This is a genomic window from Kineosporia babensis (genome assembly GCF_021129305.1).
Lineage (GTDB): Bacteria > Actinomycetota > Actinomycetes > Actinomycetales > Kineosporiaceae > Kineosporia > Kineosporia babensis.
This window is the reverse complement of sequence record NZ_JAJOMB010000003.1, coordinates 509,682-563,658: the sequence shown is the minus strand read 5'-3', so window position 1 is coordinate 563,658 and position 53,977 is coordinate 509,682. Positions and strand designations below refer to the sequence as shown.

The 53,977-nt window shown below is 68.3% G+C and carries 65 protein-coding genes and 1 riboswitch (2 of these 66 only partly in view); of the genes, 49 read left to right on the top strand and 16 right to left on the bottom strand.

Translation table 11 applies throughout. The features are described from left to right. From LR394_RS08725 to LR394_RS08715, 3 genes are all read right to left on the bottom strand, one after another. Nucleotides 1-1,966, bottom strand: partial view of an immune inhibitor A domain-containing protein gene (locus LR394_RS08725; protein ID WP_231440154.1) — the 5' portion only. The gene continues 230 nt to the left of window position 1, outside the view; 1,966 of the gene's 2,196 nt are visible here — the first part of the coding sequence; it begins with the start codon at nt 1,964-1,966; its stop codon lies beyond the left edge, outside the window. Nucleotides 1,967-2,161: 195 nt separating this feature from the next. Then, nucleotides 2,162-3,190, bottom strand: coding sequence for an adenosine deaminase (locus tag LR394_RS08720; protein WP_231440153.1), 1,029 nt, complete (start codon nt 3,188-3,190; stop codon nt 2,162-2,164). A gap of 4 nt (nt 3,191-3,194) precedes the next feature. Next, nucleotides 3,195-4,043, bottom strand: coding sequence for a helix-turn-helix transcriptional regulator (locus tag LR394_RS08715; protein WP_231440152.1), 849 nt, complete (start codon nt 4,041-4,043; stop codon nt 3,195-3,197). 101 nt (nt 4,044-4,144) lie between these two features. On the opposite strand from LR394_RS08715, the gene LR394_RS08710 reads away from it, so the two are divergent. Then, the gene (locus LR394_RS08710) at nt 4,145-4,888 is read left to right on the top strand and encodes an SDR family oxidoreductase (protein WP_231440151.1); all 744 of its coding nucleotides are present in this window, start codon (nt 4,145-4,147) and stop codon (nt 4,886-4,888) included. 42 nt (nt 4,889-4,930) lie between these two features. Here the strand turns inward: LR394_RS08710 and LR394_RS08705 are convergent, their stop codons facing one another. From LR394_RS08705 to LR394_RS08695, 3 genes are all read right to left on the bottom strand, one after another. Beyond that, complete coding sequence (locus LR394_RS08705) at nt 4,931-6,064, bottom strand: acyl-CoA dehydrogenase family protein (RefSeq protein ID WP_231440150.1); 1,134 nt, start codon at nt 6,062-6,064, stop codon at nt 4,931-4,933. 38 nt (nt 6,065-6,102) lie between these two features. Further along, entirely contained in the window at nt 6,103-7,320 is a 1,218-nt protein-coding gene (locus tag LR394_RS08700) for a GNAT family N-acetyltransferase (RefSeq protein ID WP_231440149.1), read from the bottom strand. Nucleotides 7,321-7,404: 84 nt separating this feature from the next. After that, a complete protein-coding gene (locus LR394_RS08695; protein WP_231440148.1) occupies nt 7,405-8,466 on the bottom strand; it encodes a DUF3616 domain-containing protein in 1,062 nt (353 codons plus the stop codon). Nucleotides 8,467-8,542: 76 nt separating this feature from the next. Between LR394_RS08695 and LR394_RS08690 the strand changes: the two genes are divergently transcribed. The 6 genes from LR394_RS08690 (at nt 8,543) to LR394_RS08665 (ending at nt 13,653) form a co-directional block, all read left to right on the top strand. Next, nucleotides 8,543-9,316: an SDR family oxidoreductase gene (locus LR394_RS08690; protein ID WP_231440147.1), complete on the top strand. Its 774-nt coding sequence runs from the start codon at nt 8,543-8,545 to the stop codon at nt 9,314-9,316. A gap of 24 nt (nt 9,317-9,340) precedes the next feature. Next, nucleotides 9,341-9,522, top strand: a riboswitch (cobalamin riboswitch). Between the two features lie 91 nt (nt 9,523-9,613). Beyond that, a complete protein-coding gene (locus LR394_RS08685) occupies nt 9,614-10,648 on the top strand; it encodes a FecCD family ABC transporter permease (protein WP_407937007.1) in 1,035 nt (344 codons plus the stop codon). Next, a complete protein-coding gene (locus tag LR394_RS08680; protein WP_231440145.1) occupies nt 10,645-11,472 on the top strand; it encodes an ABC transporter ATP-binding protein in 828 nt (275 codons plus the stop codon). Before LR394_RS08685 ends, LR394_RS08680 begins: the two co-directional genes overlap by 4 nt. After that, the gene (locus LR394_RS08675; protein WP_231440144.1) at nt 11,469-12,545 is read left to right on the top strand and encodes an ABC transporter substrate-binding protein; all 1,077 of its coding nucleotides are present in this window, start codon (nt 11,469-11,471) and stop codon (nt 12,543-12,545) included. Before LR394_RS08680 ends, LR394_RS08675 begins: the two co-directional genes overlap by 4 nt. A gap of 123 nt (nt 12,546-12,668) precedes the next feature. Next, nucleotides 12,669-13,163 (top strand): hypothetical protein, encoded by a 495-nt coding sequence (locus LR394_RS08670; RefSeq protein WP_231440143.1) that lies wholly within the window; start codon nt 12,669-12,671, stop codon nt 13,161-13,163. 88 nt (nt 13,164-13,251) lie between these two features. Then, on the top strand, nt 13,252-13,653 hold the full coding sequence (locus LR394_RS08665) for a beta-sandwich lipoprotein (protein WP_231440142.1): 402 nt from the start codon (nt 13,252-13,254) through the stop codon (nt 13,651-13,653). A 361-nt stretch (nt 13,654-14,014) separates the two neighbouring features. Here the strand turns inward: LR394_RS08665 and LR394_RS08660 are convergent, their stop codons facing one another. The 3 genes from LR394_RS08660 to pnuC all read right to left on the bottom strand — a co-directional run bounded on the left by LR394_RS08660 (nt 14,015) and on the right by pnuC (nt 17,929). Then, the gene (locus tag LR394_RS08660) at nt 14,015-14,416 is read right to left on the bottom strand and encodes a hypothetical protein (protein ID WP_231440141.1); all 402 of its coding nucleotides are present in this window, start codon (nt 14,414-14,416) and stop codon (nt 14,015-14,017) included. Beyond that, entirely contained in the window at nt 14,413-17,169 is a 2,757-nt protein-coding gene (locus LR394_RS08655) for a hypothetical protein (RefSeq protein ID WP_231440140.1), read from the bottom strand. The genes LR394_RS08660 and LR394_RS08655 overlap by 4 nt, the downstream gene beginning before the upstream one ends. A 91-nt stretch (nt 17,170-17,260) precedes the next feature. Next, nucleotides 17,261-17,929, bottom strand: a complete 669-nt coding sequence (gene pnuC, locus LR394_RS08650; RefSeq protein WP_231440139.1) for a nicotinamide riboside transporter PnuC — start codon at nt 17,927-17,929, stop codon at nt 17,261-17,263. A 197-nt stretch (nt 17,930-18,126) separates the two neighbouring features. Between pnuC and LR394_RS08645 the strand changes: the two genes are divergently transcribed. From LR394_RS08645 to LR394_RS08630, 4 genes are all read left to right on the top strand, one after another. Further along, nucleotides 18,127-18,846, top strand: coding sequence for a DUF4184 family protein (locus LR394_RS08645; RefSeq protein WP_231440138.1), 720 nt, complete (start codon nt 18,127-18,129; stop codon nt 18,844-18,846). Between the two features lie 133 nt (nt 18,847-18,979). Beyond that, a complete protein-coding gene (locus LR394_RS08640; protein ID WP_231440137.1) occupies nt 18,980-19,990 on the top strand; it encodes an ABC transporter substrate-binding protein in 1,011 nt (336 codons plus the stop codon). Then, entirely contained in the window at nt 19,987-20,748 is a 762-nt protein-coding gene (locus LR394_RS08635) for an ABC transporter ATP-binding protein (RefSeq protein ID WP_231440136.1), read from the top strand. Before LR394_RS08640 ends, LR394_RS08635 begins: the two co-directional genes overlap by 4 nt. Then, the gene (locus tag LR394_RS08630; protein WP_231440135.1) at nt 20,745-21,488 is read left to right on the top strand and encodes an ABC transporter permease; all 744 of its coding nucleotides are present in this window, start codon (nt 20,745-20,747) and stop codon (nt 21,486-21,488) included. Before LR394_RS08635 ends, LR394_RS08630 begins: the two co-directional genes overlap by 4 nt. Here LR394_RS08630 and LR394_RS08625 read toward each other — a convergent pair. Beyond that, the gene (locus tag LR394_RS08625; protein WP_231440134.1) at nt 21,477-22,325 is read right to left on the bottom strand and encodes an effector-associated domain 2-containing protein; all 849 of its coding nucleotides are present in this window, start codon (nt 22,323-22,325) and stop codon (nt 21,477-21,479) included. The two genes, LR394_RS08630 and LR394_RS08625, sit on opposite strands and share 12 nt — an antisense overlap. 183 nt (nt 22,326-22,508) lie before the next feature. Here LR394_RS08625 and LR394_RS08620 point away from each other — a divergent pair, with 183 nt between their 5' ends. From LR394_RS08620 to fxsT, 4 genes are all read left to right on the top strand, one after another. Continuing rightward, nucleotides 22,509-22,652: a hypothetical protein gene (locus LR394_RS08620; RefSeq protein ID WP_231440133.1), complete on the top strand. Its 144-nt coding sequence runs from the start codon at nt 22,509-22,511 to the stop codon at nt 22,650-22,652. Continuing rightward, nucleotides 22,645-23,880, top strand: a complete 1,236-nt coding sequence (locus tag LR394_RS08615; protein ID WP_231440132.1) for a helix-turn-helix domain-containing protein — start codon at nt 22,645-22,647, stop codon at nt 23,878-23,880. The genes LR394_RS08620 and LR394_RS08615 overlap by 8 nt, the downstream gene beginning before the upstream one ends. 434 nt (nt 23,881-24,314) lie before the next feature. Then, the gene (locus LR394_RS08610) at nt 24,315-25,943 is read left to right on the top strand and encodes a VMAP-C domain-containing protein (RefSeq protein WP_231440131.1); all 1,629 of its coding nucleotides are present in this window, start codon (nt 24,315-24,317) and stop codon (nt 25,941-25,943) included. A 3-nt stretch (nt 25,944-25,946) separates the two neighbouring features. Then, nucleotides 25,947-29,645, top strand: a complete 3,699-nt coding sequence (fxsT, locus tag LR394_RS08605) for an FxSxx-COOH system tetratricopeptide repeat protein (RefSeq protein ID WP_231440130.1) — start codon at nt 25,947-25,949, stop codon at nt 29,643-29,645. 6 nt (nt 29,646-29,651) lie between these two features. On the opposite strand, the gene LR394_RS08600 is transcribed toward fxsT, so the two are convergent. Genes LR394_RS08600 through LR394_RS08590 form a run of 3 tightly spaced genes read right to left on the bottom strand, consistent with a single transcriptional unit; the run spans nt 29,652 to nt 32,920 of the window. After that, nucleotides 29,652-31,451: an HEXXH motif domain-containing protein gene (locus LR394_RS08600; protein WP_231440129.1), complete on the bottom strand. Its 1,800-nt coding sequence runs from the start codon at nt 31,449-31,451 to the stop codon at nt 29,652-29,654. Nucleotides 31,452-31,498: 47 nt separating this feature from the next. Then, nucleotides 31,499-31,669: a hypothetical protein gene (locus LR394_RS08595; protein WP_231440128.1), complete on the bottom strand. Its 171-nt coding sequence runs from the start codon at nt 31,667-31,669 to the stop codon at nt 31,499-31,501. A 15-nt stretch (nt 31,670-31,684) separates the two neighbouring features. Then, entirely contained in the window at nt 31,685-32,920 is a 1,236-nt protein-coding gene (locus LR394_RS08590) for an effector-associated domain 2-containing protein (protein WP_231440127.1), read from the bottom strand. Between the two features lie 36 nt (nt 32,921-32,956). On the opposite strand from LR394_RS08590, the gene LR394_RS08585 reads away from it, so the two are divergent. After that, nucleotides 32,957-33,835: a glycoside hydrolase family 26 protein gene (locus tag LR394_RS08585; protein ID WP_231440126.1), complete on the top strand. Its 879-nt coding sequence runs from the start codon at nt 32,957-32,959 to the stop codon at nt 33,833-33,835. On the opposite strand, the gene LR394_RS08580 is transcribed toward LR394_RS08585, so the two are convergent. The 3 genes from LR394_RS08580 to LR394_RS08570 form a co-directional block, all read right to left on the bottom strand. Further along, nucleotides 33,832-35,088 carry an ammonium transporter gene (locus LR394_RS08580; RefSeq protein ID WP_231440125.1) on the bottom strand — a complete coding sequence of 419 codons (1,257 nt, stop codon included), beginning with the start codon at nt 35,086-35,088 and terminating at the stop codon, nt 33,832-33,834. The genes LR394_RS08585 and LR394_RS08580 overlap by 4 nt on opposite strands. 164 nt (nt 35,089-35,252) lie before the next feature. Then, entirely contained in the window at nt 35,253-36,665 is a 1,413-nt protein-coding gene (locus tag LR394_RS08575) for a tyrosine-type recombinase/integrase (RefSeq protein ID WP_231440124.1), read from the bottom strand. After that, nucleotides 36,665-37,120: a hypothetical protein gene (locus LR394_RS08570; protein WP_231440123.1), complete on the bottom strand. Its 456-nt coding sequence runs from the start codon at nt 37,118-37,120 to the stop codon at nt 36,665-36,667. The genes LR394_RS08575 and LR394_RS08570 overlap by 1 nt, the downstream gene beginning before the upstream one ends. Before the next feature lie 230 nt (nt 37,121-37,350). Here LR394_RS08570 and LR394_RS08565 point away from each other — a divergent pair, with 230 nt between their 5' ends. The 33 genes from LR394_RS08565 to LR394_RS08405 all read left to right on the top strand — a co-directional run. Continuing rightward, nucleotides 37,351-37,701: a hypothetical protein gene (locus tag LR394_RS08565; RefSeq protein WP_231440122.1), complete on the top strand. Its 351-nt coding sequence runs from the start codon at nt 37,351-37,353 to the stop codon at nt 37,699-37,701. After that, entirely contained in the window at nt 37,698-37,982 is a 285-nt protein-coding gene (locus tag LR394_RS08560; protein ID WP_231440121.1) for a hypothetical protein, read from the top strand. The genes LR394_RS08565 and LR394_RS08560 overlap by 4 nt, the downstream gene beginning before the upstream one ends. Before the next feature lie 100 nt (nt 37,983-38,082). Then, a complete protein-coding gene (locus LR394_RS08555) occupies nt 38,083-38,283 on the top strand; it encodes a hypothetical protein (protein WP_231440120.1) in 201 nt (66 codons plus the stop codon). Next, nucleotides 38,280-38,519, top strand: a complete 240-nt coding sequence (locus tag LR394_RS08550) for a hypothetical protein (protein WP_231440119.1) — start codon at nt 38,280-38,282, stop codon at nt 38,517-38,519. The genes LR394_RS08555 and LR394_RS08550 overlap by 4 nt, the downstream gene beginning before the upstream one ends. Next, nucleotides 38,516-39,565 (top strand): hypothetical protein, encoded by a 1,050-nt coding sequence (locus tag LR394_RS08545; protein ID WP_231440118.1) that lies wholly within the window; start codon nt 38,516-38,518, stop codon nt 39,563-39,565. The genes LR394_RS08550 and LR394_RS08545 overlap by 4 nt, the downstream gene beginning before the upstream one ends. Next, on the top strand, nt 39,565-39,723 hold the full coding sequence (locus LR394_RS08540; RefSeq protein WP_231440117.1) for a hypothetical protein: 159 nt from the start codon (nt 39,565-39,567) through the stop codon (nt 39,721-39,723). The genes LR394_RS08545 and LR394_RS08540 overlap by 1 nt, the downstream gene beginning before the upstream one ends. Next, nucleotides 39,720-39,905 carry a hypothetical protein gene (locus tag LR394_RS08535; protein WP_231440116.1) on the top strand — a complete coding sequence of 62 codons (186 nt, stop codon included), beginning with the start codon at nt 39,720-39,722 and terminating at the stop codon, nt 39,903-39,905. Before LR394_RS08540 ends, LR394_RS08535 begins: the two co-directional genes overlap by 4 nt. Beyond that, nucleotides 39,902-40,150 carry a hypothetical protein gene (locus tag LR394_RS08530; protein ID WP_231440115.1) on the top strand — a complete coding sequence of 83 codons (249 nt, stop codon included), beginning with the start codon at nt 39,902-39,904 and terminating at the stop codon, nt 40,148-40,150. The genes LR394_RS08535 and LR394_RS08530 overlap by 4 nt, the downstream gene beginning before the upstream one ends. Next, nucleotides 40,147-41,034 (top strand): PD-(D/E)XK nuclease-like domain-containing protein, encoded by an 888-nt coding sequence (locus LR394_RS08525; RefSeq protein WP_231440114.1) that lies wholly within the window; start codon nt 40,147-40,149, stop codon nt 41,032-41,034. The genes LR394_RS08530 and LR394_RS08525 overlap by 4 nt, the downstream gene beginning before the upstream one ends. Further along, a complete protein-coding gene (locus LR394_RS42795; protein WP_231440113.1) occupies nt 41,031-41,981 on the top strand; it encodes a hypothetical protein in 951 nt (316 codons plus the stop codon). Before LR394_RS08525 ends, LR394_RS42795 begins: the two co-directional genes overlap by 4 nt. After that, entirely contained in the window at nt 41,978-42,232 is a 255-nt protein-coding gene (locus LR394_RS42790; protein ID WP_331283051.1) for a WhiB family transcriptional regulator, read from the top strand. Before LR394_RS42795 ends, LR394_RS42790 begins: the two co-directional genes overlap by 4 nt. A gap of 80 nt (nt 42,233-42,312) precedes the next feature. Further along, complete coding sequence (locus tag LR394_RS08510; protein WP_231440111.1) at nt 42,313-42,747, top strand: hypothetical protein; 435 nt, start codon at nt 42,313-42,315, stop codon at nt 42,745-42,747. A 307-nt stretch (nt 42,748-43,054) separates the two neighbouring features. Beyond that, nucleotides 43,055-43,435 (top strand): DUF7736 domain-containing protein, encoded by a 381-nt coding sequence (locus LR394_RS08505; RefSeq protein WP_231440110.1) that lies wholly within the window; start codon nt 43,055-43,057, stop codon nt 43,433-43,435. Nucleotides 43,436-43,610: 175 nt separating this feature from the next. Continuing rightward, nucleotides 43,611-43,892, top strand: coding sequence for a hypothetical protein (locus tag LR394_RS08500; protein ID WP_231440109.1), 282 nt, complete (start codon nt 43,611-43,613; stop codon nt 43,890-43,892). Beyond that, complete coding sequence (locus LR394_RS42785; protein ID WP_231440108.1) at nt 43,889-45,208, top strand: DNA translocase FtsK; 1,320 nt, start codon at nt 43,889-43,891, stop codon at nt 45,206-45,208. Before LR394_RS08500 ends, LR394_RS42785 begins: the two co-directional genes overlap by 4 nt. A 164-nt stretch (nt 45,209-45,372) precedes the next feature. Then, nucleotides 45,373-45,636: a helix-turn-helix domain-containing protein gene (locus tag LR394_RS08490; protein WP_231440107.1), complete on the top strand. Its 264-nt coding sequence runs from the start codon at nt 45,373-45,375 to the stop codon at nt 45,634-45,636. Beyond that, the gene (locus LR394_RS08485) at nt 45,636-46,454 is read left to right on the top strand and encodes a phage antirepressor KilAC domain-containing protein (RefSeq protein ID WP_231440106.1); all 819 of its coding nucleotides are present in this window, start codon (nt 45,636-45,638) and stop codon (nt 46,452-46,454) included. Before LR394_RS08490 ends, LR394_RS08485 begins: the two co-directional genes overlap by 1 nt. Next, nucleotides 46,454-46,915 (top strand): hypothetical protein, encoded by a 462-nt coding sequence (locus tag LR394_RS08480; protein ID WP_231440105.1) that lies wholly within the window; start codon nt 46,454-46,456, stop codon nt 46,913-46,915. Before LR394_RS08485 ends, LR394_RS08480 begins: the two co-directional genes overlap by 1 nt. Further along, nucleotides 46,912-47,271: a hypothetical protein gene (locus LR394_RS08475; protein WP_231440104.1), complete on the top strand. Its 360-nt coding sequence runs from the start codon at nt 46,912-46,914 to the stop codon at nt 47,269-47,271. Before LR394_RS08480 ends, LR394_RS08475 begins: the two co-directional genes overlap by 4 nt. Further along, entirely contained in the window at nt 47,268-47,786 is a 519-nt protein-coding gene (locus LR394_RS08470; RefSeq protein WP_231440103.1) for a hypothetical protein, read from the top strand. Before LR394_RS08475 ends, LR394_RS08470 begins: the two co-directional genes overlap by 4 nt. Then, nucleotides 47,779-48,183: a hypothetical protein gene (locus LR394_RS08465; protein WP_231440102.1), complete on the top strand. Its 405-nt coding sequence runs from the start codon at nt 47,779-47,781 to the stop codon at nt 48,181-48,183. Before LR394_RS08470 ends, LR394_RS08465 begins: the two co-directional genes overlap by 8 nt. Beyond that, nucleotides 48,180-48,404, top strand: coding sequence for a hypothetical protein (locus LR394_RS08460; protein ID WP_231440101.1), 225 nt, complete (start codon nt 48,180-48,182; stop codon nt 48,402-48,404). Before LR394_RS08465 ends, LR394_RS08460 begins: the two co-directional genes overlap by 4 nt. Nucleotides 48,405-48,702: 298 nt before the next feature. Continuing rightward, nucleotides 48,703-48,990 carry a hypothetical protein gene (locus tag LR394_RS08455; protein ID WP_231440100.1) on the top strand — a complete coding sequence of 96 codons (288 nt, stop codon included), beginning with the start codon at nt 48,703-48,705 and terminating at the stop codon, nt 48,988-48,990. Then, on the top strand, nt 48,987-49,196 hold the full coding sequence (locus LR394_RS08450; protein ID WP_231440099.1) for a hypothetical protein: 210 nt from the start codon (nt 48,987-48,989) through the stop codon (nt 49,194-49,196). Before LR394_RS08455 ends, LR394_RS08450 begins: the two co-directional genes overlap by 4 nt. After that, nucleotides 49,189-49,518, top strand: coding sequence for a DUF4326 domain-containing protein (locus LR394_RS08445; RefSeq protein WP_231440098.1), 330 nt, complete (start codon nt 49,189-49,191; stop codon nt 49,516-49,518). Before LR394_RS08450 ends, LR394_RS08445 begins: the two co-directional genes overlap by 8 nt. Next, nucleotides 49,515-50,459: a deazapurine DNA modification protein DpdA family protein gene (locus LR394_RS08440; protein ID WP_231440097.1), complete on the top strand. Its 945-nt coding sequence runs from the start codon at nt 49,515-49,517 to the stop codon at nt 50,457-50,459. The genes LR394_RS08445 and LR394_RS08440 overlap by 4 nt, the downstream gene beginning before the upstream one ends. Next, complete coding sequence (locus LR394_RS08435) at nt 50,456-50,680, top strand: hypothetical protein (RefSeq protein ID WP_231440096.1); 225 nt, start codon at nt 50,456-50,458, stop codon at nt 50,678-50,680. Before LR394_RS08440 ends, LR394_RS08435 begins: the two co-directional genes overlap by 4 nt. Beyond that, complete coding sequence (locus LR394_RS08430) at nt 50,680-52,290, top strand: DNA cytosine methyltransferase (protein ID WP_231440095.1); 1,611 nt, start codon at nt 50,680-50,682, stop codon at nt 52,288-52,290. The genes LR394_RS08435 and LR394_RS08430 overlap by 1 nt, the downstream gene beginning before the upstream one ends. Then, entirely contained in the window at nt 52,287-52,466 is a 180-nt protein-coding gene (locus tag LR394_RS08425) for a hypothetical protein (protein ID WP_231440094.1), read from the top strand. The genes LR394_RS08430 and LR394_RS08425 overlap by 4 nt, the downstream gene beginning before the upstream one ends. Before the next feature lie 241 nt (nt 52,467-52,707). Next, nucleotides 52,708-52,935 carry a nucleoside/nucleotide kinase family protein gene (locus tag LR394_RS08420; RefSeq protein ID WP_231440093.1) on the top strand — a complete coding sequence of 76 codons (228 nt, stop codon included), beginning with the start codon at nt 52,708-52,710 and terminating at the stop codon, nt 52,933-52,935. Beyond that, nucleotides 52,932-53,429: a hypothetical protein gene (locus LR394_RS08415; RefSeq protein WP_231440092.1), complete on the top strand. Its 498-nt coding sequence runs from the start codon at nt 52,932-52,934 to the stop codon at nt 53,427-53,429. The genes LR394_RS08420 and LR394_RS08415 overlap by 4 nt, the downstream gene beginning before the upstream one ends. Continuing rightward, on the top strand, nt 53,426-53,668 hold the full coding sequence (locus LR394_RS08410) for an FDXHR family putative zinc-binding protein (RefSeq protein ID WP_231440091.1): 243 nt from the start codon (nt 53,426-53,428) through the stop codon (nt 53,666-53,668). The genes LR394_RS08415 and LR394_RS08410 overlap by 4 nt, the downstream gene beginning before the upstream one ends. Next, nucleotides 53,668-53,977, top strand: partial view of a GIY-YIG nuclease family protein gene (locus LR394_RS08405; protein ID WP_231440090.1) — the 5' portion only. Its footprint extends 287 nt past the window's final position; the window shows 310 of its 597 coding nt (coding positions 1-310); its start codon is at nt 53,668-53,670; the stop codon falls past the right edge of the window. The genes LR394_RS08410 and LR394_RS08405 overlap by 1 nt, the downstream gene beginning before the upstream one ends.

Genomic DNA, 53,977 nt, shown 5'->3' with positions numbered 1-53,977 from the left:
CGTTCCAGTTGTGCACCGTGATCGGGACGATCTCGGTCGGGGAGTCGAACGGCTCGAGGCTGGAGCCGTCGCTGATCGCCGTGCCGCCGACGGTGATGTCGTCGACCAGCAGCCCACCCTCGTTGACGCCGCCGTCGCTGACGTAGCGGATGCTGATCAGCACCTCCTGACCGGCGTAGGCCGACAGGTCGAACTCGTGGGCCACGAAGCCCTCGGTGGTGCCGTTCAGGCCCTGCCCGAGCGGGCCGGCCACGGTCTTGTCGCCGGCGATCGGCGCGCTGTACGTCTTGCCGCCGTCGGTGGAGACGCTGACGTAGCCGTAGTCGTACGTGGCCTCGGCCCCGTACTTGGCCAGGAACTTCAGCGTCGGGTCGGCCGTCGGCACCGCGGCCTCGGTGACCAGCGCGGCGTCGGTGTTGTTCCCGTTGCCGGAGAACAGCACCGGGTTGCCGGCCCGGTCCGGGTCGTCGTCCACGACCGTCCAGGCCAGCGGCAGGGCGGGCAGGGTCTTGGCGCCGGTGAACTTCAGCGACTTGAGGTTCTTGCCCTTGACCTTCAGCGGCACGTAGTCCGCGCCGTTGGGGGAGACCCCCGGGGTGATGTACGACTGCGGGTTCTCCAGGTTGACCGAGGAGTTCAGGCTCTTGCTGGTCACCTTCTTCTTGGCCACGCCCTTGATCGTGGACTTCTTGGAGGTGTCCAGGAAGGCGTCGAGCAGGGTGGAGGACTGGAAGTCGTGCAGGATGCCGTAGACGTCCTTCGCCCCGGCGGCCTTCACCCCGTTCAGGCCCTGGTTCTGGCCGTCGTTGTGCAGTTCGGTGATGAAGTCCAGGCCGTAACGGTCGTACAGGAACAGGACGAACGAGTAGGCGTGGCCGTAGTCGGCCAGCACCGCGTTCGGGTTGGCGGTGTCCTCACCCCAGAGGTTGAGCGAGTTCTGGGCGCCACCGCTGTCGCGCGGGTTCTGGTTGTAGGGCGTCTGGACGGTGCTGTAGCCCTGGTAGGAGATCAGGTGGTTGTCGAAGCCGGGCTGCTTCACCGTGGCCTTGGTGTCGGAGTAGCCGGTGAGGAAGATGGCGAAGTCCGACAGGCCCTCGTTGAGCCAGGTGCTCTCGTTCGGGTCGGTGTAGTACTGCAGCAGGTGCTGCCACTCGTGGCCGAAAACACCCTCGTACAACCAGGGACGGGCGGGTCGGCTGGTGCACAGGTCGTCGGTTGCGGCGTCCGGTGGGTTGGCGGTGGTGCGATGCGCCCAGTCGAAGGCGTCGATCGTCATCACGTTCCGGTCGAGGATCTCGTTCAGGTACGAGGAGAAGAAACCGGCGGTGTAGGTGGGCTGAGCCGGGAAGTCGTAGTAGTTGGGGTCCCGGACGTTGTCCACCAGGGTGACGGTCTTCTCGCCGCCGCCGGTGTAGACGCCGCCGTTGCCGTTGGCGTCCGGGCCCAGCAGGGCGTTGGAGCCGTCGCGGTCGGGCGGGGTGCTGAAGGCCGCGGTCTCCTTCGGGTACATGTTGGTGTCGAATTCCTTGACCAGACCGGCCACCTGGGCATCGGTCACGGTGGTGGAACCCTCGACGGCGTTGCGGCAGTCACCCTCGGGGAAGGCGATGTCGTTGGCCACCCACACCTCGATGTGCTCGCCGACGCCCCGCAGCGTGAAGTCCTTGCGGTAGTAGCCCTGGGTGTCGTCCGAGGCGACCCACTGGCGCACCGTCCCGACCTCGGGGGTCGGCGCGGCGGCGGCCTTGGTCCGGGACTGGGCCTGGCCCTTGAAGCTGTCCGGGGCCTTCACCGCCTTGCCGTCGATGAGTTCCGGCGTGCGGGTGCCGGTGGTGATGTCGCTCTGCCCGTCCGGGGCCGGCGCCGGAGCAGCCGGGGCGGCCGGGGCGGCCCAGCCGGGTGTGGCCGGCAGAGCCAGGGCGAAGAGCGAGAGGGCGACGGGTATCGCCAGACGTTTCCGGGCCATGCAGATCTCCTCGAGTGCGATGACGGATCTCGAAGCGCACAGGCGGGGGCGGCTCGTGGCCACCCCCGGGTGTAACCGGGGCCGGACCGACGGTAGCCGAAATGGCAGGAAATGTCAGGAGGTGACGTATTGTGACGATTTTCGGTTCACGGCCGCAGCCGGTTCTCGTGAACCTCAACCACGGCCGGAACCGGCTCAGCCCTGGTTCTGGGCCGCGGTGTAGCTGTCGATCTCGGCCAGCAACTGCTGCTTGCCGGCCTCCGGCAGGAAGGACGCTGACACGGCCGCCTTCGAGAGGCCGGCGACGCCGGCCTGGTCCAGGTCGAGAAGCCGGGCGGCCACCGCGTACTCCTCTTCCAGGGTGGTGCCGAACATCGGCGGGTCGTCGGAGTTGATCGTCACCAGCACCCCGGCCTCCACCAGCTGGGCCAGCGGGTGCTCCTCGATCGTGGGTACCGCGCGGGTGCGCACGTTGGAGGTCGGGCACACCTCCAGGGCGATCCGGTGCTCAGCCAGGTAACTCAGCAGCTCGGGGTCCTGCGCAGCTGCGATCCCGTGCCCGATCCGCTCGGCTCCCAGCTCGCGCAGGGCGTCCCAAATGGTCTGCGGTCCGGTGGTTTCCCCAGCGTGCGGCAGGCTGTGCAGACCGGCGGCGCGGGCCTTGTCGAAATACGGCTTGAACTGCGGCCGCGGTACCCCGATCTCCGGTCCGCCCAGGCCGAAACCGACCAGACCGTCGGGCCGTTCATCCAGGGCGATGCGCAGCGTCTCCTCGGCGGCCGGCAGACCGGACTCACCCGGGATGTCGAAGATCCACTGCAGCTGGATCCCGAAGTCTCGGGCAGCGGCGGCGCGAGCGTCCTCAATTGCCTCGCACACCGCCCCCGCAGGGATACCGCGGATCACATGGCCGTAGGGGGTGACCGTGAGCTCGGCGTAACGCACCTGCTGGCGGGCCAGTTCCCGGGCCACCTCGTAGGTGAGGGTGCGCACGTCCTCCTCGTCGCGGATCAGGTCGACCACGCTGAGGTAGACCTCGATGAAGTGGGCGAAGTCCTTGAAAGCGAAGTAGTCGGCCAGCGCGGCCGGGTCGGCCGGCACCGGCGAGCGGCCCTCGTGGCGGGCGGCCAGCTCGGCCACGATCCGGGGCGATGCCGAACCGACGTGGTGCACGTGCAGTTCGGCCTTCGGCAGCCCGGCGACGAACACGGTCAGGTCGGTCATGCGGTCACTGTAGCGAGGCGCTGAACCGTTGCTGCCCCAGCACCGCGAGCAGCGCCAGTTTCTGGGCCGCCTCGCTGCGTGGGGCCGCGGTGAGGACCAGCAGGGTCTGGCCCTGGTCCTCGGTGAACAGCGCCTGGCAGTCCACCTCGATCTCGCCGACCTCCGGGTGCACCAGCGTCTTGTGGTCGTCGAAGCGCCGGGCCACCTCCTGTCGCTGCCAGATCTCGGCGAACTCGGAACTGGCCTTCAGCAGGGCCCGGACCAGGGCGCCGGCCCGCGAGTGCTCGCCGCCCAGCCCGTAGCTCGCGCGCAGGTGGGCGACCTGGACGCGGCTCTGGTGATCGTGGTCGGCGGGAGGGTAGGCCTCCCGTTCGTGGGGGTCGGTGAACCAGCGGTAGACGCTGCTGCGGGCCGGCCCGGTGAAGCGTGAGTGGTCTCCGTGCAGGGCGAGCGAGAGCTGGTTCTGCGCCAGGGTCTCGCCCAGGCTGGACAGGATCATGGCGGGGGTGTCGGTGAGCTGATCCAGCACTCGCATCAGGGACGGGGCCACATGGGTGTCCATCGGGGTGCGCTCGGGCGCGGTCTGCCCGCACAGCCGGTACAGGTAGTCCCGTTCGTCGTTGTCCAGACGCAGCGCCCGGGCCAGCGCGGCCAGCAGATGCTCGGACGGCTGCCGGCTGCGGCCCTGCTCCAGACGGACGTAGTAGTCGGTGGACATACCCGCCAAAGCCGCCACTTCGTCCCTACGCAGACCAGCGGTCCGGCGCCGCGGGCCCGAGGTGAGCCCGACGTCCTCTGGTTTCAGGCCGTCGCGGCGCGAACGCAAGAAGGTGGCCAGGGCGGGACGATCCATGGCCTCACCTTCTCTCAGGTCCGGATCCGGAACCAGAGACCCGGAGTCCTACGAAGAGGGGTCCTCTCCCGCCCGGGCCCGATCCCGCCCAGATTCGAGCCATGAACATCTCCGGAAACACCATCTTCGTCGCCGGCGGCACCCAGGGCATCGGGCTGGCCCTGGCCCAGCGGTTCCAGGCGGCGGGCAACACCGTCGTGATCGGTGGCCGGCGCCCCGAGGTGCTGGCCGAGCTCAAGGCGCGGCACGGCTTCGGCACCGTCGTGCTGGACACCACCGACCCGGCCTCGGTGCTGCGGGCCCGGGACGAGGTGCTGCAGCAGTACCCCGACCTGGACGTGCTGGTCGCGATGGCCGGGATCATGAAGGTGGAGAACGTCCTGGGCCCGGACTTCCTGGCCGGGGCCGAGAGCATCGTGGCCACCAACGTCAACGGTCCGCTCCGGCTGATCAGCGCCTTCCTCGAGCACCTGCGCAGCCGTCCGCGCGCTGCGGTGCTGACCGTATCCTCCGGCCTGGCTCATCTCCCGCTGGCGGTCACCCCGACCTACAACGCCAGCAAGGCCTTCGTCCACCTGTTCACCGAGTCGATCCGGCTGCAGCTGGCCGGCACGTCGGTCCAGGTGATCGAGCTGGTCCCGCCGGCGGTGCGCACCGAACTGCTGCCCGGCGGCTCGGACGTCGAGCAGTACATGCCGCTGGACGACTTCGCCGACGAGACCATGGCCCTTCTGGAGGCCGAGCCCGAGGCCCACGAGATCCTGGTGAAGACCGTGCACTTCCTGCGTTACGCCGAGGTGGAGGGCCGTTACGACGCCGCGGTGGCCGCGCTCAACTCGCACTGACAGGTCTTGGTGAGAACTGAGGACGAGGTGCGCACCTCGTCCTCAGTTCTCACCTTGACCGGGGTTGAGGACCCAGTTGCCGACCTGGTCGGAGCACACCTCGACCGAGTAGGCCATCAGGGCCCCGGCCTGGGCGTCGCGGAAGTACCGCTGGATCGGCGAAGTGTTCAGATACCCAGACCCGCCACCGGCTTTCAGCCCGAGCGCGGCCATCTCCTTGGCCACCTCGTTGGCGGCCAGCTTGGCCTCGACCCCCACCCTGACCGCCCGCGGGTCACCGGCATCGGCCAGGGCCATCGCCTCGTTCGCGAGCAGGGTGGCGCCACGCAGCCGGACGTAGGCGGCCGCGGTGTCGAACTTCAGCCACTGCATGGTGGACAGCGGTTCGCCGGTGGCCGGCAGAACCCGGCCGCGGGCGTAGTCCGCGAAGGCGTTCAGCGCGCCCTCGGCGATCCCGAGCGAGAGGAACGGCAGACCCACGGCGATCGGATTGATGACGCTGGGGTCGGGCGGGCTGCACCGCCGCCGGGTGGGCAGCAAGGTCCGGTCGAACGAGACCAGCTGACTGCGGGTGCCCCGCATCCCCATCGTGTCCCAGATCGGCACGAACGAGATCGACGCGTCCTTGTCGATCCCGAAGAATCCCGGCACGCCGTCGAGCAGGACGTTGACCAGGAAGTAGTCGGCGATCTCGCAGCCGGAGACGAAACGCTTGGCGCCGCTGAGTTCCCAGCCGCCCTCGACCGGGGTGGCCGGCTGCTGCGGCATCAGGAACAGGTTGCCGCCGGCCGGCTCGGACAGCGCGTTGGCGAACCGCCGGCCCGCCGCCAGTTCGGCCGCGAAGTGCTGGGCCTGCTCGGCGGAGGACATGCTGACCAGGCCATGAGCAGCGCCGATGTGCATCAGCCAGATCGTCGCGGTGGACGGGCAGGCCCGGGCCAGGGTGGTCAGGATCTGGCCCAGGACCTGGAAACTGAGGCCCTGCCCGTACGGGGCCGGCAGCACTGCGGTGTCCAGGCCGCAGGCGTTCAGGGCCTGCAGGTTCTCCAGCGGTAGGGTCGCTTCGGCATCGTGCCGGGCGGCGTCCTTGGCGAAATCCTCGGCCAGGGCCTGGACCTTCGGCAACCATTGCTCTTGCGCCACAACATCTCCCCGCTCGTCGGATGTTGCCAGCATCCTGCCAGGCTGCGGTGGGATCGGTAAGGGGCTGTTGATCAGAACCAGTGCAGGCAGTGCGGCAGCCGGTCGGTACGGAACAAGGCTTCGGCCCGGCCGGCGCCGTCTGCGTTGTGGGTGTGGATGTGGCCGGCCCGGATCAGGGTGGTGGGTGAGGTCCCGCCCAGATACAGCGAGCCCAGATCGCGAATGTCCAGCGAAAGGTCGGGTTCTCGGTCGGTCGGCCGGCACTGGGCCTTGCCGTCCTGCACGCTCAGCAGGTAGCGGTTCTGCTCGTCCAGGAAGGGATCCACCACGTCGAGCACCAGTTCACCGTCCGCAAACCAGCCGCGGGCGGTCAGCGCCCGGGGGACGTCCAGGATGCGCACCCAGAGCCAGTCGGTGTCGTAACCGACCTCCCCGCCCCGGAAGTCCTTCAGCTGCCAGCGCAGCGGACTGCCCGGGGCAACGTGCTCGAGGACCGTCGTCGTGGTCAGATCGTGGTTGCAGGCATACTGCGCCAGAGCAGTGAAAGCGCTGTCGTTCAGGGCGACGATCTCGTCCACGGTCAGGGTCTCGGAACCGTTGGCGTTGTAGCAGGCGTATCCGTCCAGCGCCCCGTCGGCATTGCGGTGCAGGGCGATGTAGCGGGGGTCGGGCGACATCGGGGCCTGCCCGGCGCGCTTCTCCCACCACAGACGCGGGCGTGACAGTGCTCCGGGCTGCTTGCGGCGGTACTGGTCGTAGAGGCCCTCGACCAGGTCGGCGCAGTCGTCCTTGAGCCGTACCTCCAACGAACCGGCTTGCGGGGCAGACGCTCCCGGAGCCCGGCGGCCGGCCAGAGCACTTCGGTGCCGCTGGAGGGTCAGCTTGGTGGTGTAGGTGGCCGGGCCGAAGCCGAAACGCCCGTAGATCGGGGCCTCCGAAGCCAGCAGGACCGCCAGAAACTGGCCCTGGGAACGCAATTGCGCGAACTGGTGCCGGGTCAGCGCGGTGAGCACTCCTTGACGCCGATGCGTCGGCACGACCCCGACCGCGGTCACCCCGGCGGCCGGAACAATGGCTTCACCGGGCAGAGTGAGCTCGAAGGCGTGCGTACCCGAGGTTCCGACCGGGCGTCCGTCCGCGGTGTAGGCGATCAGACTGCGTTCCATCTGAAGGGCCGACCACCAGTACCCGTCGCCGTCCGCCGGGGATTCCGGGTAGCGGCCGAACGCGGCATGGAGTGTGTGGGAGAAGACTTCGCGGTCTTCCTCGGTCGCGGACCGGATGTGCATGTACCCGTGCTCCTAGAAATACGCCTAGCCCCCCGTGCTGGGGACAGTGGATCGTGTTCCCGTACCGGGGTCAAGCGAATTTCGCTACAGCGGGATGACGTCGGCCAGAGTGCCGCCGGGAGTGAGGCGTTCGGGGGCAGGGGAGTCGTAAACCACGAGCAGGTGGTCGTCGTCCAGCAGGGTGATGCCTTCGGCGTGGTCCTGGCCGTTGCCGTGGGGCAGCGACATCACCTGCTCCAGCTCGATGTCGCGCACCACGTCGGGGGCCTCGGCCACGCAGCCGTCACGCCAGCGGAACAGCCGGATCGGGCCGGAGATGCTCATGCTGGGCCCGGCCAGGATCAGCAGGTCGTCGCCGTGCGGGCACAGGTCACGGATGCCCAGCCCGCCCAGGTCCAGGAAGTGCGTCCGGTACTGCTGGTCGTCCTCCAGCGGGTCCAGGACCAGGCGGTGCTCGTCGTCGGGGTCGGTGACCGGCCGGATCTCCAGCAGAGTGGCCCAGCCGCGCAGCACCGGCCCGCGCATGCCCAGGTACAGCCGGTCTGCGTGCGCGGCGACGCCCTCGATGTCGACGCCGTTGTCCTTGCCCGGGATGCTCAGGAACGGGGCCAGGTGCGGGTCCTTCTTGAGCAGGTCGGTCACGGAGTCGCCGCGGCCGCCGAGGACCGCTGATGTGAGACGTCTTTCCGCAGTTTGTGCGGCTCGTACCAGGGTGGGGCCGTCGGTGGGGTCGGTGATCACGGTCAGCCGCGCCAGGATGTACCGGTTCTCCTCCCGCAGGACCCGGGAGAGACGTTTGCGGGCCTTCTCGTCGGAGTGGTGGGACTTGATCCGGCGGCGCTTGAGACTGTGCGAGCCGATCGCCCACAGCCAGTCGCCGCTGCGGGCCAGGCCCTCGATGTCGGCTTCCTCGTTGTCGGCAGCCGGGAGGTCGACCAGGTCCGCGAGGTGGATCGTGCGGTGGTCGTCGTAGCGCTCGGGGCTCGAGCGGGTGAGGCGTTCAAGGGTGGCGGTCTCGTCGCCGGCCACCCAGAGATGGTCACCGTCGGCGCGGATCCCGGACAGGTTGATGTGGGTGCTGGCGGCCTGCGCCTGCGTGTCGAAGACCAGTTCCACCTGCCGATCCGGTAGCTGCCAGGTGTCCATGGCGCACATCGTGCCTGATCACAGCCGCGCTCGGCCGGTTCGCAACGCCGAGGGTTGCGGCGTTTAAGCTGCGGGGATGGATCTGGAACTTGCGCAGAAGGTCGTCCTGGTCACCGGTGGCAGCGACGGCCTGGGTGCCGCGCTGGCCGGACGGCTGCTGGAAGAAGGCGCCCGCGTGGCGATCTGCGGCCGGGATGCCGATCGGCTGGAGTCGACCCGTGCCGCGCTCGCCGAGATCAGCCCCGAGGTGCTCGCGGTGCAGGTCGATGTCACGCAGGCGGCCGACACCGGGGCCTTCGTGGCCGCCGCAGTCGAGCGCTGGGGCCGGATCGACGGCCTGGTGAACAACGCCGGGCAGTCCGCGGGCGGCTCGATCGAGCAGGTCAGCGACGAGAGCTGGCAGGCCGACCTGGACCTGAAGGTGGTCGCGGCCTCACGCCTGATCCGGCTCGCGCTGCCGCACCTGCGGGCTTCGGGAGGCGGCGCGATCGTCAACGTCCTGGCGATCGCGGCCAAGGCGGCCGGCGCCAACTCGATGCCCAGCGCAGCTTCCCGCGCCGCCGGGCTGGCCCTGACCAAGGCGTTGTCCAAGGAACTGGGGCCCGACCGGGTCCGGGTCAACGCGGTGCTGATCGGCCTGGTCGAGAGCGGGCAGTGGCGCCGCAAGGCCGATGACCGCGGGATCCCGGTCGAGGACCTGTACGCGGCCGACTCCAAGGGCATTCCGCTGGGCCGCTTCGGGCGGGGCGAGGAGTTCGGCGACCTGGCCGCCTACCTGCTCTCGCCGCGTTCGTCGTACGTCACCGGCTCGGCGATCAACCTGGACGGCGGGCTCAGCGCGGCGATCTGATCGCCCTTGGGCTTTTTGCCGTGCTAGCCTCCGGCACGAACCGATCGCATCCCGATGGATGCCAGGGAACTCCGGTGCAACTCCGGGACTGGCGCGCAGCGGTAAGGGCGACGGTGGCACGACTCGCCACTGGGGAGCAGTCCCTGGGAAGGCCGTGCCACCGGTTGACCCCGAGTCCGAAGACCTGTCGGTTCACTTGTTCGTCGAAGGGCTCTCGCGACCAGGGTCTGTGACCGAGAGGCCCGTCGTGGACCCGTTCGCCGCTGGTGTTCCAGCCGGGCCGACATGAGCCGGGCGATTCCCGGCCGCCGCCTGCCCTTCTGGCCGCTGACCGCGGTACTGACCCTGGCGTCCGTAGTCAGTGTGGTTCTGTCCTTGGCTTTCGGGTCCGAGCGGATCCCGGTCGGCGAAGTGGTCACTGCCGTGACCGATCGGCTGACCGGCGAAGCGCCCGGAACCTGGGACATCATTGTCTGGGAACTGCGGTTGCCGCGGGCGTTGATGGCGGTGGTGGTGGGAGCCGGTCTGGCCGTGGCCGGCGCCGGAATGCAGACGCTGGTGCGCAACCCCCTGGCCGACCCGTTTCTGCTGGGCATCAGTTCCGGCGCCTCGGTCGGGGCCACTGCCGCGATCACCACCGGTTTTCTGGGTGGTTTCGGCATCTACGCGGTCTCGACCGGCGCCCTGCTCGGCGCCATCGGCTCGGCTCTGCTGGTGTATCTGGTCGCCACCGCTCAGGGTGGGCTCACGCCGCTGCGGCTGGTGCTTTCCGGAGTGGTGCTTTCTTCCGGGCTTTCGTCGGTGGCTTCGTTCCTGGTCTTTCTCAGCGGTGATCCGCGGGCGGCCCAGTCGGTGATGTTCTGGATGCTCGGCAGCGTCGGCGGCGCCACCTGGGAAAAGCTCTGGATCCCGGCGTTTCTGGTGATCGTCCTGGCGATCGGGATGCTGGCGATCCACCGCTGGCTCGATGCGCTGGCGGCCGGTTCGGACACTGCGGCGGCGCTCGGGGTGAATGTTGCGGCGCTGCGGACCATCTTGTTCATCGGCCTGGCGGTGCTGGTGGGTGTGCTGGTGGCGGTCAGCGGCGGCATCGGTTTCGTCGGGCTGATCGTGCCGCATGCTGCGCGGCTGGTGGTGGGTGCCCGGCATCGGGTTCTGCTGCCGGTGGCGGCGCTCGGCGGCGGCGTATTCCTGCTCTGGGTAGACGTTCTCGCCCGGCTGGCGGTGCGGCCTCAGGAAATTCCGCTGGGAGTGGTGACCGGCGCCATCGGAGCACCCTTGTTCCTGCTGCTGATGGGGCGCGGGCAGTACAAGTTCGGCGGTGAACGGTGAGCCTCGTGCTGCGGCTGAGCGGGGTATCGGCGCGGCTGGGTGGACGCGACATCCTGCACCAGGTCGATCTGGACGTTCCGGCCGGCCGGCGGCTGGGCATCATCGGGGTGAACGGCGCCGGAAAATCCACGCTGCTGCGCATTCTCGCCGGAGTTCTGCAGCCCAGCGCCGGAGAAGTGCAGATAGGGGACGCTTCTGGGCAGCTTCAGAATCTCCGTCGCCTACCGTCTCGGGAGCGCGCCCGGCGGATAGCCTTTGTGCCGCAGGAAGAAGTCGTGGCCGCCGAGCTTCTGGTGGGGGAGATGGTCGCCCTCGGCCGGGTTCCCCGCACCCGCCCCTGGTCTCGCGGTGGCAGTGCCGAACGCGAGATCGTCAGGGCCGCACTGGATGCCGTGGGTCTGGCCGACCGGATCGACGTGCCCGGCGACCAGCTCTCGGGCGGCGAGAAGCGCCGGGCCGTGCTGGCCCGCGGCCTGGCCCAGGACTGCCCGGTCATGCTGCTGGACGAGCCGACCAACCACCTCGACGTGGCCTGGCAGCTCAGGCTCCTGCAGGTCTTCGCCGAACGGGCCCAGACCCTGGTCGCCACCGTCCACGACCTCGACCTGGCCCTGCGGTTCTTCGACGAACTGGCGGTGATCGGCTGGCCCGCAGGGCTCGACCCGAGCACGCACCCAGCCCGCATCGTCGCGCTCGGGCCGCCCACCGACGTCCTCAGTTCCAGGCACGTCGCCGCCCACTTCGGCGTCGGCTCGGTGCAGGTACCTCATCCCCAGCTCGACCAGTCCCACCTGCTGATCCATCCCCGAGAGGAATCCCGATGACCGTCTCGAAAAACGCTGCCTTTCTGGGCGTTCTAGTCCTGGGCGGTGCGCTCTTGGCCGCCTGCGGATCCTCCTCCAGCCCGGCGAACGGTCCCTCCAGCGGCGCCGTCACCGTCGAGAACTGCGGCGAGACCCTGAGCGTCGAGGAGCCGATCACCGACCTGTACGCCTACGACGGCGGCATCATCTCGATCGTGCTCTCGATCGGCGCCCGCGACTCCCTCACCGCGGTGACCGGGATGGAACAGGACGAGGCGGTGCTGGAACTGGCCTACCCCGACGATCGGGTGAACGAGCTGAAGGTGGTCGGCAAGGAGTACCCGACCCTGGAGAACGTGCTCGCGGTCAACCCCGAAATGATGTTCGCCGGTTACGGATACGGGTTCAGCGAGGCCCGTAACCTGATGCCCGAGATGCTGCACGAGCGCGACATCCAGACCTACCTGCTCAGCGAGACCTGCCGGCAGGACGACGGTGCGCGCGGCACGATGGAGGCCTGGACCGCGCTGACCACCGACCTGCGCAACCTGGGCAAGCTGACCGGCCACAGCGAGCAGGCCGAAGCTGTGGTGGCCGACATCGAAGAACGCCAGGCCGCGCTCGAGGCTGCGCCCAAGGGTGAGAAGCAGCCCACCGCATTCCTGTTCGACTCCGGCACCGACGCCATCTTCACCTCCGGCTCGTTCGGTGGACCGCAGGCGATCTTCGACACCGCTGGGGTCACCAACGCCACCGCCGACGTCGAGGACACCTGGACCGAGGTGGGCTGGGAACGACTCGCCGCCGCCAACCCAGACGTCATCTACTTCGTCGAGTACCCCGGGCAGTCGTACGAGGAGAAGGTGGCCGTGCTCAAGGCCAACCCGGCCTCCCGGAACCTGGACGCAGTCAAGGAAGAACGCTTCGTGAACCTTCCCTACGCGCTGTGGGTCTCGAGCCCGCTGAACATCGACGCGGCGGAGTGGGTCCGGCGCTCGATGGAGCACTTCGGGCTGGTGCCGGAGTCCGGCATCGAGACCAGCCTGGACGTCACGCAACTCAGCAATCTGCCCGGGAACGCCTGGGCCGACTGATCCCGCCGCCGTGTTTTGATCATTTCGGCCGATCTCGGACATGCCGTTCTCAGTCGAGATCGCTACCGTGCACGTCAGGTGTCGCCCTGGAGGGGGACGGCGCGTGCGGAGGAGAGCGGATTAATGGTGATCGACAGCTACGTGGAGTCTCTGCTGCGGGAAACCCTGGCAGCCATGGTCGCGCGGAATCTGGAGTGGTCGGCCGAGGCCCTTCAGGCGCTGCTCGACCAGGGCGACCAGGTCTACGCGGAGGCCGTCGAACTCTGCTTCGCGGTGAACAGCCAGGTCCTGCACGATCTGCACAACGGCCCGCCGCATCCGGTGAGCATTGCGTCGCTGGCCGAGTCGGTGGTGGCGATGGAGGCCTGGGCCGCGCTCGACCAGCCGACCGTGCAGACCTTCATGATGGCGCTGGCCGAGGCGCGTGACCCCGCGATCGAGCTGCCGGCCGAGGCGGCGCGGACCGGGTTCGTGGTGGGAGCCTGGCTGCTGGCCATCTCGGCCCCGGAGAACACCTCGTGGGAGGCCGTCCTGGACAGCACTCTGCACACCCTGGCGGCGGTGCCGGAAGGGCACGGCGGGCAGCCGGTTCTGACCCAGGAGTCCTGGTTGCTTTAAGACACCTTCTTGTTACCGGCCGGTCGGCAACGCCCGGGACGCGGCGGACGTCTGCGCTGTGAACACCGTCGACAGCAAGGGGAACTCCATGCGCGCAAGCCACGTCTTCACCACCGCGACGCTGATCGGGCTTGCCGTGTTCGGTCTGGCTGCCTGCTCGACCGAGGCCGAGAGCGTCAACGAGAACCTGAACAAGGACGCCGACAACTTCAAGGTGGCCCGCAAGATCACCTTCGTGAACGGGATCACCGACAAGGTGATCCTGGAGGCTCAGGGGCTGTGCTCGGTGGATCCGGGCGACGCCAACCGGATGTTCGTGACCTGCAAGAACGACGACGGCAAGTACGTGCGGCACTCGCTCGGCAAGTCGGACAACGTCTTCTGGTTCGTCGAGCAGCTGGAGGCCACCGACACCTCGACGAGCGCCTACCGGTTCGTCGTCCGGCCGGACTCGCTGATCCCCGAGGCCAGTGTCGAATCCAGCAAGTAGTAGTGGTGGGCCGGACGCCTCTGCCCTGGGCGTCCGGCCTTTCGTCTCGGTGGGGAGAGCGCCGTCCAGGACGCGAGCGCGGCGTCGGTGCCCCGGGTCTGCCCTAGACGGCCACTCGTGCGGTTCCTACTTGAAGAACTGGGACACGGCCCAGATCACCAGGAGGATGATGATGATCTCCACGGGGTACCTCGCACACTATGAGGGATAGTTGCGTACCCATCGTGGGGGACTCGTCACTGCGTGCCAAGGCCTGAAACCGACTTAAGACACAGTAAGTTCCCACACATGCACTATCAGTGCACCCGATGCGTGGTGGGGGCGGTGATCACGGTCCGCCTGTGGTGCGAGGTGTATCTGGTCAGGTTCCCGAAGGGTTCAGCAGCGCCGCCTCGACCTGGGTGAGCTCGTCCGGGCTCAGGTACGGCTGCTGCCAGCCCCGCAGTTCGATGTGCAGGACGAACGGCAACGGCACCACGGCGTCGTACGTCTCCACGTAGTACGCCAGGTCGCGAGGCCACACCCAGGCACCGTCGGTGATCATCTCCAGCGGGGCCACCGCCTTGAGGGCCGGGTCGAGTACGTCGTCGACCAGGGACGCGGTGGCCGCGAGCACGGTGTTGCCCCACAGGTAATCGGCCAGTTTCTCCTTCTGCCCGCCCGAGGGTTCGCTGCGGCCGGCGGTCACCGCGTCCCGCAGGCTCTCGCCGTCGGGCAGGCCGTGCGGCAGTTCGCGGAAGAAGCCCGCCCGGCTGATGTTCATCGCTGCGCTCCCGGTTCGAAGGTGACCCATTCACCGGTCGGGACCAGCGGCGATGGACCGACCACCAGACGTCCCGAGTCGAAGGCATGGACGGTGTTGTTCGGGGCCAGCACCTGCACCCCGAGCCGGTCGGCGAGCGCCTGCGCGGCCTCGTCGGGGGTACCTCCGGCCGCGCCGGGGACGAGGCGGACCGGGCCCCCGGCGTAGTCGGCGTTGTTCAGGATCAGCTTGGCCACCCGCTTGGGGCTGAAACTGCTCGCGGCGGAGCTGAAGTCGGCCTGGATCACGACGTCGTGGTACCCCGCCGGGGGAATGGCCCGGGCGGCGAACTCGGCGAACGCGGCGGCCTTGGTCGGGACGCCGTCGCCGCCGAGCTCGAACGCGTGGAGGTAGTTCTCGCAGGTGAGGCGCACGCGGCGGGCCTGCACGGCGCCGCCGAAGGTGACCGGGGTGAAGGTCAGGGCCAGCTCGGCGCCATCGGCCAGAACTGCGGCGGGGGTGGCGGTGCGCAGGTAGGAGCCGACGGCTGCGCGCGGGTCCAGGACGAAGGTGCCTACGCCGTAGCCGTGCGAGGAGAGGAAGGCCGCGGCCCCGGAGACGCCGAACGCGGTGCCCAGGGAACCGCCGGCCAGGAGGACCAGAGCGACGATGCCCCCGGCGATAACCACCTGATCGCCCACCGACAGCCCGGACCACCAGGGGGCCAGACCGTTCAGGTAGCCGGTCAGCCAGACCAGTTCGGTGGCCGGGGTGTCGTCCTGGACGGCGGAGTAGGCGAACCACAACGCGGTCAGCAGGAGCACCAGGAGGAGTCCGGCGCTGACCCGCCAGACGATCACCTGTGTACGCCCGGTTGTTCCGCTGCGCCGGGTGTACGCCTCCTGGCGAGCGTGCCGAGTCATCTCCATGGCTGCGCGTCCGCGCACCAGGCGGGTGAGTCGCGACTCCCCGGTCACGCCGGCGTGGGCGGCCAGGATGACGATCTTGTCGCGCGTTGCGTAGGCCACCAGGGCGCAGACCGCGACGACCAGGGTGCGCCAGACCCGGGCGCAGGCCCAGCTGGTGACGGCCCAGGTCTCCAACGCGAAGGTACGCAGGCCCGCGCCGCGCGAGGCGTTGAGGGCTGCGCGGTGACGTCCTCGTTCCCGCTCGGCTTCGTCCTCGGCGGCGGTGGTAGCCGCTGTGGCCTGCGCGGTCGGGGAATCCGCGGACGCGGGGGCGGGGGTTTCGGCTGGGGTGTTCGAGGCCGTGGAAGGGGAAGCAGAAGGAATCCCGGACGTCGGATCAGCGGACGTGGGGCTCGGGTTGGCGGCGGGAGTGCCTGGCTGTGATGTGGTCGGGTTCTGCGCACTCGGCGGGACCGGGGCGGCAATGGGAGACGTCGGTGCGGGCGCCGGCGGCGAGGCCAACTTCGGATCGGCACCAGCAGAGCCAGGGGTGGCTGAACCGGATGTGGTCCAGCCAGAGGTGGCCGGGCCAGAGGTGGTGGACCCCGAGCCGGCTGAACCAGGAGGGCTCCGGTCAGGGGTGGTTGTGCCCGAGGCGGCTGAATCAGCGGTGGCCGGGGAAGCGGGGTTTGAGCCGGTCACGGCGGCGGAACCTGCAACGCCGGCGGTGGGGGCGGGACCTGCAACGCCGGCGGTGGGGGCGGGACCTGCAACGCCGGCGGTGGGGGCGGGACCTGCAACGCCGGCGGTGGGGGCGGGGTCTTGCAGGTACATGCGGCGGCGAATCGGCTCACGGGAGACGCGGGCAGCCCAAGTCTCGGTCCATTCGGCTGCTCGCCAGGGGGCGGGCAGGATGGTCAGGTCGTTGCGCTGCTCGTCTACTGCAAGCAGATGCCGGGCGTCCACGAGCAGCGCGGCCAGCAGCATGGCCAGAGCTAACCCGAGCAGCACAGCATCCAGCGGCACCGTGGTGACCACCTGCTCACCCAGCCGCAGCCAGGCCGGAACCGCCGCGGACGTCTCGGCGTCCACGTCACCCAGAGGCGCCAGCACGGTGAGCCACCACACCAGCATCGGCGCGACGAGCGAGACCGCGCGCAGCAGCACCGCACCGACGCCGCGCATCCGGCCCGCGCCCGCTCGCCGCCACCCCACGATGGCGAACCCGATCGCGCCGGTGACCAGCAACGTCCATACCCGGATGTCCGCCGGGATCATCGTGGTGGAGGTGCCGAGCCAGACGCTGCGGACCAGCTGCTCGGCGGCCTGGAAGCCGAGGCCGACGGCCAGGCCGAGCAGCAGCCAGTCGCTGATCGCGAAGCCGCGCAGCCGGCCGGGCGCCACCAGCACCGCGACGATCACCGGGACGAGGGTGAGCACGCCCTGACCCAGGCCGGTGGTGACCAGCTCGAGGACCGCACCGGAACCGGCGCCGGGCAGCAGGAGCAGTGCGGCCCCGGCACTCACGAAGGCCCAGACCATGCTGCCGGCGAAGATCCCGGCCAGCGCGCTCCAGCGCGCCGTGCGCAGGACCGTGACCAGGAAGCCGAGCACGAACAGGGCGTAGACCTGGCCGAACGCGGCCAGCGCGGAACCGGCCCCGACCAGCAGCGCCAGCACCAGGGCGACCCAGGCCAGTGACACCCACAGGCCCAGCGCCCGGACGGCGCGCAGCCGCTGCGCCGAGCGCGGTCCGTCCCGCCAGGGCAGGCCGAGCTGCAGCTTCTGGCGGTCCTGCGGCTCCTCCTGCTCGTCGTGCTCTTCGTCCCGGGTCGCCGGACCCGTCTGCATCGTCTGTGTCGCCATTCCTGGTTCCTGTTGTGGCCACCGAACCAGACGATCCTGCTGCCCTGGGTGTTATCTGTGTGCTGAGCCAGAGGTAAAGAACGCCCAAGAATCAGGCGCCGACGGTCTCCAGGCTGGGCCGGAGCACGGCGTTGCGGCGCTTCCAGACGAAGAAGCCGGTCAGCGTGAACACCCCGTAGAACGCGTACATCAGCCCGGACGCGTAGTAGCCGGCCGAGAACAGCAGCGGCACCCCGACGATGTCGACCGCCACCCAGATCAGCCAGAACTCGGTCCAGCCCTTGGCCATGCCGTAGGTGGCCAGGATCGAGCCGGCGAAGATCCAGGCGTCGCTCCACACCGGCTCGTACGAACCGAGGGCCCGGAAGATCGGGGTCAGCAGCAGCGTGCCGGCGAACAGGGCCACGATCAGCAGCAGCCGGGTGCGCCAGGAGGCCCAGCGCGGCTCGATCACCGCCCCTGGCCGGTCCGGCCGGCGGGTCCAGCGCCACCAGCCGTAGCCCGAGACCACGATGAACATGATCTGCCGGCCGGCCTGGCCGAGCAGGTTCACCGGGTTCGGGGTGTTGAAGGCCACCCCCAGGAACACGGTCAGCAGCAGGGCGTTGCCGACGATGCCGACCGGCCAGGCCCAGGCCCGGCGCCGCATCCCGCCGAGGGCACTGAGCAGACCGAAGACGTTGCCGATCACCTCACGCCAGAGGATGGTCTGGCTGCCGATGACCAGCTGCGCGTCGAACAGCCAGTGGAGCAGTGCCATTTTGTCATCCTTCGGGTACGTGCCGTGGCGGTGGGTCCGTGGACGCAACCCGGCGCGGGCCCACCGCATTCCGAAGTCGGGCCGCGGCCGGTCCTGAAGTACCAGGCTTGTGGCCTTGGGGATGAGGTGGCGCCGGGCCGCGGCAGGCGATGCTGAGCGCGTCCCTCCGATCGCTTCGCGCAGCAAGGTTCACCGACATGCCGTTCACCCTGATCCACCCCGTGGCCGTGCTGCCGCTCGCCCGCAAGCCGCTCGTTCCCTCGGCCCTGGTGGCCGGCGCGCTGGCGCCGGACCTGCCGTACTTCGTCTCGCTGCAGTGGTTCGGTGGTGACTACAACCTCACCAAGACCCACGAAGCGTCCTCGGTGCTGTGGTTCGACCCGATCATCGCGCTCGGCCTGTTCGGCGTGTTCCACCTGGTGGCCCGGCGTCCGTTGCTCGCTCTGCTGCCGCCCTCGGTGACCTCGAGGCTGCCGGTGCCTGCAGGCCGGCCGAACCCGCTGGCGGTGTTCGCGTCGTTGGTGATCGGCGCGGCCACCCACGTCGGCTGGGATGCCGCGTGCGATGCGTTCGGCTACGGGCTCTCGGCGCGGCTGAACCTGCTGAGCGATCTGGTCGGCGGCGCCCTGTTGGTGGCCTGGTTGTGGCGCTGGTGGCGGACCACCGAGCCGAAGCCTGGGTCGCAGGTGCTCCCGGCGCGGTATCGGATGGTCATCGGCTCTGCCTTGGTCGTGGTAGCCGGACTGGCCGGGCTGGTCAGCATGGTCCGGAACGTGTCGGAGATCGGGCTCAGTTTCGGGGTGCTGGCCGCGGGCGATTACGCCGCGCGCAGTTTCGTCATCGCGGCCATCACCGCCCTGGCCGCCGGATTCGCCGTCTACTGCCTGGCTTTTCAGTTTCGGGCGCGGATCGGATGACGGGAGATCGCCGAGGCGGTGGGCCGGGCGCTCGGATCAGCTTCGGGCAGGCCGGGCCAGGCATTGGGATCTTGTCATTTCCTGAAATATCGGACACGGTGATGCCGCACACAACCCGTCCCTGAGGAGCCTCATGTCCGCGCGTCGCCGTGCCGCCGTTGTCGTGCTCGCCGTTCCGCTGCTGCTGAGTGCCTGTGGAGGGGACTCGTCCGCGGAGTCTTCGCCGGACCTGGCGAAGGTCACCTACCTGACCTCGTTCAACACCTTCGGCCGGGACGCCTACGCCTACGTGGCCGCGGAGAAGGGCTTCTTCGAGGAAGCCGGGTTCGACGTGGAGATCAAGCCGGGCACCGGCAGCGGCGACGTGATGAAGCTGATCGCCGGTGGGCAGGCCGACTACGGGGTCGCCGACTTCTCCGCCGTAGCCGTCGCTCTGGCGAACCAGGACCTGCCGCTGACCTCGGTGGGCATGATCCACCAGCAGTCGCTGGCGGCGCTCGTCACCCTGGAGGGCACCGGCATCTCCGAGCCCGCCGACCTGGCCGGCAAGACGATCGCGGACCAGGCCGGATCCACCGTCACCGTGCTGTTCCCGGCCTACGCCAAGGCTGCCGGATTCGACGGCTCCGGGGTGAAGTTCGTGCCCTCCGCGCCGCCCTCCCTGCCGCAGCTGCTGGCCTCCGGAAAGGTCGACGCGGTCGGCCAGTTCGTGGTGGGCAAGGGCCTGATCGAGGCCGCGGCCAAGGACCGCGAGGCGGTGTTCCTGCCCTACAGTGACGTGCTGCCCGATCTGTACGGCAACACCCTGCTGACCACCACCGAGACCGCCGAGAGCAACCCGGAGCAGGTGCAGAAGTTCAGCGCGGCGCTGCTGAAGGGCCTGCAGTACTCGATCGAGAACCCGGACGAGACCGGCGAGATCCTGGCCGCGGCGCAGCCCACGCAGGACGCAGCGGTTGCCGCCGGTGAGGTCAAGCTGATGGCGCCCTACGTCACCGGCGAGGACGGAGCGGCGATCGGCGCGATCGACGAGGCCCGGGTGCAGGGGGTGATCGACGAGCTGACCAAGGGCGGAGCGATCACCAAGGACGTCACCCCGGCCGATCTGGTGAGCTTCGACCTCACGCCGCCGGCCGAGCCGTGATCTCGATCGAATCGGTCGATCACCGGTTCCGTGGCCGCGCGGGTGAGGTACAGGCCCTGGCCGGTATCGACCTGACCGTGGAAACCGGCGAATTCCTCACGCTGGTCGGCCGTTCCGGCTGCGGGAAGTCCACCCTGCTGCGGATCGTCGCCGGGCTGCTGACCCCGACCAGCGGCCGGGTGGTCATCGACGGCGAGCCGGTGCGGCGCCCGCGGCGCGACGTCAGCTTCATGTTCCAGAAGTCGGCGCTGCTGCCCTGGCGCAGCGTCCTGGCCAACGTGCTGCTGCCGGCCGAGACGCTGCGGCTGGACCAGGCTGCGGCCCGGCGCCGGGCCGGGGAACTGCTGGAGCTCACCGGCCTGACCGGATTCCAGAAGGCCCTTCCGAAGGAGCTTTCCGGCGGCATGCAGCAGCGTGTGGCGCTGTGCCGGGCCCTGCTCAGCGAGCCCCGGGTGCTGCTGATGGACGAGCCGTTCTCGGCCCTGGACGCGCTGACCCGGGAGGAACTCTCGATCGAGCTGCAGCGGATCCGGCAGGAGCAGGACACCACCTTCGTCTTCGTCACGCACTCGATCGAGGAGGCCGTGCTGCTGGCCGACCGGGTGGTGGTGATGCGGGCCCGGCCGGGCGGGATCCGGCGGATCGTCGAGGTGGACGTCCCGCGCCCGCGCAGCCTGGGCCACCACGCCCACGCCGGGCGGGTCACCGAACTCAGCGCCGAACTGCACGAGCTGCTCCTGCCGAACGAGGCGGCATGAGACGTGTCTTCCTGCCGCTGCTCGGAGTGGCCCTGACGATCGCCGGATGGTGGCTGGCGGTCATCGTTCTCGAGATCGAGGACTACCTGGTGCCCACCCCGCCGCAGGTCCTGAACACCCTGGCCGAACGCTGGGCGGTGCTGCTGGAACACACCTGGACCACCGCCTGGGAGACGATCCGCGGCTTCGCTCTGGCGATCGTCCTGGGAGTGCCCTTCGCCGTCCTGCTGGCCGGCTCCCGGATCTTCGAGCAGATGGTCTACCCGCTGCTGATCACGGTGAACTCGCTGCCCAAGGTGGCGATCGCGCCGATCCTGGTGGTCTGGATGGGCTTCGGGGCCGGGCCCAAGATCGTCATGGTGCTGCTGCTGTGCTTCTTCCCGATCGTGCTGGCCACCACGGCCGGGCTGAAGTCGACCCCGGCCGAGATCGTCGAGCTGGCCCGCTCGCTGGACGCCGGCCGGCTGAAGACGTTCTGGGCCTTCCGGCTGCCGCAGGCCCTGCCCCAGGTGTTCGTCGGCCTGAAGACGGCGATCTCGCTGGCGGTGATCGGCGCCGTGATCGCCGAGTTCGTCGGGGCGGACGCCGGTCTCGGGTTCATCATCGTGCAGTCCGGGGCCAGCTCCGACACGGCCCTCGCCTTCGCCGCGATGGTGCTGCTCAGCCTGCTCAGCATCGTGCTGTTCTACGCGGTGCAGCTGGCCGAGCGGCTGCTGGTGCCCTGGGCCTCAGAGCACTGAGGCTACCGAGGCGTGGAATCGGCGTACCTCGGGCAGGTCGCCGGCGCACACCTGCAGCGCGTGCAGCAGGGCGAGCAGGCCACCGGCGAAACGCGCGCAGGTGGTGACCAGGTTCAGCGCCTCCGAGCGCGGCCGGCTGGAACGGCGCAGGGTGCCGGTGATGCCGGGATCCAGCATCGCGGTCAGCTCGTCACGGAAGCCCGGGCCGGCGAACTCCGGTATCCGCAGGAGGTTCTCGACCAGCTCGGCCAGCTCGCGCGGGGCCAGCTCCTTGCCCGGCGAGACGTAGGGCGCGCCGTCCTCGAACGGGGTGAACCCGCTGGTGCGCGGTACCGCGTCGGGCGGGGGACCGGGGTGGGCGGCCGCGCCGAGCGGGGTGATGATCGTGGCCAGATGCTCCAGGATGCGCTTCAGGTCGTCGTCCACGGCCTGCCCGCGCAGTTGCTCGGACTGCAGGGCGCCGAACCGGGCGATGTCGTCCGGCAGTTGACTCCCGCTCATCCGGGGCGCGTTCTCCACCAGCACCGGCACGATGTGGGCGCCGCTGCCGAGCGCGGCGCCGATCTCGCGGCGGACGAAGTCCTGCTCCCGGTCGACCAGACGCACGCCGTCCGGGCCGGCCGCCAGCCAGGTCGGGCCCACGATGCACAGCATCAGGCGGCATCCGGCCGCGGCCCGCAGGATGACTTCCTCGTAGAGATCGCCGGGTGGGATGCTGCGGCCGGCGCGGAACACCCGCTCGTCGCCGTAGGCCGCGCGCAGCGCCTGGTCGAGCGTGACCGCCCAGCCCAGCGAGACGTTGCGGTAGCTGATGAAGATCTCCGGTGCAGTGCCCAAGCAGATCGACCCCCTGTCAACGGCAGCCCCCTGGGATGAAGAGTAGAGGGGGTATTGCCGATTGCCCGCCGGCTTCATGAAGAGGAAACAGGAAACACCTTCCCGTGGCGCCGGTGCGGACGGACTCTGGAGAGGCCTTCTTGACCATCTTCACAGTTCGGCCGTCTTCACAGGGGGAACGTCATGCAGATCTTCACCACCGTGAGCGCACTGGTCAGACTGACCGCGGTCAGCTTGTTCCTGGGTTTCCTGGTCGGCGCGGTGCTGTTCGGGACCGACCCGTCGTTCAGCGGCGCCGGGCTGATCGAGGCCGGCACTCATGTCTGAGGTCGCCTTCGGGGCCGAGTTGCGGCGCCGCCGGATCGCGGCGGGGATGACGCTCTCGGCCCTGGCCGGGCAACTGCACTACAGCAAGGGATATCTGAGCAAGATCGAGTCGGGGGCCCAGGTCGCAGGGAGTGACCTGGCCCGCCGGTGCGACGCGGCGCTGGGCGCGAACGGGGAGCTGGCCGGGGTTCTGGAAGCCAGCGGGGTCGCTCGCCGGGGTGTGCTGATCGCGGGGGCGGTCACCATCCTGGCGGCCCCCTCGTGCAAACCCACCGCGCCGGTCGCCCCGCCGATCACTGCGGCGGTGGCCGGTGCAGGCTCGACCACCGCCGGGCTCACCGATCTGCTGGGGCACCTACGGGCGATGTCGCAGAACCAGCCGCCCGGAATGCTTCTGCCGACCCTGGAACTACAGGCACGGACGTTGTCCGCGTTGGCTTCGGAGGCGTCCGCGGCCGCCCGGTCCCGGCTGTTGCTGCTGTATTCGCGGTACGCCGAGTTCATCGGCTGGATGTACCAGGAGAGCGGCGACCAGCAGGCCATGACGGCCTGGACCAACACCGCGGTGGACGCGGCGGTCCAGGCCGGTGATCAGGACATGGCCGCGTATGTATACGTGCGCCGGGCCAATGCGGCGATGTATCAGGAGGACGGGGCGGCCACGGTGGAGCTGACCCGGCGAGCCCTGAGCGCGGTACGAGGGGACTCGCCGGGGGCGCAGCGGGTGCGACTGCTCGCACACCAGCGTCAGGCGCAGGGGCACGCCTTGCTGATGCGAAGCGGGGATTTCGCCCGGGCGCTGGATGCGGCCGAGGCGGTCGCCGAGCAGATGCCGCCGCGGTCGACGGTGCCGGCGCCGATCCGGCTGGGCATGTCCTCGGTCGCCGATCCGAAAGACCTGGTGCAGGGCTGGGCCCTGTACGACCTGGGGCGGCCGGAGGCGGCGGTGGCGGGGCTGGAGCGGCATCTGAGTCTGGTGCCGGCTTCGTCGCGGCGCGCCCGGGCCCGGGCCACGGCCCGGCTGGCCCTGGTCCAGGCCGCGGTGGGTGAGGTGGAGGTGGCCTGCCGGCTGGGGGAGAGCGCGCTGGAGGACGCCCGCTTCGTGGATTCCCAGACGCTGCGCCACGATCTGCGGCGGCTCAGTGGCTCGTTGTCCCGATTCCGGGTCCGTCCGGAAGTGCAGAGCCTGATGCCCCGGCTGATGCAGGAGTGGCGCCGGGCGGGTTGATGCCGATCGTTGTCGATCTGGACATATTTTTTGTCCTGATCAATGTTTTGTGCCGGGACCGGAAATGCGGACATCGTTGTCGGTCGTCTTACCGGTCCGTATCGTGGTCGTGGGATTATCCTGGACGCCGGCGGTCCAGGTTTTCGCCCAGCGGCTTCGGCGAAATCTGCTGAGGAGAAAGCGAATTGGGGACGTCCGACGTCCTTGGGTGGGTTTTTTCAGTGGCATTGAGGGCGGGTGGTGTACTACTGAACAAAAGTCAGAGTCGAGACCGCCGACGGCACGATAAACTCCTGAGGTCGTTCCGTCGGTGCGATCATCCGCGTCTGCCTCCACTAGTGTTCTTTCTCAGGAGAAAGCATCGCCCGGGGGAGCGTGAGTGCTGAGGTGTTCGTGCCAGTCGGGCGCAACTGTAGGCGGGCGGTGGTGAGGCCATGACCGAGAACGGTGGTTCCGGGGTCGACCATCCTCCGCAGATCCTGTCCAACGGCGTCGCCGTCCCGGACGACGTCCCGGTCGTGGTCCGCCCGCCGGGTCTGGCCACCGGCAGCGCCGGTGGCGGCGTCGGCGGGCCTGACCTGACCCTGATCGGTACTCCCGATGCCGGTGGCCAGGGTGGCGCCCGCGCGGCGCAGGACCGCCTGAAAAGGCTGGGCCTGCTGCTGGTGGACGCGCTGGACCGGACTCCGCCGCTGAAGTCGCCCGGCGACCGGGACCTGCTGCGCGAGTACCTGGAGCAGGCGCTGCCCGGTCTCGGCCTGCGCGATCACGACCGGCCCCGGCCGTTCTTCGCCGAGGTGGTGATGCGCTGCTCCGCGCGCACCGGTGGCCTGGCCGACCTGGGACTGTGCCTGGAGATGCTGGCCGGTAACGACCCGGCCGGCCAGGAGGCCCGCCGGCTGATCGAGCAGATCCAGGTGCTGACCGTCGAGCCGGACCTGGCCGTCCTGTGGGACCGGCTGGAGGTCGCGCTGGCCCGGATCCCGCTGAACCACGTGCAGCCGGTGGTGTTCGCGGTGACCGACGGCCGGCTCGGGGTCCTGCCCGGGTACTGCAACGGCTCGTGGGCGGTATTCGTGCACCTGGTCGGGCAGAACGGCCCGGCCGCCCCGGTCCCGCCCTGGATGGTGTTCCTGGAGATCCTGCGCGAACGGCTGGACGAGAGCACCAATCGCCAGGTCCGGCTGCTCACCCGGGAGCTCTCGCGGGCCTGGGGGTGCACCGATCAGCTGGAGCGGCTGCGGGCCCGGCACGGCGCGCAGGCCCTGCCGACCGCCAGGGTGGTGGTGCTGACCCTGGTGGTCAGTCCCGACCCGCAGGACGCCGACCTGTTCACCCTGCACTCGTTCCAGCGCTGGGACGAGGAGGGGGCCGCCCCGGTCTCCGGCCCGGACGTGCAGGTGCGCCGGGACGAGCTGAGCACCGCCGTGGACGCGGTGATCATGCAGGCGGAGGAGACCTGGGCGCGCGGTTCGGCCGATCTGACCATCGAGTTCGTGCTGCCGCTGAGCCTGATCAACGAGCCGGTGGAGTGGTGGCCGAAAGACCTGGCGAACCCGCCGGCGACCAACCTCGCGCTCTATCACACGGTGGTACTGCGCAGTTTCGAGCGCTTGCGGCGCACCACCTGGCACCGGGTCTGGCAGCGCAAGTGGGAACGGCTGCAGGCCCGGCAGGGCCAGGTGCACTGGGCCGCCGATCCGGACCGGGCCGACCACATCCGGCTGCTGGAGGCCGAACTGGTGGCGGAGGAGTGTGTCGGGGTGGTGCTGAGCGGTCCGCCGCGTTCGGGCCCGGGCAGCCAGGAGCTGATGGTCGCCCTGCGGGCCGGGGTGCCGCTGATCCTGTGGCATCGCGGTGCGGCGCTCGACAGCGAGATCCGCAGCGTGATGTCGAAGGTGCTGCAGACGCCGTTGCAGACCCCGCAGGCGGTCGCGCTGGTGCGCCGTCAGGTGGCCGGGCTGCAGGCACAGGAGCAAGACCGTCATCCGGCCCGGCAGCTGAGTCTGCTGTGGGACAACGCGCACCGGGCCGCGCACGAGACCCGGACCGGGAGCGTCTGAGCTTTGAAGCCGACCACCGAACCCAGCGCACCCGCCGGCCGGGTGCTCCTGCTGCTGGACACCCATCCGACCATGCAGGTCTGGGCCGGGGTCCTGGCCGAGCTGACCGACACGCTGGAGACCCTCGGGCTGGGCACACTGACCGTGCAGCCGGTCGAGATGGAGAACGCGGCCTGGGCCGACGTGCCCCCTGGCACCGGGCCGGTGGTACTGGTCAGCGACGGGGCCTGCCCGGCCTGGCGGACCGCCTCGACCGCCCGGCGGCTCGGTGCGCTGGCCCGCACCCGTCCCGTGGTGATCCTGCACGTGCTCTCACAGACCCGCTGGTACCTGACCGGGATCGATCCCGAGCCGGTGATCCTGCAGATCCCGGCCGGGGCGAGGACGAACGCCCAGTGGCAGTGGCTGGACTCGGCCCCGGGGGCCGACGAGGCGGCGCTGCCGGTACCGGTGCTGGAGAACTCCGAGCGAGGCCTGCGCTCGATGACGCAGATCCTCACCGCCGCCGCCCGTCCGGAACCCGACGAGAACGGCCTGGCCGCGGCCGCGTTGCTGTTGAGCGAGGATCCGGGGGAACCGGAACCGGCGGTTGCGCAGCCCGATCCGAAGACGACGGTGAACGAGTTCCGGGCCGCGGTCTCCCCGCAGACCTTCCAGCTGGCCACCTACCTGGCCGCGGTCCCGCTGAACCTGTCGGTGATCCAGGACCTGCGGGCCCGGCTGATGCCCGACTCGAGCATCCAGAACCTGGCCGAGGTCCTGGTCAGCCCGCTGGTCCGGGCCGAGAACTCCTCGCCCGCGGTGGCCTTCCGGTTCGAGAACGGGGTGCAGCAGGAACTGCTGGCCTCGGCCCGGCGTGCGGACATCGAGCGGGTGGTCCGCGCGGTCAGCGAGCGCCCGCAGGCCAGCCCGGGCTCGACCACCTTCACGACCGTGCTCGATCGCCCGCCCACGCCCACCGGCCCGCTGCCCACCGGGGGAGACCCCTTCCGGCGGCGGGCCGAGACGGAGTGGCGGACTGCGCGCGCCCTGGTGCTGATGGCCCTGTCCGGGCCCTACTTCCGCGCCGGGCAGCGCGAACTCGACGAACTGATCAACCAGAGGGCTGTGGCGTCCGGTGCCACTTCGACTAGGCGGGATCTCGATCTGATGGCTGTCCAATCCTCGAGCCCGGCCGCGCGGAGCGTGCTCGGCGACTACCCACCGCGCAACCAGTTCTTCACCGGCCGCGACGACCTGCTGGCGGATCTGCACGCCAGCCTGCGCTCCAGCCGGGACGTGACGCAGCAGCCGCAGTACTCCGGGGTGACCGCGGTGCTGCCGCACGCCCTGCACGGGATGGGCGGTGTGGGCAAGTCGCTGCTGGCGATCGAGTACCTGTACCGGCACGCGAACGAGTACGACGTGGTCTGGTGGATCTCCTCCGAGCGCACCAACGGCATCCAGAACAGCCTGATCATGCTGGGGCAGCGGCTCGGCCTGACGATCGACAACGAGGCCAACACGGCGGTGCCGGCGGTGCTGGAGGCGCTGCGGCGGGGTGAGCCGTACGGCAACTGGCTGCTGGTCTTCGACAACGCCGAGAGCCCGGAGTCGGTGATGCCGTTCCTGCCCAAGGACGGCCCGGGGCACATCCTGATCACCTCCCGGGACGCGCGCTGGGCCCAGGTGGCCCGGCCGCTCGAGGTCAACGTGTTCAACCGGGACGAGAGCAAGGAACTGCTGCGCCGGCGCGGCCCCAACATCACCGACACCGAGGCCGACCAGCTGGCCGAGGCACTGGGCGACCTGCCGCTGGCGATCGAGCAGGCCGCGGCCTGGCACTACGAGACCGGGATGCCGGCCGCGGAGTACCTGCGGCTGCTGTCCGAGAAGCAGGAGGAGCTGCTCGACCAGCCGGCCCCGATCGACTACCAGGTGCCGGTGATCGCGGCCTGGAACGTCTCGCTGGACCAGCTGGAGGCCCGCAACCCCGCGGCCCTGCAACTGCTTCAGGTCTGCGCCTTCTTCGCCTCCGAGCCGATCCCGCGCACCCTCCTGACCCGGGCCCGGGGCCAGGGCATCTCCCCGCAGCTGGACCACATCCTGCGCAACGCCATCCACTTCGGCAACGCGGTGCGCGAGATCAGCCGGTACTCGCTGGCCCGGATCGACCACCGCAACAACGCCATCCAGATGCACCGCTTGGTCCAGGCCGCGCTGATCGCCCGGATGAGCGAGGAGGACCGGACCGAGACCCGGCACGCGGCCCACCGGATCCTGGCCGCCGCCGATCCGACCGAGCCGGAGAACCCGGCCGAGTACAGCACCTACGGCAGCCTGTACCCGCACATTCTGGCCTCGCAAGCGGTGAACTGCGGCGAGAGCTGGGTCCGGGACCTGATCATCAACGAGGTCAAGTATTTGTACCGCTGGGGTGACCACGAGGCGGCGGTGGAGTTCGGCACCGTCGCCTACGAGACCTGGCGGCAGGCCCATGGCCCGGACGACCCGCAGACCCTGCAGATCGCCCGGTGGCTGGCGTTCTACATGTTCACGATCGGCCGCTACACCGAGGCCGCCGAACTGAACGCCACCTCGCTGGCGGTGTTCGAGCGCATGCGGGAGGAGGGGCGGCCGGACCCGGACGGAGAAGTCGGGGTGCTGGGCAACATCGCGATCGACCGCCGCGTCGCGGGCCGGTTCGACGATGCGCTGACCCTGTCCCGCGAGTTGTACGACCGGGCGCTGCAGCGCTACGGCGACCGGGACAGCGAAACTCTGATCTATGCCCATGACCTGGGCGTGAGTCTGCGGCTTTCCGGCCTGTTCCTGGAGGCTCGCGACCGTGACCGAGCCACCTACGAACTGCGGGCCGAACTGTTCGGCCCGGACCATCCCGCCAGCATCCGTACCCAGCTCGGCCTGCTGATAGATCTGCGTGAGCTCGGCGACTACACCGACGCGGTGAGGTTGCACGAGTTCGAGCTGACCCGCACGGTCGCGATCATGGGAGAGATCAATCCGACCACCCTGCTGGCCCGCCGCCTGCTGGCGGTGGCCCAGCGCAAGGCGGGTTACCACGACGCGGCGCTGGGGACCTCCGAGCTGGTCAGCCGGCAGTTGCGGGCCCGGTACGGCAACCTCTACCCGGAAACCATCGCCGCCGAGTCGAACTACGCGATCGACCTGCGGCAGGTGGGCGACCTGGCCGAGGCGGAGCGGATGGGCGCCGATGTGGTCCAGCGCTACACCAGCCGGCTCGGCGCCGAGCATCCGCACACGCTTTCGGCCCGGGTGAACCTGGCGATCACCTACCGGCTGATCGACAACCCCGCCCAGGCCCTGGCGATGACCAGCACCGCCTACGAGGCACTGGTCAGCCGGCTCGGGCCGGATCATCCCTCGTCCCTGGTGGCGGCCGCCAACCTGGGCAGCGACCTGTTCGCCACCGGCGACCCGGCGGCGGCCTTGGCCAAGGACGAGGACACCTGGCGCAGACTCGGCACGGTGCTCGGGGCCGACCACCCGACCACGCTGGCCTGTGAGTCCAATCTGGCCATGGATCTGCGGACACTCGGCCGCACGGAAGAGTCCGAGGAACGTCATCGGCATGCCCTGACCATGATGGAGGCGCTGCTCGGGTACGAGCACCGGGCCGTCCGTGAGGCGCGGAGCGGGACCGAGCGGGCCAACTGCGACCTGGATCCGATGCCCCTGTAAGGGATTTCAGGCCGTACCGGGTGGCTGCGGGCTCAGCCACCCGGCCAGTTCGATCACGTCGGGTGGCGTCGGGCTGAGGGCGCGCACTTCGCGGTAGACGGCCCTGACCCGTTCGGGATTCATCCGCAGGACCGGGGAACTCAGCGCCAGTCCACCCCAGGGACGGGCGTCATCAGGCCCTTCAGCAATGGCGCTCAGATAACGTTGCGCGGCCGCTTCGCTGTCGGCGGTCACGAGCAGACGATCGCCTCCGCTGAAGTCCCGCTCGGCGGCGATGCCCCAGGAAGCCGGCAACGGCCCGGAGAAGCCGCAGAAGCTGAACCGGGCCAGCACGAAGACCGAGCTCAGCCCGTGCGCCTGCGGATCGCGGGAAATCCTTTCGGCCGGGGTGGTTCGGGGTGGCTCGGCCCGGTCCAGCCAGGCGCGGGCCGTGCTCCGGACCCAGTCCGCATCCACCCGGACGTGGTGAGCCCGCCAGGTGGCCCGGTGTGTCATGGCCACGATGCGGGCCAGCCGGTCGGCCTCGGCGGAAACCGCTGCCGCTGACCAGCCGGTGGCGTTCAGCCGTAGTTCGGCCAGAAACTCCCGGCCGTGCCCGGTGAGCTGGTCACTGCCCTCCAGCTGATCCAGCACGGTCATGGTGTTCAGCCGGGCCAAGGAGAACTCCAGCTCGGCCCGGCGGGCAGCGTCACCCTGGTCGATGGCCCGGCGGGCCTCCCAGAACGAGGTGACCGCGCTGAAAGCGTACGCGCCGTGCAGCATTCCGGGCAGCGGGCGAGGATCATCCCGCCAGGGCGCGTAGAACCCAGGGCGGCCGGGCTCGGGGCGGTACAGCGGAACCAGTCGCATCAAGCCGTTGAGCACGGAGTGCCGGAATTCGTGCACCAGTGCGCAGGCCAGATCGGTGGTGTCGGGAAGCAACGCCATCGCGGCCGCGCCGAAGGCGTCGGCGGAGGATCCGGCGGTCGGACCGGAACCCTGAGAGGACAGCGGCAGCAGACTTTTCAGCCCGGCCGACAGGGGTGCCGTCTCCGCTGGGTGATCGGATCCCAGGAGCGTCCAGGCCTGCTGCAGCGAGGTGCGCCAGTTCTCGACCGCCTCGGGATCCAGCGGTATCGGTGGGGGCAGGCCCACTCGTGCGGGCAGCGGATCGAGGTGGTCGATCCGCACCTGAAGCACCGGCCCTGCTCCGGCGGATGCCCTGACGACAGGCGGCGATTCCAAGGCCGAGGGGTGGAGCGTGATCTGGCGTCCGAGCCCTTCGACGGTCAGTTCACCCGCCTCGGACGAGGCCAGGGCCACCGCTGGTCCCTTCGCCGGCCCTAGATCGAGGCGACCCGCACCCGGCAGATAGAGCTGACCGTCCTGCAGCGGAACCCGGATGGAGAAGGGAATCCGGGCCTGCAGAGCAGCAGACACGGCCAGCGTCGAGAGGGCGCCCAGGCGAGTCCAGAGCATGCTCGCCGAGTCCTGAGGCTCGGGAAGACTCAGCAACCGCAAGGCGTGGGCCAGCCACATTCCGGTATGCGGGTCGAGCAGGAGAGCCTCGAAAGTAGCCGGGTTGCTGCGTTCGGCCGCGACCAGCAGGTCCAGCGCAGCGGCAACACCGTCGAGCGGGCCGAGCAGGTCCGGGTGCTGCCGGCACTGCGTGATCAGGTGCTGCAGCAGCAGCAACCGGCGGCTGCGCTCGGCGGCGTGCAGCAGCGCCACCACCTCGGCATCGAGATGACCGGCGGCTATCCGCCGGAAGGTCCGGGCGGGCAGCGGGAAGGAGGAAAAGCCAGGATCAGGAAGCAGATCCGGCACCGATCCCCCGTTCGTCCATGGCGGTGCGGATTGCTGCCACTGCGGTTTCAGGAGTCGCTTCCGGCCAGGCTCACCGTGGCGGCCGCGGACATCTCATCGATCAGTGGAGCACTGACTTCGGCCAGTTCCGCCGGGTCGTACCGGCTCAGTTCGCCCAGGCTCACGCCGGAAAGGTCGACCAGGCGCGTGCGGATGACGTCAGGGTGAATCGCTGTCATGCGCCAAGAGCCCCCTTAGTAATCTCCGCGAACATTGTACCGAAACTGGTTCTGAATCGTCCCCTGCAGCCGGGCTATTTCCGGGATGTCGCCCACACCGATCCGGATTGCCTCCAGCAGTTCCGGCAGTCCGCCCGGAAAGCGGGCGCAGGTCATGGCCATGCTCACGGCGTCGGCCCGGGGCCGCGAGTGCCGGGCCAGGATGCCGCTGATATCGCCTCTGAGCAGGGAGACCACCTCGTCCCGGAAGTCCTGCCCGAGGAATTCGGGGATCGCGAGCAGGGCATCGACCAGCGGTGCGAGCTCGGCCAGGGAGAGTTCGGCGGCCGGCGGCGCGGCGGTTGCGCCGGACGGATGCTGGGCCAGCAGCTGGCCTTCCATCCCGGTGCGGTCCTTCACCCACAGATAAGCCGGGGTCTGCCGGGCCCGGCCGTCGCTGCGCAGCCGGGCGAAACGCCAGGACAGGCGGGCGGCCAGGGCGGGTACGTCGGGTGGCCACTGGCCGGCCGGGCCGTGCAGTTCGGCGAGCAGTTCCTGGCTGAACAGACCGGTGCGCTGCGCGGTGAGGTTGATGGCCGATTCCTCGGTACTGGCGGCGAACAGGACCTCTTGGAGCCGGCCGGGTGCCACGTCGCGCACTCCGAAGTCCTCGCGGGGGAGGTTGCGCCGGTTGCCCGCGGCGTCGTACAGCGTCTGGCAGGCGTCGACCAGCCACAGTTGCTGCCGGAACGAGGTGATCGCGGGGGAGCGGTGCAGCGCCAGCATGGCGTCCACGTCCAGGTTCAGCGGGTCGGAGGCGGTGGCGTCGGCGGTGAACAGGTGCCGTCCGCCACCCACCCCGACCATGCCGTGCCCGCCCCAGACGACGATCAGCAGGTCGCCCTCGGTCTCGGCGACGGTGCGGGCCAGGAACCCGCGCACGTTCTCCCGGGTCGCGGTCCGGGGCGTGATCGGGGTGTTCGCCCAGAGGGATTCGCTGTCGGGCAGGGCGGAGACGAACGCGAAAGTGCGCTCGGGCAGCACTCCCTGGCTCCAGAACCGGTCGGCGAAGCGCCGGGCGTCGGCCGCCGGGCCCGGCAGATCCCACTGCGGCCCGGCCGAGTACTGCTCGACGCCGACCAGGACGAGAGTCGTGGCCTGCGCGCGGGCCGCCGTCACTTCCGGACCGTAATTCATGATCAGACCACCCCCGAGCCCACGATAGGCCACTTCGCCGCCGTTGCCCCCAGAGATCAGATCGGAGATGCTCATGGGGTTACCGCCCAGTGTCGGCAGAGGAGAAGCGCCGTGAAGCCGGACTCGATCGTCTGGTCGTCCGGAGTGCACACCACCGGTCACTCGGTGGAGGAGGCCCGGTGGTTCGGGCAGGAGCGGGGCCGCCCGGTCGGGCACTTCGCCGCCTTCCCCTCCCGCGACGCCGGCCCGGAAGGGCTGGCCAGCATGTGGTGGATGCCACCGCCGGATCTGGGCGACCTGATCAGTCTGGGCGTGCCGATGGCCTATGACGGCGGATCGTTGGCCGACGACCTCTCCGAGCCACTGAAGCGGATGGCCGACGCGCTGAGTCAGGACGGACGTCCGTGCGCAGTTCGTCTGGGCTGGGAGTTCAACCTGCTGGGCTGGCCCTGGTTCCTCTCGGAACAGACCCTGCCGCAGTGGCGCGAGCGCTTCGCCCAGTACGCCGGCATCTTCCGCGAGGCGCTCGGCGAACGTGCGCTGATCGGGCTGAACGCGAACATCGGGGGCTCGCAGACCGGGATGCAGCCGGACTGGGCCGAGCGGGTCTGGGACCCCGAGGCGATGGACTGGGTGGGGATCGACGCCTACGACTGCTACGAGCCCTACACGACGGACGCCTGGGTCGCCAACCACTGGAAGGGCCGGCACGGGCTGAAATGGTGGTCGGACTACGCGCTTTCGCGCGGGGTGCCGCTCGCGTTGCCGGAGTGGGGAGTGGCTTCCGGGACGCAGTGGGCGGGGCACCGGGGCGGCGACAACCCGCGCTACATCGCCGAGATGCACAAGTTCCTCAGCCAGCATCGGGAGCGGGGCGGGAACGTTCTGCTGGATACCTATTTTCACGATCGCGAGCCGTACCTCCGCAGCGACTTCGGGTCCAACCCCAAAGCCGCCGCGGAGTACGTTCGCCGCTGGAGACGTCCTTAAATCAGTTCGTAGGCGGGGTCGCGGTGCAGGCTGGAGTCGATGCCCTGCTCCTCGGCCTCCGGCGTGATCCGCAGGCCCATGGTCGCCTTCAGAGCCAGGGCGATCACCAGCGAGACGGCGAACGAGTAGGCCAGAACCACTGCGGCGGCGACGAACTGGCGCCACAGCTGGTCCACCCCACCGCCGTAGAGCAGACCGGCCACTCCCTGCACGGTGTCGGCCGAACCGACCAGGCCGATCATCAGCGTGCCGATCACCCCGCCGACCAGGTGCACGCCGACCACGTCCAGGGTGTCGTCGTAACCGAAGCGGTCCTTCAGGCCGACCGCCAGCGGACACACCGCCCCGGCCACCAGCCCGACCAGAATCGCGCCCATCGGCGTGACATCACCGCACGAGGGCGTGATCGCGACCAGACCGGCGATCGCCCCCGACGCCGCGCCGATCCCGCTGACGTGGCCGCTGCGCAGCTTCTCCACCGCCAGCCAGGCCAGCACTGCGGCGCAGGTGGCCAGGAACGAGGTGACCATGGCGAAGGCCGAGCCGTCGGAGGCGGACAGCCAGGAGCCACCGTTGAAGGCGTACCAGCCGGCCCACAGCAGCCCGGCGCCGAGCAGGGTCAGCGGCACGCTGTGCGGCTTGGGGCCCTGGCCGAAAGTGCGCGACTTGCCCAGCACGATGGCCAGGGCCAGTGCCGCCGCCCCGGCGTTGATGTGCACGGCCGTACCACCGGCGAAGTCCAACGCGCCCAGGCTGTTGGCGATCCAGCCGCCCTTCTCGGAGACCGTGCCGTCGAACGAGAACACCCAGTGCGCCACCGGGAAGTAGACCACCACGGCCCAGATCCCGGCGAAGACCATCCAGGCGCCGAACTTCATCCGGTCGGCGGCGGCCCCGGAGATCAGCGCCACCGTGATACACGCGAAAAGGGCCTGGAACAGCGAGAACAGCAGGATCGAGAGACCGTTCACCGAGGTCTGCTGGGTGCTGCCGTCGCCGCTGTACAGGCCGGAGCTGCCGAAGAAGTCGCCCGGGCTGCCGACGATTCCGCCGATCGAGTCACCGAACACCAGCGAGAAGCCGAACACGAACCAGAGGATGCCGACCACGGCGACCGCGCCGTACGTCATCATCATCATGTTCACGGACCCTTTGACGCTGACCATGCCGCCGTAGAACAGCGCCAGACCAGGGATCATCAGCGTCAGCCCGATGATGCAGCACAGCATGAGAGCTGTTGTTCCGGTGTCCATCTCGATCTCCTGCGCCCGGGGGTGGAAGTGAGGTTTCCGCAAAAGAAACTGCGGTTCTGCCTACCACCGGCGATGGTCGCGGATGAGCACGACAGAGCAGGTCACGGCCGTGTATCTAGCGGGTAAAACCGGACCGCGACGGTCGGAGATGCTAGATCCGAGTGCTAGACACGGCGGCGCCTCCCAGGGGCGCCCTTGCCAGTCCGTCGCGCATGGTGAGCCGCAAGCTTGTCGCGGGCCGTATCCGCGACCTCAGGGGACCAGTGACCGTAAACGTTCTTCGTGAAAGCGTAGTTTCCGTGCCCGATCAGGTCAGACACGTCAGGTAGCGAAACGCCGGCGTCGAGCATCTCCCGGACCGCCGCATGCCTACCTGCATGGGGGTTGGTGTGGTCGAGGTCCACCGAGTCCAGGAGCGCACACCATGCTTTCCAGTCAGCGAAAGGATTGATGAGGCGCCCGTCGTCGTTCGCGAACACCGGGTCGAAGAGACGGATCCGAGCCCCACGAGGTGAAGCTTTCAACATCGTCTCGTCGTAGGCGGCAACTCGGTAGTGGTCCAATTCAGGCCCGCGTTTCACTGGGATAAGCATCCACCGCTTGTAGGCGTCCCCGGCGATGAGTCGCTCCTTGGCCTGGAGGCGCTTCAAGGCGGAGAAGACATGACATGTATCAGGAGTCAGGGGGACGGTCCGGGATCCGCTGTCCGTCTTGGGTTCCTTGATCGCCAGATAGCTCGGAGTTCCCTTGGGGCAGAGGTTCGTTCGACGCTGCCCGCAGGGATATAGGAGCTTCCGAGGGCGGTCGGGATCCGGTGAGCCCTGTCCACAGCCGTGGGATCCTGGCCATTTCACGAGCTGCTGGGCGATCCTGATCACTGCCGACTGGGGGTTCGAAAGGTCGACGGCGGCCCATTCGAGGCCGAGCGTCTCGCCCTGCCGTGGGCCGACGTCGAACAGCAGTCGCCAGCGCGCCTCGAGGCGGACTCCTTCGATGGCGGCATACAGGGTGGCGATGGCTGTCTTGGCTGGAACGTTGATGGGCCTGCGTTTCGGGATGGGCCTGGTCACGGATCTGGAGCGGACGGGGTTGTCTTTCCGGAGTCCCCGGTCGATGGCGCAGTCGAGGGACTTGCCCATGACGACCCATGCAGCTAGGCGTGAGCTGGCCGATAGTCCGTTCTCTTCCATGTGGTCGAGGACGCCCTGCATGTGTTCGGGCTTGAGGCGGTAGACGAGGCGATTTCCGGCAACGGGTGCGACGTGGATGCGGGCGGCTTGCTCGTACTTGATCCAGGTGCTGTGAGAGATCCTGGGGTCTTTCTTGGCATGGGCGAGCCATTCGGTGAGCAGCCAGGGCCCGTACGTCCAGGTTGTGGGGGTGGGCAGCTTGTCGTTGTCGCGGTCGTTGAGGACGTCGCGGAGGGCTTTCTTGGCTTCGTCTTCGGTGTCGCGCATGCGGGTGGCGCGGATGGGTTTCCCGTCGCGCCATCCGGTGACGACGGCGCCTACCCATTTGCCGGCGTTCTTGCCGGACTTGAGCTGGTAGACGCTGCCTTCGCTTTGCCCGGTGGCCATTAGGCGTCGGGGTCGATGCCGTGTTCGGCGAGGAGGGCGCGGAGGCGCTCGTTTTCGGTGGCGGTTTCTTGTTCGTCGCAGAGGCTGGCGATGAGGCGGTGTCCGCGGCGACGGCGTTGCGAGTCGAGGTCTGCGGCGCGGGTGTCGAGGCCGACCGTGAAGGCGTTGGTTTCGTCGTCCTTGACCATGCCGACTTCGCGGCCCCAGAGGGTGAGCATGTCGCTGCGGCGGATGCGGAGCTGGTCGGCGAGGGGGCCGATGATCGCGATGCGGGGAATGTCGACGGGCTGGTACGTGTGTGACAGGAAGCTGGACGCGGTGCCCTGTGCTACGCCTTTCTCTCCGGGGCCCTTGAAGTGCTTCTGGAGCCATGCCTGGGGGGAGCCGTCGTAGATCTCGGTGATGGCGTCGCGGAGGACATCCGCACGGTGGGGCAGATCGGGCTTTTTAGGCATGTGCAGATGCTCCGATCGAATGGGGACGTAACGCAAGTTCTCCTCGATCACACTGTACCGACCGCGCAGATAACTCTTAGGCGCACCCACCCCCTCGCCAGGCGAAGTCTTTGTGCGGACACGCCGCGCAGATCTCCGGAACTACTGCCGGTCGCATCAGATAACTGTTAGTCTCACTCAATCAGATCGAACCGTGCGACAAGCGTGCGGTCGTTGAGTGAGGTGACTGCATGGCGCGGGAAAGCGACTGGTACATCATCCGGCGGGGCGTGGACCTGCGCATGCACATCATCCTCAACCGGTCGACACCCAATGCTGTCGCACGCGCCTCGGGAGTTCACTTCACCGCCATCGGCCCCATCCTCGCCGGGGAGCGGGTCGTCAAGCGGTCGGACGCCGAAGCGATCGTCGCGGCGGCCCCTGGCAACACAGAGCTGAACGACTGGTTCGCGCCGTCTCCACGCATGCGCGCAGGTATCGAAATGAATGAACCCGACGAGCAGGTAACTGACGCTGGGCGTGGGGCGCAGATTGACCCAACTGGGCGAGACGCCATCCTGGCCGGACGGGGGACCCGATGACCGCCCGCACCACAAGCCTGCGTGCACTACCGAAGCAGACGGCCCAGCCCGAGGAGCTAGACGGCGGGGACGACATGTACCCGCTGCGGGATATCAAGACCGTCGCGAAGCGGCTCGGGTGCTCCACAGACCTCGTCATCGAGTTCATGCGCGAGGGATCTCTCCCGTACGTGCAGCTCGGCGGGAAGTGCATCGACCCGGAGTCGCCGCACGCGCCGCGCCGCTGGCGGGTCCGTAACGACCGGTTGAACGACGTGGTCCGCGACTGGTCTCGGGACTAGGTCCCACACAGACAGCGGCGGCGCCCGGCTGCTGATCGCGTCGGGGCCGCCGCCCACCAACCCACTACCAGGGCACCGCTATGCCCGGATGGAGATGACAGTGATTCTGACACAGGGGAGTGAGCCGCTGACTGCGGGTACGCCCGTGACGGTGGTCGAGTGCGCGGTGAAGTGCCGCGAGCATGAGGGCCAGCGGGGCGAGATCCGCAACGGCTTCTCGCGGTTCCCGGTCCGTCTGGACTCGGGCGAGAACTGCGCTGCCGCCCGGGTCGAGGTTGTGGCCTTGGTCGGTGCAGCGTGAGGGTGGCTGTCGCGGTCGACTGTCGCGCCCGGATGGTCGACGAGAGCGGCGGCGTGCATGAGTGCACGCGATCGGCCGGCTACTTGGTGACCATCGCGGCCGAGTGCGCCCCGGAGAAGCAGCGTGAGGTGTGCGACTCGCATCTGTGCGCGCTGAAGGCGGGCGCAGTGAACTGCGAGGACGGGGCGCATGTGGTGCGGCTGGTCTCGTCACAGCGGGTCGGGGGTGCGGCGTGAGCGGCGACTTCCGTTTCGGCCTGGAGATCGAGGCGCTCGTTCAGTCAGGACCGAACCATTCACGTCCCGAGGAGCCGACGTACGCCCGGCAGTGGGCCGTCCTGACGCCGGACGGTGAGTGCAGCATTAACGGCGACCAGCACTGGACCCAGGACGGCCGGGCACTGAAGGCGACCCACTGGGACACGGACGGGAGTCTCGTCTACCCCGAGGGTTCGCGTGTGGTCCATCGGGACATTCACATCAGCTACGAGGTGTGGGTGGACCAGGAGTCGGGCCTCCCGGTGGGCATCCCGTTCGTGGGGATGACGGTGACACAGGAGGTCGCAGCGTCATTGCCTGCGCACACTGTGATCGAGTCCGACGAGCAGCTGTTCGCGAAGACCCCTGAGGGTGAGTGGTTTCGGGCGGGCGGGATCGTCACGTACCCGTCGCGTGCCGTGTGCGGGAGCGGCGCGAAGGTCGTCTCCCTGCCCGACCAGCCCACCGAAGATGGCCAGCGGGACCTGGTCGTCGAGGAGATTGTCCCCCGGGCGGATCCGGATCGGTGTGGAGCCAAGCACCCGACGAATCCGACTGCTGTTCCCTGCCGCCTCCGCAAGGGACACCGCTTCGCTGCACACTGGTCGACGACGGGATGCTCTGGCTCGGAGATGCGTTGGCATGGCGAGGCCGCTTCCTCCACCCCGTCCCCCGAGGTCCGCGAGGTGCCACTGAGCGAGTTGCGGGATGGCGATGCGGTGACGGTGACGTTCGTTGCGCGATCCGAACATGACGCCGTTCGTGGCGGCCTCTGGCTGTCTGAGTTCGAGATGGGCGCGGGCATTCCGTCGATGTTCCTCGTCCAGCAGGGCGTCGCCGCTTCCCGTGAGATCAAGCCCCTCCCCACGACTCCCGGCACGGTCGGCACCGCTCGGATCGACGGGGGCCAGGTACGACGGATCGCCCTGAATGATGACCGCGGATGGTACGACGTCCGCACTTTCGAGATGATCCCCGCCGCGTACCTCTCCGATTTCGTGGAACTGCTGGCGGGTGACGTCTGATGGATTCCTTTTTCGCGGACATGGTCCGGAGCGGCGAGGGCGAGATTCACCGCGACTTAGCTGAAACCTTCGCTGCGGAGCGCAGTCAAGCTATCGACGTGGCGGCGCAGTCCATGCTCGACAAGCATTACCCGACCAAGGATGGCGGTGCGCAATGACCACGGAAACCCTACCCGCCACCGACCCTGCCCTGATCGCTCAGGTCGTCCGTGACGCCCGCAAGCAGCTGGACCGGGCCCGCGCCTGGAAGGTCAACCCGGACTTCGCCGAACGCCAGTGGCGCATCGAAAACCCCGGACTTTCAGACCTGCTCGACCGATACGAAGGGATCGAACTGTGAACAGCATTCGCAAGGACCGCAGCGTCGGTGAATGGTTCGGCTACTTCATCGGGCAGATCATCCAGACGGCACTGCGGACGTGGTTCCTGATGCTTCTCCTCGGCGGACTACACGGGTCGGTGTTCCCGCAGGTTCCCGCGATCGGCTACTGGCAGACGCTCCTGTGCATCGTCACCTTCGACTACCTGCTGGCTTTCGCGGTTGCCGATGGGGTCAAGATCGCCCTTCGAGAGGAACTCCGGTGACCGCCGTCGATCTGCCGCTGATCCCGGCGCAGCGGGCAGGGGAACGGCAGGCGCCGGCGGTCATCACGGAGCCGGGCGTGTACGACCTGCCGGAGAAGGTGTACCTGTCGGACCCGACCCCCGACGGTTCGATGTCATCGTCGACGGCCCGGCGGATCCTCGCCCCGGGAGGACCAGCCAGGGTCCAGTGGGAACGCAAGCATCCGGTCTTCAAGGACGCCTACGACCTGGGGACGGTGACTCATCTTCACGTGCTCGGTAAGGGCGCTGAGGTGGTCGAGGTGGAGGCCGCGAACTGGCAGACGAAGGACGCGAAGGCGCAGCGCGATGATGCCCGCGCCGAGGGGAGGACGCCGATCCTGACGAAGGACCTGCTCAAGGCGAAAGCGATGGCACGCGCTGTGCTGTCGAACAAGCAGGTCCGAGCCCTGGGGCTGTTCAAGGAAGGGAACGGCCTGCCCGAGCGGTCGATCTTCTGGGAAGACGACGAGTCCGGCATCACCTGCCGGGCCATGCTCGACTGGCTGGGCGAGATCCCTGTCGACCTGAAGACCACGAACGACGCCTCGCCCGAGGCGGTCTCGAAAGCGGTCTACAGCTACGGGTATGACCAGCAGCAGGACTGGTATCAGGCTGCCGTGAGGGGCGTCGGGATCGACGAGAACCCGCCGTTCGTGTTCGTGTTCGTCGAGACCGAGGCACCGCATTTCGTGTCCGTGGTCGAGCTCGATGATGCGTTTCTTGACCGTGGGGCCCGCCGCAATCGTGCGGGGATCGAGCGGTGGGTGCAGTGCCGCGAGTCCGGGATCTGGCCGGGCTACAGCGAAGACATTCAGACGATCAGCCCGCCACGGTGGGCACGCTACGAGGGAGAAGAACTGTGACTGTCGAGACGATGCAGCAGATGCCGGACGTGCCCGAGCGGTACGGAAACCTGGATGCTCTGGTCCAGTGGACCCAGGCGGCCGAGGCCGTGTACAAGATCGCCGACCAGATCTGCCGGACATCGTTCTGCCCGAAGCCATACCAGCAGAAGCCGTTCGAGGCGACCGCGGCGATCCTTGCCGGGTCGGAGGTGGGCCTGTCCCCGATGGCGGCGCTGAAGGCGTTCGACGTGATCCAGGGGCAGGCGGCACCTCGTGCGATCACACTCCGGGCGATCGTGCAGTCCCGCGGCCACCAGATCGAGGTGGTCGAGCAGTCGGGCGTGCGGGCTGTCGTCCGGGGCCGGCGGCAGGGCGAGACGGACTGGCAGACGTCGACGTGGGATCTGGATCGGGCCAGGGGTCTGGATCTGCTGGGGAAGGACAACTGGCGGAAGCAGCCGGGCGCGATGCTGGTGGCGCGTGCGACGTCGGAGTGTGCGCGGCTCGTCGCTGCGGATGCGATTCTCGGTATTCCTTACTGCGCCGAGGAGTTGGAGGATGGCGTGTTCGAGGTGACGCACGTCCGCTCGGGTCGGGCGCGAGTCGCCGACCGACAGGAAGCGGTCGCGCTTCCGGATGCTGGCCAGTCTGGCGCTCCCGCGATTGAGGCTTCCGCGGCTGCGGATATCCCGGTCGATGTGAGTGGGTCGCCGGAGATGATCGACCAGGAGCAGGTTGCCGCCCTGGGTGACATTTGGAAGGCGCTGAAGGTGACGGCGCGCGATCAGAAGTCCCGGGCGACGGCCGCGGTGATTGGCCGCGAGGTGGCGTCGTCTACGGACATGACGCACGCCGAGGCGGACATGCTGCTCGTGGAGTTGGCACGGATCGCCCAGGCCGAGGACCCGGCCGCCGAACTGGACCAGTTGCTGAACGCTGGCGCTCTGTCCGGCGCGGCGCAGTGAGCTGGCAGGCCCAGTCCGCGTGCCTGACTGCGGATCCGGATGTGATGGCGTCGGATCTCCCCGATGACATCGCGGTGGCGAAGGGTTTCTGCGCGGTGTGCCCGGTCCTGGCCGAGTGCCGGGAGTGGAATGACTCGATGGAGAAGCGTGACCCGAAGTGCAATTCGGGGACTTTCGCGGGTGAGGACGCCGAGGAGCGTGCGGTGCGTCGGCGGCGTGTGGAGCGGCAGCGACGGGAGGCCCGGTTGTGAACGCGTGGCTTGGTATTGATCCGGGGCCGTCGTGGACGGGCCTGGTTCTGCGGTCGGGGGAGAAGCTGTTGGGTCATCGGGTGGTGGCGAATGAGGGCCGTCACCCGAAGGAGCACGGTGTCACGTCCGAGTATCTGGCTCTGGTCGACGAGGGCGTCTTCTCGCTGCTGGCGGTCGCGGCGGAGCATTGTGTGAAGCCGCAGTTCGCGGTCGAGGGTGTGAGTACGCCTCGTGGCCACGCGAAGGGCGGGTTCGTGAAGCCCCGCGATCTGGCGGGGTTGGGGATCGTGTTCGGTTGGGTTCTGGGCGCTTACCCGGATGCGGTGGTCGTGGCGCCGGACTCGCATGGGCAGGGGTTGCTGCGGTCGTACCCGGATGCTCTGGTGACGGCGGCTGAGCGTCGCGGGGGCCTTGATCGGCCGGCGGGTTCGTCGGCGCTACTGAGGCATGCCCGTAGTTCGTGGGACGTGACCTTGAACGCAGAGAAGCAGGCCCGCTGGCAGGTGGCGTCGTGACGGGGGATCGGTGGGTGTCGGCGCGTTGTCAGGGTTGTGGGCTCGCATTTCGGGGGCATCCGTCGGAGTTCACGTTGGTCGCTGGGGTGCGTGAGCTGGTGTTGCAGTGGGCGTGTGAGGGCTGCTGGTTCGGGGTATTCGCGGTGCCGGGGGAGATGGTTTGTGTTCTGGCGGCGTCGAGCGTTCGCCGGTCCGAGGCGACCGCGGCGTGGCTTGCCCGGTGGCGGCATCGGTCGGGCCGTCTGGCGTCGTAGCAATTTCCATGCCCGCTGTTTCGCGGGCTATTACCAATAGAAGGAGAACGACCTTGTCTGCAAGGGATTTCCACGTCGGCGACCTGATCAGCGTCCATTCGGGTCGCCTGGTCTCACCCCGTCATGTCGACGGCCTGTATGACCTGCTCGGGTGGATGACTGGCGACAACCTGATGACGCATCAGTTGCCGAGTGCGTCGCGGATAGCGCAGCCGTATCTCGAAGACCAGCATCCGTGGCTGAAGGACGTTACCGTTCCGGACTGGATCAATAGCCAGGCAACGCTGGAAAAGTGGCTCTCCGAGATCGTTCCCGTGCTTGGTGAGATGCACGCCGTGGAGCAGATGCCCGCGATGGCGTGGGGCGTCCACGACCCGATCGAGGACCTTCGGGCGATCCGCCCGGACCTACCGATCGTGACCATCGGGCGCTAATGGGTCGCCGCAATCGTCGCGTCAGGGAGGCGTTCAGGTCTGCTGAGTCGATGAAGCCGACGTGTCCGAAGAAGCGATTCACGGAAGACGCGGCGCGAGAGGCATTGCAGTACACCGAAAAAGAACGAAAGCGCGGGCGAGCCAGTCCGCGCCGTCACGAGGCAAGGGTTTACGAATGCTGGGACTGCCCGGCAGGGACATGGCATCTGACATCGAAGGAGCAACAGTGAGCGGGTTTACGAGCGAAGACTATGCGGAGGCGATCGCGAAGCGGATCGCATCGGATCTGTCGAGCGCGGACGAGATCCCGATCGAGAAGGGCGACGACTACTCGGAAGGATACGTGGCCTGGACACAGACTGAAGGGGCGATGGTTCGGCTTCCGTTCCAGGTCGACACGATCGATGCGGGCGAGTTCATCGTGACCGTCCGCGCTGTAACGAAGGACGACGGGTGACGGCCGTGTACGTCGGCCCGGCCCTGGTGTGCCCGCTGGACTGCGACTACTGGATCGGGTCTGCGGAGGACGGTGACGCAGCCGTCTCGGCGATGCTCGAGCATCTTCGCAGCTACTTCGCCGGCGGGCACCGGATGGGCATGGGCGACGCCATGGAGGCATTGAAGGGCGTGACTGAAATCAGCATCGACGAGAGGAAGAACGTGACTACGACTGAAGTACCCGATGACATCAGCGCCATCACCAACCCAGGGGACGTCGGCCCCGACCGCATGAAGCTCATCGTGTCCGCCAGGGACTTCCGGGCTGGCCTGAAGTCGGTCATCCCGCACGTCTCAAAGGACGAGAACACCCCTGTGCTGCAGCGGGTCCGCGCCTACGTGAGCCGGGAGAACATGCTGTTGGGCGCATCGGACCGGTACACGATGGGCATGGCGTGCGTGTCTCTGTGGGGCAACGAGTACGACGATGACGGTGAGGCGTTCGAGCTGGAACCCCGCACTGTGTCCGAGATCTTGACGGTGTTCAAGCCGGGCAAGGTCAAGGATGAGGTGTCGGACGACAACCTCGAGATCAGGGTGACCGATCGGTTCATCGTGATCACGGACGTCGCCGGGATCGGGATCCCCGGGAAGAGCGTGACGTGGCCGCGGACAGCGAATGACGAGTCGTTCCCGGATCTGCGGAAGCTGCTGGGTTCGATGGTGGCGCAGGCTGGTTCGGCGTCGTCGCGGGCGATGAACACGAACGGGCAGTTCCTGGCGCGGTTCGAGGTCGCGGCGAGGGTGTACGACGACACGCTGAAGATTGAGCCGACGTCGGAGAACGCCGGCGCGCTGGTCTTGTCGTGCGGTGAGTCGTTCGTTGGGCTACTGATGCCGGTGCGGATCAGTGAGGAGGTCGCGGCGCAGCAGGCCGCGAACCAGCGGGCGTGGGATGGCTGGCTGGGCCAGGTGGACATGGGCACTGGCGAGATCCCGGATGTGTTCCCGGAGCCGAAGTCGGAGAAGGCGGAGCAGGAAGAGCCCGACGCGGAAGAGGTTCCGGAGGGTCAGATCTCTGCGGGTGACGACGAGGACCCGGTGGAGTTGTTGTGCCAGGCGGCGACTCTGGTTGTGACGGCGCAGCATGGGTCGGTGTCGATGTTGCAGCGGAAGATGCGGATCGGGTTCGCGCGGGCTGGGCTGCTGATGGATGAGTTGCAGGATCGGGAGGTTGTGGGTCCGGCTGATGGGTCGAAGGCCCGCGAGGTCCTGGTAGCGGCGGATGGGCTCGAGGATCTGCTGGTCGAGCTGCGGGAGGATGCTGACGTCTAAAAGTGGCAGTGTGGCGCGCCTTGGGGTATCGATCATTCTGATGTACGGTTCAGAGTAATCGAACCCGAGGCGCGCTTCTGCGTGCCCCGGGCGCAAGTGAGGGCCAGCGCCTGCAAGCGCTGGCCCTCAACCGATCACCCGACTTTGAGAGGCGGTGATCGTACGTGGCTGACGCTACGACGACACCTCGCAAGGCATCCGGAAACTCACGCTCGCCCGGCGCCTACAGCCGGCGCCCCTACAACGAGCACGCCGTCCGCGAAGCCATGGCTGGACGCCCGGACTACATGACCCCCGCCGAATGCTGGGAAGCCGTACGGCGCCTCCTAGCCACCGGCATGAACACGGCCGAGATCGCCCGGCGCGTCCAGCGAGACCCGTCGCAGATCCGCCGCATCCGGTGCACGTTCCGGGCGGAGGCGGCCTGATGTCGATCAGCGCCCTCGACGCGTTCGCCCCGCTCGCCAACGATGAGTTCCAGCTCTTCGTGATGCCTCACCCGACAGACGGATTCTGGGTCGGTGCTGCCGAGGTGGCCCGGACGCTCGGATACCGGGACGCGCCGACCATGACACGTAGCCTTCCGGAAGCCGAGCAGGGCTACGCGAATTCGCGTAGTCGTGCTGGCGACCAGCGGATTCTCTACATCACCCGCCGTGCCTTCCTTCAGGCGCTCGGGCAGCGGCAGGTCAGCAAGATCAAGGATACAGCCAAGCGTGCACAGGTTCAGCGTTTCCAGGACTGGGTGTACGGCGAAGTTCTCCCGTCCGTGCTGACCACTGGCTCTTACGGAATCCCGGCCCAGCGCCAGGAGACACTGAGCCGCCGCGATCTCGCGCAGATGGTCATCGAGGCAGAGGACGCGCTGGCCGCATCCCAGCAGCAGGTTGCCGAGCTACAGCCGAAGGCCGCGTACGCCGAGCGGGTGATCCTCGTCGATGGCGATCTGTCAGTGCGCGACACTGCGCAGATCCTGGCCCGCGACTACGGGCTGGAAATCGGCGAGGGTCGCCTGTTCGCCCGACTGCGGGAATGGAAGTGGATCGGCGCCGACCGTCGCCCCTACCAGCGGTACATCGACTGCGGGTGGCTTTCTGCGAAGGAGCAGAGCTACGAGCACAAGAAGTCGGGGGAGCGTAGGGCGGCATCGCCGCAGGTTCGTGTCACGGCGAAGGGGCGGTTGGAGATTCACCGTCGTCTCTCCGCTGGGCAGACGGCCCTTGCGCTTGAGGGCGGTGACCTCTGATGGGCATCCGTTTCTCTCTGCCGCCCGAGCCCGGCTACGGCGCCGTCGTCTCCGCCGAGACCGACGACGGCACAGTCTACTTCCGGCGAGTCTCGGAGCACGGCCTGATGCCGTGGGATGAGGTCGATGGCCCCGATGATGCCCTCTCCTCGGATCAGGGCTACTGGTCCTGGACTGATGTCCTGTTCGAGGGCCCTGTCGAGCTGATCCGCACGGGCCGTACGGAGTGGCCGATCGCGATCGACCCGCGCGGCTGTGGCTGCACCGAATGCATCACCGGGGAGTACGTGCCGCTGAACCAGGCGACCGACGAGCAGATCCGTCTCATGTTGGCCGGCGAGATCGCCTGCAACCTGCCGGACGACACGCAGGTCGTGACCCGGGTGACCGTGTCCGCAGGCAACCCGGTGATGCCGGTCACCGTCGTCACGCACACCGAAACCGTTGGGGGAGAAAAGTGACCATCGCATTCCCGAAGCACGCCTGGCCCTTACTCAAGAAGGCATTGCAGCACATCGCTGACCATCCCAGCGAGTTCGACATGAGCGACTGGCTCATCGTTGACGCCCACTGTGGAACTACAGCTTGCCTCGCAGGCCGCATCACCCTGATCGACAACCCCGACTTTACCGGCAAGCCTGACGACGAAGCCGCGTGTGGCGCCATGGGCATTGACCCGTGGAGTCCCGAAGGGAGGGCGCTCGACAACACCTTCTACCAGACGGAGATCGAGACCTACGAGGAGCTTTGCGAAAACCTTCTCGCAGACTTCACCTTCCCCGAGCCCCTCCCGCAGCCGAGGGGGGTGAAGGCATGACCGCCCGCGTGTATCGCCTCAAGGTCACCTATCCCGAGATGCCCGCCCCGGGTTGGGTCGAGTCGGAACTGTTCGAGGGGTGGGAGCCCGAGGGGTGGGAGGCCGACCCGCGCAACTTCGAGGGCGAGCAAGCGTTCTACTGGCCCCCGGTGCGGAACTTCCTGTCGCTGAATGGTGCCCGGTGGCGAGCCGACCTGATCGAGAAGTACGGAGCGACTGTCGTCATTGAGGCATCCGAACCCGTCGTGTGGGCGACGGAGTCAGGTCCCGGCTTGTGTCAGGTGCTTGACTACGAGATCGGCAAGCATCTCTGCCAGAAGCGCGAGGGTGGCGGCGCCCAGTGCGAATTGAAGCCCCGCCACAAGGGCAACTGCTGGATCAGTGAGCACACAATCCGGCACTCGATCGCCGGGAACGGCTACCACTGCGGCGCCATCGAGCCCGCAGTCGAGGTCGGCCACCTCACGCTTACCCGGGACGTCGTCACGCGCTCAACGGAGGCCGACCGTGGCTGAGACACTGATGATCCTCCCGAGGCCGCTGAAGTGCTGCCACTGCGGCGATCCAATCCTGCTGGTGGAGGGCCACCACGAGGTGGGCAGTCTCGGCGAAGTGCGCCACGACCGAGACTGTGCGGGCTGGAAGCCCTGTGGACCAGTCTCGGACGGCACCATGCGCTGCCCCGAGTCTCGCGATGGCCTGCCGTGCCAGAAGAAGATCCCGAATGGCTGGCACGAGAACGAAGGCCACGCCGGCGGTCACTGGTTCGAGAGCGACGAGTCCGCCGCGACCAGGGCCACGGACCACATCGACTACGCGGTCATGCTTCAGGGCGGTGAAGGGCTCGACCGTCACAGTCCCGCCGATTGTCCCGGGCTCTCCGAATGCAAGGTTGCGAGGTGGAAGCCGTGAGCACCGTAGCCACAGTTGACGGCCGTCCCGTTCTCGTCGACACGTGCGAGACCTGCGGGGCCCCGGTCTCGTGGATTCCGTGCCCGTTCGGCGGCTGGTGGGCGCACGACGACCACCCTGGCGACGAGCACACCGTGACCGGACCGCCTTCCCCTGAGGAGTGGATGGACGACTGCGGGTTCCTCCACACCGCACTCATCGAACCCGAGGAGACGTCGTGACCGTCACCGTGTGCCCGCGCAAATGCTGGGCTTGCATGCTCCTTCAGTGCCCTGGCGGCCCGCATGGTTGGGCTTCCGACGAAGACCGGCTAGCAGCTCGGTTGGTCGCCCGGGACCCGGACCAGTCGCCAGCCGACGGACCCTGCGGCTGCCCGTGCGTCAACGAGGAACCCGAAGAGCCCGAGGCCGATGAGTCCCTCAGCCTTGACCCGTGCCCCGTCTGCGAGTCCACCACCGCGTGCGGCTACGACACGGACGGGCGGCCACTCATCCACGCCACACCCAGAGAGGCAGACGCATGACCGCCACCATGGCCCGCCTGTCGGGCACCTGGACAGTCGACGATGCCGTCGAGATCCTCTGCGAGTCAGACGTCTGGGCCACCAAACGGCTCCTTTTCACCGTGATGCGGCGCAAGAAGTGGATCGTCGGGAACGGAGCCAACCGGCAAATCAACCTTGAAGCTTGGGGTTTCGTCGACCAGCAGGGAACAGTCCTCGTCATCACCGGCCCCGGCATCAGCGAACTCCACCGCCTGCTTGGTGGGAGCGGAGACGTGCGCGTCGACCGGACGGTGATGGCATGAGCGCCCGGATCGCTGAAGACGGCGGGGAGCAGTACATCGTCGAGTTCGGCGTCCAGGTCGAAGGATTGAAAGGAACCCGGAACGTCCAGGGCGACCAGCATCTAGCCGAGATGATCGCCGAAGACTGGCGCAAGGTCGGCGAGAGCCCGATCGTCGTCATCCGTCGCATCCACGTCACCGACTGGGAGAAGGTCAACGATGCCTGAACGGATCCAGAGGCGCCGAGTCCGCGGCTGGCGCCTCCCGGCAAACGCGACGATCGTCGACCGGACATCACGCTGGGGCAACCCGTTCCGCGTCTCCGACCTCACCGCGTGGGGCGTCCCAGCAGGCCGCGCCCGCGCCGAAGCCGTCAAGCGTTTCGGCGACTGGCTCGACGGAACCGACTGGCACGACGTCGAAGAAGGCCGAAGAATGTTTATTCTCAACAACATTCACGAGCTCGCCGGGCGAGACCTCGCGTGCACGTGCCCCTTGGACGAGCTGCCCTGTCACGCTAACGAGTACCTACGCCGGGCGAACCCGTGAGCGCGCACGCAGAAGCTCCGGCCAGGGCGCAAGCTCTGGCGAAGACAGGCTGGTATCGCAAGCCAGGGCAGCCCATATTCTACCTGGGAGCACACCGGCCGAACTGGCTCGCGCAATCCCCGGTCCCCCTGTTCGTTTCGGCGCGAACACTCGGCGAGTATGCGATCCGCAACCTGGGCGATAACCTCCCGAAAGCCCGCTGCATCTGGGCCCTCGATTCGGGTGGTTTCACCGAACTCCGCGACTTCGGTGGCTGGCGGCAAGGCCCCGACGAGTTCGGGTCGATGGTCGCCCGCATCTGTGAGGGCGTCGGCATGCCGATGTTCTCGGCCATCCAGGACTGGATGTGTGAGCCGTTCGTCATCGCAGGCGGCGAAACGAAGGACGGGACGTTCACGGGCACTGGGTTCTGCGATGACCCCGACGATCCGGTGGCGTTCGAGCGGGCCGTCGACATCCACCAGGAACTCACGATCGACTCGTACCTGTGGCTGGTGCGGGAGTTCCCGTGGATTCATTGGCTCCCCACGCTCCAAGGATGGCTGCTGCGGCACTACCTCAGGCACGACGCCATGTATGCGAAGGCCGGGATCGACCTGAGGGCAGCTGCTCTGGTGGGTCTCGGCTCCGTATGCCGACGTCAGGCCACCGAGGAGATCGGCGCGATCGTCTCCACTTTCCACGCGAAGGGCTACCGCCTCCACGGGTTCGGCGTGAAAACTCTCGGCCTGCGGAAGTACGGTCACATGCTTGCTTCTGCCGACTCGCTGGCCTGGTCCTACGGTTCACGGCGCGCCGGCGAACGACTCCCCGGCTGCATCCACTCCGGGCCCTGCAACAACTGCCTCCCGTACGCGGTACACCGCCGGGAGGCGATCCTCGCCGAACTGGGCGGGCCGGCCCAGTTGGGTCTTGACCTCGACTGGGAGAGCGCAGCGTGAGCGCCATCGTCCAGATCCTCTGCGACGCAGACTGGCGCGACAGCCTCTGCCCCCGCCAGATCGGATACGTCCCACCCGACGCCGACCTCAAAGACATCGACATCACCAACGCATTCACCGCCGCCGGGAAGGCCGGCTGGTGGCGCGACCGCAACGGCCGCTGGCTCTGCCCAGACTGCGCACGAGCCGGACGACAGACAACGAATCGAGGAACGTGGTAATGCCGAAGACGAAGGTGAGGACTGTCGCCCAGCACCGGCCGGCGAAGCGCCGCCGGAGGTTCCGCCACGACGACCCGACCGCAGTCCACCTGTTCTCCGGGTTCGGTGGCTTGACCGAGGGCATTGAAGAGGCGGGCTTCACGACGATCCTTGCCGCGAACCACAACACGTACAAGGTCGAGATCCACGAAGCGAACCACCCGCACGTCGAGCACTGGCGCGCCGACCTGGTCGACACGGATGCCGCGGACTACCACGACGCACGAGACCTCCCCGCAGCGGACATGCTCGCGGCGGGCGTGAGCTGCAAGAACCACAGCAGGGCCAACTCTGAGCGCGCCTACGCCACGGGCGGAACTCTTTTCGACACCTACGACGAGGAGTACGAGTCCGGCGTCACTCGATCCGAAAGGGATAGGGCAACGGCGAATTGCGTCCTGCACTACGCCGCAGTCCACCACCCGCGGCTAATCCTGGTCGAGTGCACGACGCAGCTGTACTCGTGGGGGCCACTCATCCCCGGGTCGAAGAAGATCGGCGACGGCAGCACCTACCGGTGGTGGCTGAAAGAGATCGAAAAGCTCGGCTACAAGCACAAGGTGCTGTACCTGAACTCGATGTTCTTCGGCGTCGGCCAGTCCAGGAACCGCGGCTACTGGGTGTTCTGGGACAAGAACCTCCCGGACCCCGACCTTGAGCACCGGCCAGAGTCCTGGTGCGAAGGCTGCCAGACGACCGTTGAGGCGCGCTGGACATGGAAGACGGGCATCCCACTGACCGGAACCGTCGACTACGGCAAGCAGTACCACTACACGTGCCCCTCCTGCCGTGCCGAGGTCGTGCCGCCATTCACGCCCAGCCTGGACGCGATCGACCTGAGCAACATCGGCACCCGCATCGGCGACCGCCCCCTGAAAGCGCACACCGACAAGAAGACCGGGCACGTCACCTGGGGCCACCTCGCTCCCGCCACGATGGAACGAGCCGACCGCGCACGCCGCAAGTTCGGCCAGTTCCCCGCGCTCCTCATGCCGGCGAAAGCACAGCGAGGCTCCGAGCGGCACATCTGGCAGCCGATGGCCACACAGACCAGCCAGCAGGAAGCGGCACTCCTGTCCGTCGGCGGTGCCCTCGCAGTCGCCGTGAACAATTACCAGGGGATCCCCCGCGGACTGGACGAGGCGCTGCCCACCCAGTGCGGGTCGGAAACCATCGGGATCGTCTCCACCGGAATCCTGCCCTACCGCAAGAACACCATCCCGACCATGCATTCCGAGGCGATGCCGACCGTCACAGCAGAGCAGATCCCTGCGCTCATCTCCGCCACCGGGAGCATCGACCAGGGTGTCGACGACTGGGCCGCCGAGTGGCGGCGCATGCTCGCCGACATGCCCATCGAGGACTGCTACCTGCGGATGCTGAACTCGAACGAGATCGGCCGAGGCTGCGGGTTCGACGTCACTTGGTCCGGCAAGGAAGGCAAGTTCGTCGTGTGGGGCTCCGAACGCGACCGCGTCGACGGGTATGGGAACGCTGTAAGCCCGCCCGTCGGAACGTGGATCGGTAGCCGCATCCGTCCCATCCTTCACGGACAGGAGGCTGCAGCGTGACCGAGATGCAAACCGACCTGGGCCCGATCCAGGAAGCGCCAGGTGAACGCGAGGCAGCTACGGCTGCGGTCCGGAGGATGGCCGGCGACGACTGCCTCGACCTGCTCCAGGCCCTCGGTCTCGCCGACTACAAGCGGGAGCCGGGGCGCCGCCGGGGCAAGCCGACCAAGCCCTGAACGGGCTCCTGACATGCCCGCGTGCATCAAACAAACTGATGTAGGCTACGAAACAATCGAAGTACAAAGCGAAACTGCGACCCCCTCAACCTTGGCCGGGTGGGGATCGCAGCTGGGCGTGAGCCCGTGAACAGAAACCGCACCTGAAGTGAACCGATCAGATCAAGGAGGTCTCGTGTCCGAGACTAGCAAGACGTCATGCGCACGTGCAGGCGAAGCCCCCGATGCCCGCAGGCGGGGGGTGAAACTCACCGAGGTCGACTACAGCGTCCGCATCGTCGAAGACTTCTTCGCCGGACGCCGCGTCTACCTCTACCCCGCAGACCGCCGCGAAATCATCCGGCGCCTCCTCCTCGATGGCACCCAGTCGAACGCAGCCATCGCCGCCCGCGTCGAATGCGACGTCACCACCGTCCGCCGCGCCCGCCGTGCCATCGACGCCGAGCAGGACATGGCGGTGGCGTCATGAGCGGCGACGTCAAGCTGTCCATCCGCACACCGCTCCCGATGGACATCGTGCAGTCCTTGCTGCATGCCTGCGCTCTCTACTGGCCCGACGGCGGCATCGACCCCAACGGCGAGCCGGGGCACCTGAACCTCGTCATCCCGGCCGACTCCCGCAAGCCCAAGCGAGTCAGCAAGGCCGCCCTACTCGCCGGACGACAGCAGGCAGAAGAAGGCGACACCGACGTCCTCGGATTCGAGCGCGACGCCGACGGTGTCAGCCTGAAGCTCGAGACGCCCGAAGAGCTATCGATCGAGCTTGCGCGGCTCGGGGCGGGGCTACTGGGTATCGAGGGCGCCGAGAACTACGTCGAGTTCACCTGCACCGACCGGACCCGCCCCGACGGCGAACGCATGGTTGTCACCGTCCAGCGGATGTACGGCAAGACCCCGCACGAGAAGCGCCAGGAAGTCGAGCGTGAGCTTGAGGCGCTGCGGGCGAAGGTTGGCGAGGCATGAGTCAGCTCATCTACCACGGCGCGTGCGGCAAGTCCTGGACCGGACTGACCCGCGCCCACTGCTCCGGCTGTCACGCAACGATGGTCAACTCGGCATTCGACAAGCACCAGCGGATCCGAGGCGGGCGAGTCGTCTGCCTGCCGCCGGCTGAGGTCGGCCTCGTTGCCCGGGAGAAGTCGTGGGGCGTCCTCTGGGGGATGCCGGGCGGGTACTGGGGCGACGCCGAGGGTGGTGACTGATGACCGCCACAGAGGCCGAGATTGACCTGAAGCACTGCGTCTACCGCTACTACGACAGCTTGAACCGTCTGCTCTACGTCGGCATGACCAGCAATGAAGGTCGTCGTGAGGCAGAGCATGTGGCGAGCTCGCCCTTCCGGCAGTACATCGCCGATAAGCAGGTGGAGCGGTTCTCCACGCGGAGCCAGGCTCACGACCGTGAGGGTGAACTCATTCGCCGGCACACGCCGCCCTTCAACACCGTGAAGAACGGTCGAGCTGACAAGGTTCGCCGTGCATATCTGGCCATGGTCGAGCAGGAGGCGTACT

What these genes read in the sequence shown, in the direction of transcription:
- LR394_RS08500 (WP_231440109.1), top strand. Translation starts at nt 43,611, where the DNA reads ATGCTGGGACTGCCCGGCAGGGACATGGCATCTGACATCGAAGGAGCA.
- LR394_RS08595 (WP_231440128.1), bottom strand. Translation starts at nt 31,669, where the DNA reads ATGACAGCGATTCACCCTGACGTCATCCGCACGCGCCTGGTCGACCTT.
- LR394_RS08415 (WP_231440092.1), top strand. Translation starts at nt 52,932, where the DNA reads ATGAGCGGCGACGTCAAGCTGTCCATCCGCACACCGCTCCCGATGGAC.
- LR394_RS08480 (WP_231440105.1), top strand. Translation starts at nt 46,454, where the DNA reads ATGGGCATCCGTTTCTCTCTGCCGCCCGAGCCCGGCTACGGCGCCGTC.
- LR394_RS08630 (WP_231440135.1), top strand. Translation starts at nt 20,745, where the DNA reads ATGAGACGTGTCTTCCTGCCGCTGCTCGGAGTGGCCCTGACGATCGCC.
- LR394_RS08695 (WP_231440148.1), bottom strand. Translation starts at nt 8,466, where the DNA reads ATGGACACCTGGCAGCTACCGGATCGGCAGGTGGAACTGGTCTTCGAC.
- LR394_RS08535 (WP_231440116.1), top strand. Translation starts at nt 39,720, where the DNA reads ATGACCACGGAAACCCTACCCGCCACCGACCCTGCCCTGATCGCTCAG.
- pnuC (WP_231440139.1), bottom strand. Translation starts at nt 17,929, where the DNA reads ATGGCACTGCTCCACTGGCTGTTCGACGCGCAGCTGGTCATCGGCAGC.
- LR394_RS08565 (WP_231440122.1), top strand. Translation starts at nt 37,351, where the DNA reads ATGGCGCGGGAAAGCGACTGGTACATCATCCGGCGGGGCGTGGACCTG.
- LR394_RS08485 (WP_231440106.1), top strand. Translation starts at nt 45,636, where the DNA reads ATGTCGATCAGCGCCCTCGACGCGTTCGCCCCGCTCGCCAACGATGAG.
- LR394_RS08450 (WP_231440099.1), top strand. Translation starts at nt 48,987, where the DNA reads ATGAGCGCCCGGATCGCTGAAGACGGCGGGGAGCAGTACATCGTCGAG.
- LR394_RS08720 (WP_231440153.1), bottom strand. Translation starts at nt 3,190, where the DNA reads ATGACCGACCTGACCGTGTTCGTCGCCGGGCTGCCGAAGGCCGAACTG.
- LR394_RS08670 (WP_231440143.1), top strand. Translation starts at nt 12,669, where the DNA reads ATGGTGATCGACAGCTACGTGGAGTCTCTGCTGCGGGAAACCCTGGCA.
- LR394_RS08690 (WP_231440147.1), top strand. Translation starts at nt 8,543, where the DNA reads ATGGATCTGGAACTTGCGCAGAAGGTCGTCCTGGTCACCGGTGGCAGC.
- LR394_RS08590 (WP_231440127.1), bottom strand. Translation starts at nt 32,920, where the DNA reads ATGAGCATCTCCGATCTGATCTCTGGGGGCAACGGCGGCGAAGTGGCC.
- LR394_RS08575 (WP_231440124.1), bottom strand. Translation starts at nt 36,665, where the DNA reads ATGGCCACCGGGCAAAGCGAAGGCAGCGTCTACCAGCTCAAGTCCGGC.
- LR394_RS08610 (WP_231440131.1), top strand. Translation starts at nt 24,315, where the DNA reads ATGACCGAGAACGGTGGTTCCGGGGTCGACCATCCTCCGCAGATCCTG.
- LR394_RS08580 (WP_231440125.1), bottom strand. Translation starts at nt 35,088, where the DNA reads ATGGACACCGGAACAACAGCTCTCATGCTGTGCTGCATCATCGGGCTG.
- LR394_RS08620 (WP_231440133.1), top strand. Translation starts at nt 22,509, where the DNA reads ATGCAGATCTTCACCACCGTGAGCGCACTGGTCAGACTGACCGCGGTC.
- LR394_RS08665 (WP_231440142.1), top strand. Translation starts at nt 13,252, where the DNA reads ATGCGCGCAAGCCACGTCTTCACCACCGCGACGCTGATCGGGCTTGCC.
- LR394_RS08710 (WP_231440151.1), top strand. Translation starts at nt 4,145, where the DNA reads ATGAACATCTCCGGAAACACCATCTTCGTCGCCGGCGGCACCCAGGGC.
- LR394_RS08660 (WP_231440141.1), bottom strand. Translation starts at nt 14,416, where the DNA reads ATGAACATCAGCCGGGCGGGCTTCTTCCGCGAACTGCCGCACGGCCTG.
- LR394_RS08640 (WP_231440137.1), top strand. Translation starts at nt 18,980, where the DNA reads ATGTCCGCGCGTCGCCGTGCCGCCGTTGTCGTGCTCGCCGTTCCGCTG.
- LR394_RS08675 (WP_231440144.1), top strand. Translation starts at nt 11,469, where the DNA reads ATGACCGTCTCGAAAAACGCTGCCTTTCTGGGCGTTCTAGTCCTGGGC.
- LR394_RS08470 (WP_231440103.1), top strand. Translation starts at nt 47,268, where the DNA reads ATGACCGCCCGCGTGTATCGCCTCAAGGTCACCTATCCCGAGATGCCC.
- LR394_RS08410 (WP_231440091.1), top strand. Translation starts at nt 53,426, where the DNA reads ATGAGTCAGCTCATCTACCACGGCGCGTGCGGCAAGTCCTGGACCGGA.
- LR394_RS08570 (WP_231440123.1), bottom strand. Translation starts at nt 37,120, where the DNA reads ATGCCTAAAAAGCCCGATCTGCCCCACCGTGCGGATGTCCTCCGCGAC.
- LR394_RS08430 (WP_231440095.1), top strand. Translation starts at nt 50,680, where the DNA reads ATGCCGAAGACGAAGGTGAGGACTGTCGCCCAGCACCGGCCGGCGAAG.
- LR394_RS08540 (WP_231440117.1), top strand. Translation starts at nt 39,565, where the DNA reads ATGGATTCCTTTTTCGCGGACATGGTCCGGAGCGGCGAGGGCGAGATT.
- LR394_RS08655 (WP_231440140.1), bottom strand. Translation starts at nt 17,169, where the DNA reads ATGGCGACACAGACGATGCAGACGGGTCCGGCGACCCGGGACGAAGAG.
- LR394_RS08700 (WP_231440149.1), bottom strand. Translation starts at nt 7,320, where the DNA reads ATGCACATCCGGTCCGCGACCGAGGAAGACCGCGAAGTCTTCTCCCAC.
- LR394_RS08705 (WP_231440150.1), bottom strand. Translation starts at nt 6,064, where the DNA reads ATGCTGGCAACATCCGACGAGCGGGGAGATGTTGTGGCGCAAGAGCAA.
- LR394_RS08615 (WP_231440132.1), top strand. Translation starts at nt 22,645, where the DNA reads ATGTCTGAGGTCGCCTTCGGGGCCGAGTTGCGGCGCCGCCGGATCGCG.
- LR394_RS08560 (WP_231440121.1), top strand. Translation starts at nt 37,698, where the DNA reads ATGACCGCCCGCACCACAAGCCTGCGTGCACTACCGAAGCAGACGGCC.
- LR394_RS08455 (WP_231440100.1), top strand. Translation starts at nt 48,703, where the DNA reads ATGACCGCCACCATGGCCCGCCTGTCGGGCACCTGGACAGTCGACGAT.
- LR394_RS08445 (WP_231440098.1), top strand. Translation starts at nt 49,189, where the DNA reads ATGCCTGAACGGATCCAGAGGCGCCGAGTCCGCGGCTGGCGCCTCCCG.
- LR394_RS08645 (WP_231440138.1), top strand. Translation starts at nt 18,127, where the DNA reads ATGCCGTTCACCCTGATCCACCCCGTGGCCGTGCTGCCGCTCGCCCGC.
- LR394_RS08715 (WP_231440152.1), bottom strand. Translation starts at nt 4,043, where the DNA reads ATGGATCGTCCCGCCCTGGCCACCTTCTTGCGTTCGCGCCGCGACGGC.